The 53,011-nt window shown below is 43.7% G+C and carries 41 protein-coding genes (1 of these 41 only partly in view); 35 read left to right on the top strand and 6 right to left on the bottom strand.

All coding sequences use genetic code 11. The annotated features are described in order from the left end of the window. The 11 genes from DCW36_RS12200 to DCW36_RS12250 all read left to right on the top strand — a co-directional run. Positions 1-924, top strand: partial view of a heavy metal translocating P-type ATPase gene (locus DCW36_RS12200; protein WP_114781571.1) — the 3' portion only. It extends 1,482 nt beyond the left edge of the window; the window shows 924 of its 2,406 coding nt (coding positions 1,483-2,406); the start codon falls outside the window, past its left edge; it ends in the stop codon at positions 922-924. A 193-nt stretch (positions 925-1,117) separates the two neighbouring features. After that, positions 1,118-1,306, top strand: a complete 189-nt coding sequence (ccoS, locus tag DCW36_RS12205; protein WP_114781572.1) for a cbb3-type cytochrome oxidase assembly protein CcoS — start codon at positions 1,118-1,120, stop codon at positions 1,304-1,306. A 261-nt stretch (positions 1,307-1,567) separates the two neighbouring features. Next, positions 1,568-3,760: a cytochrome-c oxidase, cbb3-type subunit I gene (gene ccoN, locus DCW36_RS12210; protein ID WP_240676158.1), complete on the top strand. Its 2,193-nt coding sequence runs from the start codon at positions 1,568-1,570 to the stop codon at positions 3,758-3,760. 103 nt (positions 3,761-3,863) lie between these two features. Further along, positions 3,864-4,061 carry a hypothetical protein gene (locus tag DCW36_RS12215; RefSeq protein ID WP_114781574.1) on the top strand — a complete coding sequence of 66 codons (198 nt, stop codon included), beginning with the start codon at positions 3,864-3,866 and terminating at the stop codon, positions 4,059-4,061. Further along, positions 4,058-5,266, top strand: coding sequence for a c-type cytochrome (locus tag DCW36_RS12220; RefSeq protein ID WP_114781575.1), 1,209 nt, complete (start codon positions 4,058-4,060; stop codon positions 5,264-5,266). Before DCW36_RS12215 ends, DCW36_RS12220 begins: the two co-directional genes overlap by 4 nt. Positions 5,267-5,389: 123 nt before the next feature. Further along, complete coding sequence (ccoG, locus tag DCW36_RS12225) at positions 5,390-6,799, top strand: cytochrome c oxidase accessory protein CcoG (RefSeq protein WP_114781576.1); 1,410 nt, start codon at positions 5,390-5,392, stop codon at positions 6,797-6,799. A gap of 168 nt (positions 6,800-6,967) precedes the next feature. Then, on the top strand, positions 6,968-7,444 hold the full coding sequence (locus tag DCW36_RS12230) for a FixH family protein (RefSeq protein WP_114781577.1): 477 nt from the start codon (positions 6,968-6,970) through the stop codon (positions 7,442-7,444). 4 nt (positions 7,445-7,448) lie between these two features. Beyond that, positions 7,449-8,165 carry a sulfite exporter TauE/SafE family protein gene (locus DCW36_RS12235; protein ID WP_114781578.1) on the top strand — a complete coding sequence of 239 codons (717 nt, stop codon included), beginning with the start codon at positions 7,449-7,451 and terminating at the stop codon, positions 8,163-8,165. A gap of 464 nt (positions 8,166-8,629) precedes the next feature. Next, positions 8,630-9,556, top strand: coding sequence for a universal stress protein (locus DCW36_RS12240; protein ID WP_114781579.1), 927 nt, complete (start codon positions 8,630-8,632; stop codon positions 9,554-9,556). Positions 9,557-9,704: 148 nt separating this feature from the next. Next, the gene (locus tag DCW36_RS12245) at positions 9,705-11,045 is read left to right on the top strand and encodes a DUF2254 domain-containing protein (protein WP_114781580.1); all 1,341 of its coding nucleotides are present in this window, start codon (positions 9,705-9,707) and stop codon (positions 11,043-11,045) included. Between the two features lie 270 nt (positions 11,046-11,315). Beyond that, positions 11,316-12,146, top strand: a complete 831-nt coding sequence (locus DCW36_RS12250; RefSeq protein ID WP_114781627.1) for an ion transporter — start codon at positions 11,316-11,318, stop codon at positions 12,144-12,146. Between the two features lie 209 nt (positions 12,147-12,355). Here the strand turns inward: DCW36_RS12250 and DCW36_RS12255 are convergent, their stop codons facing one another. From DCW36_RS12255 to DCW36_RS12270, 4 genes are all read right to left on the bottom strand, one after another. Next, entirely contained in the window at positions 12,356-16,663 is a 4,308-nt protein-coding gene (locus DCW36_RS12255; protein WP_164891116.1) for a PAS domain S-box protein, read from the bottom strand. Positions 16,664-16,968: 305 nt separating this feature from the next. Then, a complete protein-coding gene (locus tag DCW36_RS12260) occupies positions 16,969-18,327 on the bottom strand; it encodes a sigma-54-dependent transcriptional regulator (RefSeq protein WP_114781582.1) in 1,359 nt (452 codons plus the stop codon). A gap of 552 nt (positions 18,328-18,879) precedes the next feature. Next, positions 18,880-19,731 carry a DUF1206 domain-containing protein gene (locus DCW36_RS12265; RefSeq protein WP_114781583.1) on the bottom strand — a complete coding sequence of 284 codons (852 nt, stop codon included), beginning with the start codon at positions 19,729-19,731 and terminating at the stop codon, positions 18,880-18,882. Positions 19,732-19,795: 64 nt separating this feature from the next. Further along, a complete protein-coding gene (locus DCW36_RS12270; protein ID WP_114781584.1) occupies positions 19,796-21,073 on the bottom strand; it encodes an acetyl-CoA hydrolase/transferase family protein in 1,278 nt (425 codons plus the stop codon). A gap of 251 nt (positions 21,074-21,324) precedes the next feature. Between DCW36_RS12270 and DCW36_RS12275 the strand changes: the two genes are divergently transcribed. Then, positions 21,325-21,918 (top strand): DUF4136 domain-containing protein, encoded by a 594-nt coding sequence (locus tag DCW36_RS12275; protein ID WP_114781585.1) that lies wholly within the window; start codon positions 21,325-21,327, stop codon positions 21,916-21,918. A 702-nt stretch (positions 21,919-22,620) separates the two neighbouring features. Here the strand turns inward: DCW36_RS12275 and DCW36_RS12280 are convergent. Beyond that, entirely contained in the window at positions 22,621-24,609 is a 1,989-nt protein-coding gene (locus DCW36_RS12280) for a cation:proton antiporter domain-containing protein (RefSeq protein ID WP_114781586.1), read from the bottom strand. Between the two features lie 434 nt (positions 24,610-25,043). Continuing rightward, entirely contained in the window at positions 25,044-25,697 is a 654-nt protein-coding gene (locus DCW36_RS12285) for an HD domain-containing protein (protein ID WP_114781587.1), read from the bottom strand. Positions 25,698-26,049: 352 nt separating this feature from the next. On the opposite strand from DCW36_RS12285, the gene DCW36_RS12290 reads away from it, so the two are divergent. The 23 genes from DCW36_RS12290 to DCW36_RS12400 all read left to right on the top strand — a co-directional run. Then, a complete protein-coding gene (locus tag DCW36_RS12290; RefSeq protein ID WP_114781588.1) occupies positions 26,050-26,997 on the top strand; it encodes a DUF481 domain-containing protein in 948 nt (315 codons plus the stop codon). A gap of 237 nt (positions 26,998-27,234) precedes the next feature. Next, on the top strand, positions 27,235-28,017 hold the full coding sequence (locus DCW36_RS12295; RefSeq protein WP_114781589.1) for a polysaccharide biosynthesis/export family protein: 783 nt from the start codon (positions 27,235-27,237) through the stop codon (positions 28,015-28,017). A 36-nt stretch (positions 28,018-28,053) separates the two neighbouring features. Then, a complete protein-coding gene (locus DCW36_RS12300; protein WP_125185341.1) occupies positions 28,054-30,453 on the top strand; it encodes a polysaccharide biosynthesis tyrosine autokinase in 2,400 nt (799 codons plus the stop codon). 139 nt (positions 30,454-30,592) lie between these two features. Continuing rightward, complete coding sequence (locus tag DCW36_RS12305) at positions 30,593-31,738, top strand: glycosyltransferase family 4 protein (RefSeq protein ID WP_114781591.1); 1,146 nt, start codon at positions 30,593-30,595, stop codon at positions 31,736-31,738. A 164-nt stretch (positions 31,739-31,902) separates the two neighbouring features. After that, entirely contained in the window at positions 31,903-33,702 is a 1,800-nt protein-coding gene (locus DCW36_RS12310) for an ABC transporter ATP-binding protein (protein WP_114781592.1), read from the top strand. 59 nt (positions 33,703-33,761) lie between these two features. Further along, positions 33,762-34,976, top strand: coding sequence for a glycosyltransferase (locus tag DCW36_RS12315; RefSeq protein ID WP_114781593.1), 1,215 nt, complete (start codon positions 33,762-33,764; stop codon positions 34,974-34,976). 2 nt (positions 34,977-34,978) lie between these two features. Beyond that, the gene (locus DCW36_RS12320) at positions 34,979-36,226 is read left to right on the top strand and encodes a glycosyltransferase family protein (RefSeq protein ID WP_114781594.1); all 1,248 of its coding nucleotides are present in this window, start codon (positions 34,979-34,981) and stop codon (positions 36,224-36,226) included. Between the two features lie 15 nt (positions 36,227-36,241). Continuing rightward, positions 36,242-37,327, top strand: coding sequence for a DegT/DnrJ/EryC1/StrS family aminotransferase (locus DCW36_RS12325; protein WP_114781595.1), 1,086 nt, complete (start codon positions 36,242-36,244; stop codon positions 37,325-37,327). A 2-nt stretch (positions 37,328-37,329) separates the two neighbouring features. Then, entirely contained in the window at positions 37,330-37,953 is a 624-nt protein-coding gene (locus tag DCW36_RS12330) for an acetyltransferase (RefSeq protein ID WP_114781596.1), read from the top strand. A gap of 76 nt (positions 37,954-38,029) precedes the next feature. After that, a complete protein-coding gene (locus DCW36_RS12335; RefSeq protein ID WP_114781597.1) occupies positions 38,030-39,169 on the top strand; it encodes a hypothetical protein in 1,140 nt (379 codons plus the stop codon). 1 nt (position 39,170) lies between these two features. Beyond that, positions 39,171-40,139 (top strand): glycosyltransferase family 2 protein, encoded by a 969-nt coding sequence (locus DCW36_RS12340; protein ID WP_114781598.1) that lies wholly within the window; start codon positions 39,171-39,173, stop codon positions 40,137-40,139. 6 nt (positions 40,140-40,145) lie between these two features. Then, positions 40,146-40,790: an acyltransferase gene (locus DCW36_RS22875; protein WP_114781599.1), complete on the top strand. Its 645-nt coding sequence runs from the start codon at positions 40,146-40,148 to the stop codon at positions 40,788-40,790. Between the two features lie 54 nt (positions 40,791-40,844). Continuing rightward, positions 40,845-41,993, top strand: coding sequence for a glycosyltransferase family 4 protein (locus DCW36_RS12350; RefSeq protein WP_114781600.1), 1,149 nt, complete (start codon positions 40,845-40,847; stop codon positions 41,991-41,993). Next, positions 41,990-43,018, top strand: a complete 1,029-nt coding sequence (locus tag DCW36_RS12355; RefSeq protein ID WP_114781601.1) for a CgeB family protein — start codon at positions 41,990-41,992, stop codon at positions 43,016-43,018. Before DCW36_RS12350 ends, DCW36_RS12355 begins: the two co-directional genes overlap by 4 nt. Continuing rightward, positions 43,015-44,118 carry a glycosyltransferase family protein gene (locus tag DCW36_RS12360; RefSeq protein WP_114781602.1) on the top strand — a complete coding sequence of 368 codons (1,104 nt, stop codon included), beginning with the start codon at positions 43,015-43,017 and terminating at the stop codon, positions 44,116-44,118. The genes DCW36_RS12355 and DCW36_RS12360 overlap by 4 nt, the downstream gene beginning before the upstream one ends. Before the next feature lie 18 nt (positions 44,119-44,136). Next, entirely contained in the window at positions 44,137-45,480 is a 1,344-nt protein-coding gene (locus DCW36_RS12365) for a hypothetical protein (protein ID WP_114781603.1), read from the top strand. A gap of 3 nt (positions 45,481-45,483) precedes the next feature. Continuing rightward, positions 45,484-46,596 carry a glycosyltransferase family 4 protein gene (locus DCW36_RS12370; protein ID WP_114781604.1) on the top strand — a complete coding sequence of 371 codons (1,113 nt, stop codon included), beginning with the start codon at positions 45,484-45,486 and terminating at the stop codon, positions 46,594-46,596. An 8-nt stretch (positions 46,597-46,604) separates the two neighbouring features. After that, on the top strand, positions 46,605-48,476 hold the full coding sequence (asnB, locus tag DCW36_RS12375) for an asparagine synthase (glutamine-hydrolyzing) (protein ID WP_114781605.1): 1,872 nt from the start codon (positions 46,605-46,607) through the stop codon (positions 48,474-48,476). Positions 48,477-48,486: 10 nt separating this feature from the next. Then, on the top strand, positions 48,487-49,617 hold the full coding sequence (locus DCW36_RS12380; RefSeq protein WP_164891117.1) for a glycosyltransferase: 1,131 nt from the start codon (positions 48,487-48,489) through the stop codon (positions 49,615-49,617). A 249-nt stretch (positions 49,618-49,866) separates the two neighbouring features. Then, the gene (locus tag DCW36_RS12385) at positions 49,867-51,189 is read left to right on the top strand and encodes a nucleotide sugar dehydrogenase (protein WP_114781607.1); all 1,323 of its coding nucleotides are present in this window, start codon (positions 49,867-49,869) and stop codon (positions 51,187-51,189) included. Positions 51,190-51,367: 178 nt separating this feature from the next. After that, complete coding sequence (locus DCW36_RS12390; protein ID WP_114781608.1) at positions 51,368-51,934, top strand: WcaF family extracellular polysaccharide biosynthesis acetyltransferase; 567 nt, start codon at positions 51,368-51,370, stop codon at positions 51,932-51,934. Between the two features lie 36 nt (positions 51,935-51,970). Further along, positions 51,971-52,717 (top strand): glycosyltransferase family 2 protein, encoded by a 747-nt coding sequence (locus DCW36_RS12395; RefSeq protein WP_114781609.1) that lies wholly within the window; start codon positions 51,971-51,973, stop codon positions 52,715-52,717. Between the two features lie 85 nt (positions 52,718-52,802). Continuing rightward, positions 52,803-53,011, top strand: a 209-nt coding sequence (locus DCW36_RS12400) for an acyltransferase family protein (RefSeq protein ID WP_164891118.1), incomplete at its 3' end; no start/stop codon positions are given.

Here is a 53,011-nt window from a genome sequence, read left to right on the forward strand (position 1 = left end):
GTGGTCGAAACGCTGGCTAAAATTGACACGGTGGTATTCGATAAAACCGGTACCCTAACCGAGCCCAGCGCCGCCGAGATAACTTACACAGGAAAAGCGCTTTCAGGTGCGCAGGAGCAAGGAGTACTTTCAGTGCTGCGCCACTCCACGCACCCGCTGAGCCAGCGTATTGGCCAGGTGCTGCAGGGCGAAGCGCTGGAAGTGCAGCACTTCCAGGAATATGCCGGAAAAGGACTGGCCGGCGAGGTAAACGGGATGCTGGTGCGAATTGGTTCAGCTGCTTACTTGGGTGTGCCGGTTGAAAAGGGGCAGGATGCCCTCAAAACAACCGTGTACATTTCAGTTGACGGGGTAGTGCTGGGCTACTACACTTTCTTTAACGTGTACCGGCAAGGGTTGCGGGAAATTCTCAGCGACCTGAGCGATAAGCAGCTGGCCGTACTTTCCGGGGACAACAACCACGAGGAGGCGCGCCTGAAAGAACTGTTGGGAGCAGAAGCTGCGCTGAACTTTAACCAGTCGCCGGTGCAGAAGCTGGAATACATTCAGCGCCTGAAAAACAAGAACCGGCAGGTACTGATGGTGGGTGACGGGCTGAACGACGCAGGCGCCCTAAAGCAAAGCGACGCCGGTATCGCCCTCACAAACAGCGTCACCAACTTCTCGCCCTCCTGTGATGCCATCCTGGATGCATCGGCATTCGATAAGCTGAGCAAGTTCCTGGCTTTCTCCAAAAAGACGATGACTATTATCCTGGCCACGTTTGCAGTGTCGCTAATCTATAATGTTGTTGGCCTGACACTGGCCGTGCAGGGGCTGTTTACACCCATTGCATCCGCCATTCTCATGCCTATCAGCTCGCTGAGTGTTATCATTTTTGCCACCCTCTCCGTCAGGTTCGCCGCTAAACGGGCCGGTTTATAGTGCCACTGCCGCAAGTTTAGCGACAGCGTAACTTGTGGCTCTTATAGTGGAAGCTTTCAGCTTCCGTGTTACATACTGCTTTACCTGCAGACCTGCATTTGCAAGTTGAAAACTTGCTGTATAGAAAGCCACAAGTTACGCTGTCGCTAAACTTGCGGCAGTATTAACTTTCTAACTCTTAATTTTATACGTCATGTTCATTATCTTCTTACTAATAGGAATAAGCGTAACAGTAGCGGGTTGCTTCTTAGGCGCTTTTCTGTGGGCTGTTCGCTCGGGGCAGTACGACGACGATTACACACCCGCCGTCCGGATGCTTTTCGAAAATGAAACTACCCTGGCGAACGGAAAGCCGGAACCGGGCAAACCAAAAACTGCCTGATTAGAGGCGTGATGCCCTGCTTTTAGCAGGCTAAACTTTGCTGCACCAGCCACCAAAGCCACTGCTCCTGGTTTTCACTGGTTGCCGGCTATACAATCTGCAGACGCAGCAACTGATGACAATCAGCTCCGCAGGTGACTTTCGTCATCTTTTTTAAGGCCCATCTTTTCCAATTTTGTAGCGTCGAATTTTATGAAAACATCAAGCAAATAATAAAAATCAACAAATCGAAACTTTTAAACCTAATGGAGGACACCGCACATGTCAACTAAAGTAGCAGTCGATGAACGCGCTCTCAGGAGCATAGCGCCGCCCAGAGTCGAGGACCAGGATGCGCCGGTGACGTTCTTCTACGACAACAAGATCGTCAGAAACTTTGCCATTGCCTCGGTTTTCTGGGGTATTGCCGGTATGATCATCGGAACGCTGATCGCCTTTCAACTGGCGAACCCGGACCTGAACATGGGCACCCAGTACACCACGTTTGGCCGTATCAGGCCCTTGCACACCAATGCCGTTATTTTCGCGTTTGTGGGCAATGCCATTTTTATGGGCGTTTACTACTCGCTGCAGCGCCTCTGCAAAGCCCGCATGTACAGCGATTTGCTCAGCAAACTCAACTTCTGGGGCTGGCAACTCATAATCGTAGCTGCTCTTATCACGCTTCCCTTAGGTATTACCACTTCTAAAGAATATGCTGAGCTGGAGTGGCCTATCGACATCGCTATCACGCTGGTATGGGTGGTGTTCGGCTGGAATATGTTCGGTACCATTGCCCGTCGTCGCGAAAAGCACATGTACGTAGCTATCTGGTTCTACATTGCCACCTTCCTGACGGTAGCCGTGCTGCACATTGTGAACTCCTACGAAATGCCGGTTAACTTCCTGAAGAGCTACTCGGGTTATGCCGGGGTGCAGGATGCACTGGTACAGTGGTGGTATGGCCACAACGCGGTGGCATTCTTCCTGACTACCCCGTTCCTGGGCCTGATGTATTACTTCCTGCCAAAAGCGGCCAATCGCCCGGTGTACTCTTACCGCCTCTCTATCATCCACTTCTGGTCGCTGATCTTTATTTACATCTGGGCCGGACCGCACCACCTGCTGTATACTGCCCTGCCTGACTGGGCACAGTCGCTGGGGGTTGTGTTCTCCGTCATGCTGATTGCCCCTAGCTGGGGTGGTATGATCAACGGTCTGCTCACGCTGCGCGGCGCCTGGGACAAGGTGCGCGAAGAGCCGGTGCTGAAGTTCATGGTCGTTGCCATCACGGCTTACGGTATGGCTACGTTCGAAGGTCCGATGCTGTCGCTGAAAAACGTAAACGCCATCGCCCACTTCACCGACTGGATTGTAGCACACGTGCACGTAGGTGCCCTGGGCTGGAACGGCTTCCTGACCTTCGCGTTGCTTTACTGGCTGTTCCCGCGCCTGTATAATGTAAAGCTGCACTCTAAAAAACTGGCGAATACACACTTCTGGCTGGGTACGTTGGGTATCCTGTTCTATGCTATCCCGATGTACTGGGCCGGCTTTACCCAGGGCCTGATGTGGAAACAGTTCACAGCAGAAGGTACGCTGCAGTACCCTAACTTTCTGGAGACTGTGCTACAGATCGTGCCGATGTACTACATGCGCGGTATTGGCGGGGTGCTGTACCTGAGCGGGGTGTTCCTGATGGTGTACAACCTGTACAAAACAGCCAAAGCCGGAAGCCTGATTGGCGATGAGCCAGCCGTAGCGCCTGCTATTGTAAAAGAGCAGAGCCACAACGCTGGTCACTGGCACAGCTGGATCGAGAAGCGTCCGACGCAAATGGCGATCTGGGCGACCGTAGCAATCCTGATTGGTGGCCTGGTAGAGTTTATCCCGGCCTTCGTTATCAAATCAAACGTGCCTACTATTGACAGCGTGAAGCCTTACACGGCGCTGGAACTGCAGGGCCGCGACCTGTACATCAAAGAAGGTTGCGTGAACTGCCACACCCAAATGGTTCGTCCGTTCCGTTCCGAAACCGAACGTTACGGCGAGTACTCCAAAGCAGGCGAGTTCGTGTACGACCACAACTTCCTGTGGGGCTCCAAGCGTACCGGTCCGGATTTGCACCGGGTAGGAGGCAAGTACCCGCACTCCTGGCACTACCACCACATGCTCGACCCAACGTCTATGTCGCCAGGCTCTATCATGCCGCCTTACCCTTGGTTGTTTGAGCAGGAAATTGATCTGAACACCACACAGGATAAACTGAAGACGCTGAAAAAGCTGGGTGTGCCTTACGAAGACGAATATATCGCGAATGCGAACCAGGAACTCGTAATGCAGGCCGACCAGATAACAGCCGACCTGGCGAAGGAAGGACTGGAAGTAAAGCCTGAAGCGGAGATCGTAGCCCTGATTGCTTACCTGCAACGCCTGGGTACCGACATCAAGGTAAAAGCAGAAGCAGCGGAATAATATAAATGAACGACAGACAACGGCAGCCAGGCGAAAGTCAACCCTGGTGGCATAGCACGTTGATAATTAACCTGCTGCCACTTGTCTCTTAAAGTCTGAAATTATGTATAAGAATGTTTTGCAAGCCATAGACGGCATAGCGATATACCCACTCATCTCATTTTCCATCTTCTTTTTATTTTTTCTGGGTCTGCTGCTGTATGTCGTGCTGATGGATAAGAAATATGTAGAGACCATGAGCAGCCTGGCCTGCTCTGCAGAAGATGATGCTAACCCTAAAACAGGAGGCAATAACGCATGAAAGCACTACAAATAGTAAAAAGAGGTAGCCTGTCCCTGTTAGCTGCAGGGTTGCTGCTTACGGCAGGAAATCCTGCCCAGGCGCAGGATGCTGTTGCGGGAAAGAAAGTTTTTGAATCAAACTGTGTCGCCTGCCACAGCATCGACGCCAAACTGGTAGGGCCGGCCCTGAAAGATGTACACAAACGCCGCGGCGACGAATGGATTGTGAAGTTCATCAGCAATTCGCAGGAACTGGTAAAAGCCGGTGATAAGGATGCGGTGGCGCTTTACGAGCAGTTCAACAAAATTCCGATGCCAAGCTTTGCCGGCACCCTGTCGGAAGATGACATAAAAAATGTAATTGCTTATATCAAAGAGGCCAGCGATGCTCCCGCCCAGGCAGTAGCTGAGACCCCTGCAACACCGGTTGCCGGAGATCCGGGCACCACGCAGACTGCTGCAACAGATGTTGCTTTTGCAGATCTTCCGCCGGTGTTTCTTTTCACGCTGGCGCTGGCTGCACTGGTGCTGCTGCTCGTTGTAGCTATTATTGTAACGCTGGTGCGCCTGTTCGTTCCGATGATGGGCGACTCGATCTACGACGAAGATTTCCGCGAGTCATGGGCCGGCCGTTTGCTGTTCCTGCTGCGCGGCGACACCTCCGTCGTGACTGGCAAAGCCAAAGACGTTATTCACTCTAACCACGATTTCGACGGCATACAGGAATACGACAACGACCTGCCGCCCTGGTGGAAGTACATGTTCTATGTCTCGATTGTATTCGCAATTGGCTATATGCTGCACTTCCACGTGTTCAATACCGGTGCCCTGATGGCGCAGGAATACGAGCTGGAGATGGAGCAGGCGGCGATACTGGCTGCCAAAAACGCCGAAGATCCGAATGCGGTTACCAACTACGAAGTGCTCACAGCTGCTGCAGCGCTTGAGTCGGGCAAAACCTTGTTCCTGCAGAACTGTGCTGCCTGCCACGGCCAGGAGGCACAGGGTTCCGTTGGTCCGAACCTGACCGACGAGTACTGGCTGCACGGCGGCGACGTGAACGACATCTTCAAGACAGTAAAGTTTGGTGTACCCGCCAAAGGCATGGTGCCCTGGCAAGGGAAGCTGACCAAAGACCAGATCCTGGAAGTGAGCAGCTATATCTTATCCTTACAGGGTTCTAACCCGGCAAACGCCAAAGAACCGCAAGGAGAGAAAATGTAAATTTAAGTTAAGAGTTAAAAGTGAAGAGTTAAAAGTGTTATACAGCAATCAACTCATAACTTTTAACTCTTAACTCTCAACTTAAAATAAGGCAGGATTAATATCCGCACAAATTAAACTGCCATGGCAAGTTCAATTAAAACAGCACCCGACGAGTTTCGCGATCATATCTCGACTGTAGATAAGGAAGGGAAACGGGTCTGGGTGTATCCAAAGAAACCGAAAGGCAAACTTTACAACTACCGAAAGTTGGTGAGTTATGGCCTGCTGGCATTATTATTTGCCGGTCCATTTATTAAAATAAACGGCCTACCGCTGCTCATGCTCAATGTGGTGGAGCGGAAGTTTGTGATCTTCGGCGTGCTGTTCTGGCCGCAGGACTTTTTTATCCTGGTGCTGGCCTTTCTGGCGCTGGTGGTGTTTATCATCCTCTTCACGGTGGTGTACGGGCGCCTGTTCTGTGGCTGGGTTTGTCCACAAACCATATTCCTGGAAATGGTGTTCCGCCGCATCGAGTACCTGATAGAAGGCGACTATACCAAACAGAAGGCGCTGAACAAGATGGAGTGGAATACGGAGAAGATCCTGAAGAAAGGCGCAAAAACCGCTATTTTCCTGATGATATCGTTTCTGATTGCCAACACCTTTTTGGCTTATATTATCGGCATAGATGCGCTGAAGGAAGTTGTGACCGATAATCCTGCCAATCACCTGGTTGGGCTGGGAGCGCTGGTAGCATTTACGGGCGTTTTTTACTGGGTGTTTGCTTATTTCAGGGAGCAGGTTTGCACCATTGTATGCCCCTATGGCCGCCTGCAGGGCGTGATGCTCGACAAGAAAAGCCTGACGGTTGCTTACGACTATGGTCGCGGCGAGCCTCGTGGTAAACTCCGAAAAGGGCAGGAGCGCACCATCGGCGACTGTATCGACTGCAACCAATGTGTGCAGGTTTGTCCGACCGGGATCGACATCCGCAACGGAGCGCAGCAGCTGGAGTGTATCAACTGCACCGCCTGCATCGATGCTTGTAACGACATCATGCGCATGATTGATAAGCCCGAAGGCCTGATCCGCTACGATTCGGAAGAGGCGATTGCCGACGGTAAACAGTGGAAGTTGTTTACGCCCCGCGTGATGGGCTACACCGGTGTACTGGCGCTGTTGTTAGCAGCTTCGTCTACACTTTTGTTACTACGCGACGATGCGGAGGCAACCATCCTGCGCACACCGGGCCAGTTGTACCAGAAAACAGAGCAGGGAACGATAAAGAACCTGTACAACATCTCGGTCATCAACAAAACAAACGAAGAGATGCCGCTTACCCTGAAGCTGCTCTCCGGAGAAGGTTCGGTACAGGTGGTTGGAAGCGAGCTGGTGTTACCAGCCCAGGGAATAACAGAAGGCGTTTTCTTCACCGAGATACCGAAAGACCAGCTGAAAGGCATGAATTCGGAAATCGAGATCGGTGTTTTTCACGGCGATGAACTGATTACGACACAAGACACCAAGTTCCTGGCCCCAGCCAGCCCGTAGGGGTAGGGCTTGCCCCTACCCAAAAGCAGGGAAAAGTTCCGAAAAAGCAGGGCTTGCCCCTACCCAAAAAGCAGGGAAGAGTTCCGAAAAAGCAGGGCTTGCCCCTCACCAATCAAACCAAACCAAAGTCTTACCTGGTAAGACAAACAAGAGCAAATAATTACAACCATGGCAGCTATTAATAACAAGGATAAAAAAACGTTCACCTTCTGGCCTTATGCCATCGTAGCGGCTTTGCTGCTTTTTATGGGCTACATTGCCTATTTCGTGTACAAGGCAATGCGGCAGGATGTAGACCTGGTGAGCAAAGACTACTATGAGCAGGAGATAAAGTACCAGGACCACATCAACACCGTTGACCGCACAAAAGCTGTCGGCGATGTGAAAGTAGAGTACAATGCAGCGGCGCAGACAATCCTGTTGCAACTGCCGGAGAGCTTAAAAGGAGAGAACCTGAGCGGGAAGATAAACCTCTTCCGTCCTTCGGACGATAAGCTCGACCAGGAGTTGCCCCTGCAGCCGGGCCGCGACCTGAGCCAGCTGATAGAGGCGGAAAACCTGGAAAAAGGACTCTGGAAAGTGCGCATCAGTTTCAGTGCCGGCAACGAGAAATATTATACAGAAGAATCCATCCTGATAAAATAGAGCGATGATCTGGGCAGGTTTTTTATTCGGAATTTTAGGAAGTTTTCATTGTGTGGGGATGTGCGGACCCATCGCGATGGCCTTACCATTTGGCGGGAGCAGCGGCTGGCGTTATTACACCGGCCGGCTCCTGTACAATGGGGGGAGAATTACGACCTATGCCACCTTGGGCGCTCTTGCAGGCGCTTTCGGGCAGTCGCTGGAAATGGCTGGCCTGCAGCAGGTGGTATCTATTGTGTCGGGGGTGATGATACTTCTACTATTGGTTTTACCAGCTGCTCTTAAAGGGAAAGCTTCCAATGTATTGGGCACAGAAAAAGCTGTTGCCTGGGTGCGCCGCAGGTTAGGGTACTATTTCCAGAAAAACTCGCTGGGCTCGCTGTTCATGGTGGGCCTGCTGAACGGGTTGCTGCCCTGTGGCTTTGTATACATTGCCCTGGCAGGCGCGATCAGTGCTCCGGGTGTAGGAGGGGCCATGCTGTACATGCTGCTGTTCGGGCTGGGTACATTTCCGCTCATGTACCTGGTTTCTTTATCGGGCAAGCTGGTGAGCCTGAAGCTGCGAAGCACATTTAACCGGCTGGTGCCGTATGTAGGCATGTGCCTGGCGGTGCTCTTCATCGTTCGTGGCCTTGGCCTGGGCATCCCGTATATCAGCCCGAAAGTGGTGCAAACCGAAACCCATACAACTGAAATGAGCTGCTGCACCAAACCAAAATAGCCGCTCCAATCCCGCTTTTCCTGTTTTTCCCGGTCTGCAGCCCGTAAAAGCGTTTTGCTGCAGGTGCCACCACTGCCTCTGCTCCTTTGTCTGAACTGTAATTTGTATGATTTTAATGATTCAACTGATTTAAAATGATGGAAAGCTATAAAAAGCTCCTCCCATCCACATGCATCACCACACATTTTCAATCCTGCAAATCAATCATATCACCTAAATCAAAGGTCAGAAATAGTACTGCAGCTGCCTCCACAGCCACTGCTGCTGTTTTCAAGAGCTGGATTGACTGTTGGCGTAAGTTAAAACAGTAAGCCTTTCTGCAGCTGCCATTTCTTTAGACTGGATTCAAATTACTACCTCAGGCTGTGCACTTCCTGCAGCAATGACATTTGTCATTTTTAAACCTGTATTATCTCAGTAACTAGCGCATTAAAACCGAGTACTGAAAAAGAAAAGAAAGAAACATGAGCAAAGCAAAAACAATTAACAGGATACTGGTCCCGCTGGAGTTAAACAGTACCGGGGAAAGTTTACTGACCTATGCCGGACACCTGGCGTTGGCTTGTGGGGCGGAACTGCTGCTGTTTCATGCCTGCAAATCAGCCGACCTGACCCATACCCAGCAAAGCCGCTGCATCCAGACTCTCCGTACCTTTGGCGAGCATGTGCTTAGGCGGGTGCAGAAGCCTGGTGGGGCAGCCGTTCCCTTCGATTGTGTGGTGCGCCCGGGTAAAATCAGCGACAGCATCGAACGTGTGGCAGAAACATACGCTTCTGACCTGGTGGTGATGGAAGCCTATCCCTTGCCGGGAGAGGAGCACCGGGAGGGGCAGGAGAACCATGCCGCGGCTATCATGGAACTGGTTTCCTGCCCGGTGCTGGCCGTACCGGCTACTGCGCAGTTCATAAAGCCGGAACACCTGGTGTTTGCCACCGACTTTACCGACCAGGACAAACTGGTGCTGCAGCAGCTTACCGGTTTTGCAAAACAGCTGAACGCGAAACTGACCCTGGTGCATCTCTATCCCAAAGAAGACAGGCCACAGCTTTGCAACATCAAAACAGCCATGCTGGCCCTGGAAAAGCAGCTCCAGGACACAAATGTCGATTTTAAACTGCTTGAGGAAGAGGACCTGCCGGAGGGTATCAGCGATTTTGCAGAAGCCGTTTCCGCCGATATGCTGGTGCTCGGCACACAGGACAATTACCTGGTCACGCGCCTGTTCAGCAACAACTACATCAAAACGCTGGCTTACCACACCCGCATCCCGTTGCTGGCTTACAGGCAAAATAAACTGAAACCTTGTTCGGGTTGCTGTGCTAACTGCGCCGGCAAACACCGGGAGCAGCAGCAGTTGCAGCAGCTGGAAATCAATAAGTTAAACAGCTGATTTTTTTTCAGGCACATAATCGCACCTTTCCAGCCTCATCAGTTCTTACTGGTGGGGCTTTTTTAATTGCAAACAACTTGGCAGCATTTTAAGTTAAAGGGAAAAGAAACGGGCTCTACCCCCCTGAAGTGACTGCTAACGCGCTTGTATGAAAAAACTGAAAAGCCATCTAAAATTCGCTTATCAATTTATAGTCAGCAGCATTGGCTTTTATCCGACGCTGATCTCGGTGCTGTTTTTTCTGCTGGCGTTGGTCATCATTTATTTCGAGACCATTGGGCTGAGCGAGGTTTTTAAGGAAATCCTTCCTTTTTTCATCATCACCAATGGTTCTACAGCCCGCCTGGTGCTTAGCTCCATTACAACCGGCGTCATCTCGTTAATGGTTTTCAGTTTTACCATGGTGATGCTGGTGCTCAACCAGGCGAGCAGCAACTTTTCGCCCCGCGTCATTCCCGGACTGATAACCTATAAGTCGAACCAGAAAATTCTGGGGCTTTACCTGGGCACGCTCATCTATACGCTGGTGGTGATGGTGAACATCCGGTCCGAGTTTTACAGTGAGGAGCTTCCCGGCTTTGCCATTTTCCTGGCCATGTGCTTTACCATTTTCTGCCTTGGCTTTTTTGTGTATTTCATTCATTCCATCTCCCAGACCATCCAGATCGACAATATCCTGGAAACTATTTACAAAGCTACCCGCCACGGGCTGCTGAAGGAGGAGGAAAAGAAACTGGATGGCTTTCCGGAGGAATTTAATACGGCAGCCTGGGAAAAAGTGCTTAGCCCCCGTACCGGCTATTTGCAGAGTATTGATAATGTGCAGGTTGTAAGTCTGTGCAAAAAGTACGATGTGCTGCTGGAGTTTATACAGCCGCTGGGCAATTTTGTGATACAGGATACGCCCTTTCTGCGGGTTAGCAAGCCCCTGCCCGATATGGAAAAGTTTTGTAATGAGTTGCTGGAGCATGTCAACTTTTACAAAGCAGAGATGATTAACACCAATTATCTTTATGGTTTTAAACAAATAACGGAAAGTGCCATAAAAGCCCTCAGCCCCAGTATCAACGATCCCGGAACAGCTGTGCGCGCCATCGACTACCTGACAGATCTGCTGGTGATCCGGATGCGGCTGATCGACGAGGAGATCCTGTTTGACAAAGAAAAGCAAGCCCGCGTACGGCTGGTAAGGGAGAATTTTGACGAGTTGTGCGCGCTGTGTTTAAGCCCGATCCGACTTTATGGCAAATCTGATATGATTATTGTGTTACGCTTGCTTTACCTGCTCCGGAACCTGCTCCTTAAAGTAGAAGCCTACCCGGACCGCAAGCCCGTCGTGTACAACCAACTGCTCCTGTTACTGCACGATGCCGACAGCCAGGTGCATAACCCCGGCGACCGTGAAAAGCTGAACGAACAGATTGTGACCCTCAATGAACTGAACGTGTTGTCGTACCATTTGCCCTTGTTAACCCTGGAAAAGCGTTGAGTTGATTTAAAAAGCTATTTTTACAGCTCGCTTCACCAATTATTCCATCATTATGTTGTGGCAGGCAATTAACGGAGGCACCATCCGCGAAAATTTAGGCATAAAAGTACCAGGGAGTAAAAAAACAGAATCAGCAACTGTCTGCCCAGCAAATTAAAACGCGACTCGGTGCAGGTGGTATCAACTTTTTAAATAAATTGATGTGACGAAACACCCGCAGAAATTGACCAAAAGGTGGTGCATCAGAAGCAGGACAGCATCGGAACCAGCATGGATAAACTAAGAAGAAAGCTTTACACGGTAATTTTTGAAGCAGAGACACCGGCAGGGAGGGCGTTCGATGTCGTATTGCTTATCCTGATTTTTGTTAGTGTGCTCACGGTGGTGCTGGAAAGCGTGGTATCGCTGCGGCGGAATTTTTATGACCAGTTTATTTTTATAGAGTGGGTTTTTACCATTTTGTTTACCATCGAATACCTGCTCCGGATTTACAGCTCCCCCCGCCCCGTGAAATATATATTCTCCTTTTTCGGGCTTGTAGACCTGCTGGCCATTTTGCCTACCTACATGAGCATCTTTATTTTAGGCTCGCAATATTTCCTGGTGGTCAGGGCTTTGCGCTTGCTCCGGGTAGCCCGTATTCTCAAACTGACCACCTTTATAGACGAAGGGCAGGTGCTGTCGAATGCCTTACGGGCCAGTTTTCATAAGATAGTTGTTTTTATGGGCACCGTGCTGACGCTGGTGGTCATTGTCGGGTCGGTGATGTATGTGATTGAGGGGGCCGCCAGCGGTTTTACCAGCATCCCGACCAGCATTTACTGGGCCATTGTCACCATCACGACGGTTGGGTACGGCGATATTTCGCCAGCTACGCCGGTGGGGCAGTTCCTGGCCAGTTTCCTGATGATTACAGGCTATGGCATTATTGCGGTGCCTACCGGTATTGTTACCGTAGAACTGTCGCAGGCAGACAGGCGCAGGATCACTACACGCGTCTGCCCCAACTGCCAGAAAGAAGGGCATGCCCTGGATGCCAACTATTGCAGCAACTGCGGCTTCCCCTTAAACAAAAGCCCCGAAGCAGCGATTCAAAGCTGAAATACCCGGTTTTTTTATCTGCTGCACCTGCCACCACAGCCACTGCTGCTTTGTCTGAACAGGATGATACAGATTCCAATAGTCCACCGATTTTATTATGCAGGCATTAGCACATTAAAAATTAGCACATTAAATGCTACTGCTCCTGCCACCACAGCCACTGCTCCATCTTGTTTAGCTCGGATAGCGCTGGGGAAGGAGTAGCAGATTTAGCAGGCAGTTTCCTCTTTCAGCTTCTCAATTACCTGCCCGATCACTTCGGAAAGGTACTCTATATTGGTTTTTACGAGCGGCAGGTTCTCCCCCGATTTTGCTCCTGCTTCTATTTCCCGGACAACATCTTTTAAACGGGCGATACGCATGGTGTCAATGGTTGACTTCAGCTTGTGAGCTGCGGCACTCACGCCGGGCCAGTCGGCTGCCGAGCTTTTTTGCTGCAGATCGGACACGGTGGCCGGTACAGTAGCGATAAAAAGCTCTTTCGTTTTTTTGATAAAGGCATCGTTGCCACGCGACATCTTGTGCAGCAGCGTTAAATCATACAGGGGCTCGGGTGTTTCTGCAGCTGTATTTTCTTTTTTTAAGTTCATTTCACGTAGTTCTGGGGTTGGGTTTTTTACTTTATGCGGAAGCTGGGTAACAATTTTATTATAGAGCGATGCTTCATCAAATGGTTTGGAAACATAATCGTTCATACCGGCATGCAGGTATTTCTCGGCATCGCCTTTAAAGGCATTGGCTGTCAGGGCGATTATGGGGGTGCCGGCTTTGTCTTTGTTTTCTAAGGCACGAATTTGTAAAGTAGCATCCAGGCCACTCAGCATGGGCATCTGTATATCCATCAGGATAATATCAAAATGCTGCTCAAGAACTTTATCTACGGCTTCTTTGCCGTTGTGGGCAATTTCCACCTCAAAATTCCAGCCCTCCAGGATGGATTTGGCCAGGAAAATATTCACTTCGTTGTCTTCTGCCAGAAGCACGCGAACATGTTTGAGCATCCCGAAGTCCGTTTCTTCTTTCAGGTTATGGGGCTGAAATGCTTCGTTACATTTCGGATAAGTTAACTCAAACTTAAAGGTACTGCCTGCATTTTCTTTACTTTCTACCCATAAATTGCCACCATGCATTTCCACGAGGCTTTTGCAGATGCTCAGGCCCAGGCCGGTACCGCCATACTTGCGGGTGGTATTGGAATAAGCCTGTGTAAAGCCCTCGAAAACTTTTTTCAGTTTATTTTCAGGAATGCCAATGCCGGTATCGCTCACCGAAAATTCCAGCGTAATTTCATCCTCGGTTTCGCTCACTATCCTGTTGGAAATTTTTACACTCCCTTCTTCGGTAAATTTAATGGCGTTGCCAATCAGGTTCAGCAGTACCTGGTTAAGCCGGTAAGGGTCGCCCAGCACCATGGGCTGCTTCAGCTCCGCAGGGTTTACCAGGTAGTTTATTTCCTTTTCTTCGGCCTTGTAAAAGAAGGTCTGGTAAGCCGCCTGCAGTGTTTCGGTTACATTAAACGGGATAACCTCCAGCTCAATTTTACCGGATTCTATTTTGGTAATGTCGAGGATGTCGTTGATGACGATGAGCAGGTTGTCGGACGACTGCCGTATTATTTTCACCAGGTTCTGCTGCGTCTCGTCCAGGTTGGTTTTACTCAGCAAATTCGTCATGCCGGAGATTCCGTTCATTGGGGTTCTGATCTCGTGGCTCATGTTGGCCAGGAAGTTCTCTTTTACCCTGGCCGACTCTTCGGCTGCCTCTTTTGCTTTTTTCAGGGCACGTTCGGCCAGCATCCGGTCTGTTATATCCTGTGCAAAACAGATAATATATACCTGCTCGCCATGCTCCTGAACTTTATAATTGTGGTAGAACAGGTATTTAAGCTTCCCGCCGCTGGTCAGCACAGAGAAAATGCCATCCACAACCTCTTTCTGCCGGAGCAGCTCCAGGTAGGATGTGAAATTTTCCTGGTGTTTGGGAGGGATAAGGGCTTTCAGGTTAGTGCCTTTCAGCTTTTCTTCGCTATATCCCAGGTTCGCAACAGCATATGGATTAACCGAAATCAGGTTCCCCTCCATGTCGTGGGTGATGACAAAGGCCTGGCTGTAGTTAATAAGGTCACGGTATTTTTTCTCGCTTTTCTCCAGTCGCTTTTTTGCCAGGATCTGGTCTGTCACATTCGTGGAAATGCCCAGCACATGAACTTCGCCATTCGGGGTAATGAGTGGTTTTTTTACCGTATCGAGCCAAAGGATCTCGCCCTTGTAGGTCGTAAACTGCTCCTGTACCCTTATCTCGCGCAGGTCATTCCGGACGAGGTCATCAACTTCCTGGTAAAATTCTTTTTCTTCTGCTACCGGGTGGATAGTTGCTAACGGAAGCCCTGTCAGTTCCTGCTGTGTTTTGTTGTAGAGGCTGGCAAAGCCCTGGTTAACCAGAATCAATTTACCGCAGCCGTCTTTTACAAAAATCAGGTTCGGGCTGGTATCCAGCACCTGCCGGATAAACTCTGTCTTTTCTTTAACTTCTTCTGTTGCTTTTCGCTCTTCCGTATTGTCCCGGATAATAGCCATAACTGCCGTTTCGCTGTATTTCAGGAAACGCCCTTCATAGTAATGAGTGCCGTCGGGCAGATCGAGCGAATAAACTGTTTTTTCGAGTTGGCCGGTGCGCAGTACCTTTTTAAGGAGCGAGAACAAAAGCTGGGAAACACTTTCGGGCAAAATGTCGCGCAAATTGCTGCCTATTACCTGGTCAACAGGAACAAAAAGATGTTCCTGCCCTACATTCTTCATGTCCAGGTAAGTGCCGTCCTCGTCGATGATAAAAATCAGGTCAGGAATAGCGGCCAGAATGGCCTTGTTTTTAGCTTCGCTTTGTATTATTTCTTCCTGGGCCTTTTTCAGCTCGGTAACACTAATGCCATTAATAATAACCAGTTCTACTTCTCCATTCTGGTCCAGCACAGGGTTTAGCCTACGGATAAAATAGGCGGTTTCTTTACCGGGGCGAATAATTTCTTCCTCAAATTCTATCTTTTTTTTCTCCCGTATAACACGATTCAGTTGGGCTTCCCGGATTGCGGTTCGTTCTGCTGGTACATTTCTAAAAGCAGAATACTCCAGGTTGGTTTTCCCGATAATCCACTTTCTGACTTCCGGATCACCTACCGCTGCCGGGTTAACAAAGAGAAACTGTAAATCCTTATTATGAGCAGCAATATCGGAGGGTACATTATTTAAAATGGATTCGTAGAAGTCTTTTTGCTTGGCAAGTTCCCGGCTTTTCTCACGCAGCTTTGTTACATCTTCGGCAGAACCTATAACGAGCTTCACCTGGCCGTTCTCCTTACGCTTGAGTACACTCTCGCGGCAGAACAGGCTTTTGGTGCTACCATCCTTGGCATATACCTGGTATTCTACCTCCACTACCTCCGTATCCCTGGCTTCGGTTATGGCAAAGGCATGGTAATACATCTGTTTTAAGCCTTCTGCTCCAACCAGCGTAGAAAAAACACTGCCATCCATGGCCTGGATGTCCTGCTCGTTATAGCCTAGCACCGTGTTGATGTGCTGGTTCACATAAATACAGCGGTCTTCTTCCAGGTCGTAAACATACAGGATGTTCGGAACCGTGCGCGTGATGCTTTCTATAAAGTTCTGACTGTCGGCCAGGGCCATTTCTGCCTTCCGGCGGTCTGTGATGTCGGTAAAATACATGTTCACATACCCTTTTTCGGGGATAGGCACAGAAAAGAGCAGGAAGTATTTATTTTGGATATAGGTTTCGGTACTGCAGGGAGCATCGCTGACGATAGACCTGGAAATTTTGGAGAGCAGCAGTCTTTTCAGGCTAGCCTGCCTGTAAGCCGGAAAGCTTTGCCACAACTCCCGGCCTGCAGAGTTGATAAAAAGAATATCGCCCCCGAAGCTGATCCGGATAACCGGGTTCGGGTTTTCTTTCTGAAAATCAATATATGTTTCCAGCGACTCCTGTGCACTACTTGTTGCAGGCAGTTGCCTGTAGATGAAGGTAGTACCTGCTGTACTGCAAAGGCTGAAAGGAGGGAAGGTTTCCCGCTCTACTGTTTTGCCCTCCGGCAGGTGTATGATTTCGGATTGATAGTTAACGGAGGGGATATTGGCCAGCAGGTACTGCCGCTGCCCGGTAAAACCGGCAAAATGTCCCAATTCCCGGACAGAAGCTCCGATCAAAGCGGAGGCCTCCTCGTTCAGGTTGAACAGCTGGCAGAATGGCTCGTTCAGGTAAAGTATCTGCCCGGCATCGTTTACCGAAATAACGGCATAAGGCAGGTTCGCAAAAACAGAAGAAAATGAATGCGTATGTTGCTGCTGTTCTGGTAAATTCCCGCCGCTACCGGCAGCAGACTTAACCTGTAAGCCGGTTTGCAAGGCACGGGCCTGTAACAAGGCAAAAGCTTCAGCACTTTTTCGGGCTTCCCGTTCCTGTTCAAGTGCCTGGCGCAGTAACTCTACCTCTTGTAATAATTCCATGGTGGGAATTTCGTTCCGAAATTTGGAATACTCTAAACAGCTATTATCCATAAAAATTCAAGCAGCTTTTCCTGTCACACGCGATTTAAGAACCGGGTTGGGTATTACCTGCAACTACAGGGGCAGGTCACCTGCCGAAAAACCTGAGCAGGAAACGAACAGGTACCGGTTCTTAAAATGCTTCTCCTCTAACTAATATCCGCTATCCTTTTTGCCGTTGGCAAAAACCATGCTAAGCGCCTTGGGGCCAGCTTTCAGCGTGTGTTCCTTTGCACAGGTACCTGCCGTTCCGGATCTGTCGGGTCCTACTGAACTGTCAGTTCCTTGTTCTGGATCATCCTGTAAATCGTGGACTTTCCGATATCCAGTTTGTCAGCCACCAGCAGGATGTTGTAGTCGTACTTGTCCAGGAAGTGCTGAATAATTTCTACGGTATATTCTTTCAGGGAGCGCTCTTTGGCAAAGAACCCTTTTTCGGTGCTGTTTGCGTTAAAGTTGATATCCTGCTCCTGGATAATCTCGCCGTCGGCCAGTACCACTGCCAATTCCACGAGAGCTTTCAGTTCGCGGATGTTACCCGGGTAGGAGTAGGAGAGCAGCTTTTCCTGTGCGTCCGTCGACAGGCTTTTCCTGTTCATCCCGTTTTCTTTGGCAAAGGCGTCCATGAAGTGCTTGGCCAGGATTAAAATATCGCTGGCGCGGTTCCGTAACGGAGGCAGGTGGATGGGCAGCCCCAGCAAACGGTAATAGAGGTCTTCGCGGAAGTTGCCTTTCTGAACTTCTTCTGCCAGGTTTTTATGGGTGGCCACAATGATGCGTACATCGATGGGCACCACGGTGTTGCCGCCCACGCGTGAAATTTCTTTTTCCTGCAGCACCCGTAACAGCTTCGCCTGCAGGCTGATGTCAAGCTCTCCGATCTCGTCGAGAAAAATGGTGCCTTTGTTTGCTTCCTCAAATTTGCCAATGCGGCGCGACATGGCTCCTGTAAAAGCACCTTTTTCATGCCCGAAAAGCTCGCTTTCGATTAGCTCCCGCGGGATGGCAGCCACATTTACGGCTACATACGGTGTATCCCTTTTGGGGCCGTTGTAATGAATGGCTTTGGCTACCAGTTCCTTTCCTGTACCCGTCTCGCCTGTAATCGAAACGGTAATGTTGGTTTTGGTAGCTTTGTCCATCATGTTGAACACCTTCCGGATGGCATCGCTGTTCCCGATAATGACTTTGCTGAAATCGTATTTGTGGCTGATTTCCTGGCGCAGCTGGCTTATCTCTTCCCGTAACGAAACATTTTCCCTGATCTTGGTAATCGCGTTCCAGAGCCGTTCGGGGGTGTCTTCGTTTTTTACGATGTAGTCGTAGGCTCCTTTTTTGAGCAGGTCTACAGCAGTCGTTATGTCCTCCTGGCCTGATATAACCACCACATAGGTGTCGGGATTCAGCTCTTTTATTTTCTTCAGAACTTCAGCCCCGGTTTTATCCGGCAACGAATAATCAAGGGTTATCACATTAGGCCGCTCGTGCAGACTGGCAATGCAGTCTTTGCCTGAGTGAAACTTTTTTATTTCATAGTCAGGATTCAACGACAGATGATACTCCAGCAGTTCGCTGTACCAGACGTCATCTTCTACAATAAAAATATTGAAAGGCGTATCTTTCATGAACAAATTAATACACTATCAAACCGAAATTTAAAGTTAATATTAATATTTATAAAAAGAATAACGGTTAAGCGCCTGTACTTAAATTTATTACTTTAGCTATGTGAAAGCTTTTATTTTCCTTTGTATTTTTACTATACATATAAGTTTTTATACAATTTAAAGGAGCAAAGCTGCCCTATAGGAGAACAGCAGCAGTAGCGGGTATGGTGGCAGCAGCAGTAAATAAATTTTGACCCGTAGTTTGCTTTAACATATCCACCTGGTCAGTCTGAAGATGCCGCAAAAATCAAAGCAACCTGAGCACAAGGAATGGTGGTAATGGCAGGTGCAGTAGCACTGCCGGCAACTTAGGGAATTTCTGGGTGTAGTTTTTAACGACACCCAGAGTTCAGGTTTTTGTTTTTCTTAAGTTGACGGCATTGGGTGTAGTAGTGCTACTGCGTAAGAAGTACAAAAAAACGAGTTTGGTGGTTTTTGTTTAATAATGGTGATTTATCTTGCTACTACTAAGTAAGTTATCCTTGTTTTCCTGGAGCAGGAGGACCCGGTTTATGTTGTCTGGATGTTCTCATACCGGGCCCGTACAAACATAAATACACCATAGCAGATCAGGCCGATAGCTACCGCGCCGAGTATAAAAGAGCCAAACGTGTTTTGTTCAATAAACTGGAAAGCCTGTCCGCTGCCCCCGGCTTCCGAAGGATTGGCAGACATGGCGGCTCTCATAAATAAAAAGCCGATCACCATCCAGACAATCCCCCTGGCGGCATAGCCCACTTTTCCGGCCCGAATCAGCGTTTTCTTGATTTCCGGTTTTATCTGCGCACTGTTCACGTTTTTCATATACCGGCCGGAGTAGGCCCTGTAAATCTGGTATATGCCCGTACCGATAATGCCAAGCGCTACAGCACTCAGCAGCCAGATGCCGTACGGCTGCGAAAGTAATTCCCTGGCGAAGGATTGCCTGGAGTCGCCGCTGCCACCACCGCCACTGCCTCCGGAGGAGCCAAGAGCAAGTGTTGCGGCATAAAACGCCAGACCGCCATACACAACCCCGCTGAAAGCATAGCCTACCCGGGCTGCTATACCCTTGGCATCGCTGCCCCGGTTTTCGGTATCTTTTACAGCCTGTATAAACCTCCAGATCGCATAGCAAAGCATACCAATGGCTATGAGCGCCAGCAGTACCTGCCCGTATGGCTGCTCCAGGATAAACCTGAAGACGCCCTGTTTGCCGGCACTTTGTTCGGATGTTCCGTTTATTTCGAAAGCCGCCATAAAAGCCAGGGCGCCAACAATACAATACACAACCCCCTTGGCGGTTAGCCCCACCTGGGCAAACCTGGTTATCCATTCGGGCCTTGATGAAGGCAGGTGGGTCGTAAAGTCAGTATAGTCCATATAATTGATTGATAAAAGTCCTTGAATAACCTGCATACTATAAACCGGGAAGGAAGGTTTTATCCTACAAATGCCCGAAACGTTTCCGGGCTTCTTCCTCTAAAAAAGCACGGTGGTCGGGATGCGCAATACTGATGAGGGCTTTTGCACGCTGGCGCAGGTTCTTGCCGAACAAATACGCCGTTCCGTATTCGGTTACGACATAGTGCACATGCGCCCGCGTGGTTACCACTCCGGCCCCCTGGTTTATGAAAGGCGCTATCCGGGAGATGCCCTTGCTGGTGACCGAGGGCAGTGCAATGATGGGTTTACCTCCTTTCGATAGCGCAGCCCCCCGGATAAAATCCATCTGCCCGCCTATGCCCGAGTACTGGTAGGTGCCAATGGAGTCGGAAACCACCTGCCCGGTCAGGTCTATTTCGATGGCACTGTTAATGGCCGTAACCCGCGGGTTTGCCTGTATAATGCTGACGTCGTTTACAAAATCGGAGCTGTGCACGGTAACAAGTGGATTGTCATCCACAAAATCATACAACTCTTTTTTGCCTGCTATAAAGCTGGTGGTAATGTGCCCGGCCTGGATGGTTTTGTGCTGGTTGGTAATAATGCCTGCCTCCACAAGCGGTATGATGCCATTCGAAAACATCTCGGTATGGATGCCCAGTTCTTTGTGGTTGGTCAGGCTCTGGAGCACGGCGTCCGGAATGGCTCCGATGCCCATTTGGAGGGTAGCGCCGTCTTCCACCAGTTCTGCAATGTACTGGCCAATGACTTCCTCGGTAGGGGTAATGTGCTCCCGGTAATCAATTTCCGGCAGCGGCTCGTCTACCTCCACCAGCGCATCCAGTTTGCGGGTATGGATCAGGGCGTCGCCGTGGGTGCGGGGCATGCGGGGATTTACCTGGGCAATGACGTGGCGGGCACAGCTGACGGCCTCCCGGGCAATGTCTACGGAAACACCCAGCGAGCAGTAGCCGTGGCGGTCGGGGGGAGAGACATGCACAATGGCAACATCAAGGGGTAAAATGCACGACCGGAACAAAATCGGGATCTCGCTCAGGAAGACAGGCACATAATCGCCGCGGCCATGCCGGATGGCATCGCGGATGTTGGAGGAAACGAAAAGGGAGTTGAAGCGGAACGATTCCCGGTACTGTTCTTCGGCCAGGGGCATGTTGCCAAAGGTGCTGATGCTCACCAGCTCCACATCCCGTAGCGCAGGCGCCCGTTCTGCCAGCTTCCGGATCAGGTACTGCGGTGTGGCGGCGCTTCCATGCAGGAAAATCCTGTCCCCGGACCTGATCACAGCAAGGGCTTCTTCGGCAGTGTTATACTTAAGCATATACCCGGTTTCTACTAGCAGGTATACTTGTTTCCGGTTGAAAGGTTGGTGCAGCAGCGGGTGTGGGGGTATGCCTTGGAGGAGCAGTGGCTGTGGTGGCTGGTGCAGCAAAGTAAAACTGGCAGGATGTGCAGGTGCTGTTTCGGGAAGCTGCCTGCTGCGCCCCAACTATTTAATTTTTTATATATTTGTGCGGTAATGCAGCAGTAGCCCTGTTGGTGCCGTATTACAGACATATTCGCGCTAAAACTATGAAACAAAAAAAACTGATTCCCTTACTCTACCTGCTCTGGTGTTTTGGCTTTACGACCGGTTGTGTTGCAACGTCAGGCATACCCGATGCCTTTGCGACCACTGCTACGGATGCAGCGCTGGCTAAAAAGAACACCTATGCCTGGTACCAGGAAAAACCAGTAGCAGGCATTTACCTGGAAACCGGTTTTACAGAAGTGCTGGACAAGCATGTGAAAAGGGCTATTGAGGAAGAACTGGAGCAAAAAGGCCTGCAGAAAGTTACCACCAATCCTGACCTGCTGGTGGCTTACGACGTGAGCGTTTCGGTTCCGATCGAACTGGACAAGCCTTCGCTTTATGCGCCCGGTTTTGGGTATAGTTATGCCTGGGAAGCCGGCTACCGCTACAAGTACGGCACCTCCCGGATCGAAGGCTTCCGCCCGGTAGATCTTTACAAGGAAGGAACCATGATTATTGACATCATAGACCGTGCTAGCGGGGAACTGATCTGGCGTGGCTGGTCTGAAGGCCTGATCCGAAATTTTAATGCCAACTATAACAAAGTGAAAGAAAACGTTCAGCTGATATTGGATAAGTTTCCTGTTGAATAAGGTGTTATAATTTGTTGGTTGGTTTCAACTTGCATTAAACTTAAGGTGTGAAATTCTCCCTTCAAAGGCAGTATCTTGTCATTCAATATATTTATTGCGCAAGGGTTCCCCCTCGTGTTTACTACTCGCGGCCTCTGGCCGCAGTAAATTGACTGAAGAATGGTTCACTCCGGCCAGAGGCCGCGAGTAGTAGACACGAACGAAGACGTTCGCGCCAGGTTTAATTTTGATGAAATGGCTCATGTTGCTGATTCGGATTTGCAATCCTAATCCTACGGGTGGGGGATTTGCAATCCCCGTGGCTCAGGTTTTGAAAGCCACAAAATATTAAGTTTTGGTTTAGTCGGATTTCCATAGACGTCAGACTAACTTATCTTTTGTGTCATTGGTACCGCAGGGAGAAACCTGAAGTCAACATACCTAGGTGAAATATTCCAGACTTCTCACAGCTACGCTGGCTCCCTTCGGCTCTCGCCTCGGGAATGGTCGAAATGACAATTAATTATTTTTGGTTTTAGCCTGATGGCTATGGTCGGATTACAAATCCGACGGCTCCCGGAATTCGGATTGCAAATCCGAATCAGCAAGAACTTGACTGATTTCTTTGTGATTCCGAGTCAGTAAAATTTGCCTTTACAAACGGGCTTCATCGTTCCCACCTTTACCGCTGCGCTCTAACTGGCGGTATGAAAGGACATGGTTTCAATCCTGTTTCATAAACTTCGCAAACTGCATAACATCAACGTGCTTGCCTACTACATAGATAATATCGTCCTGCATGATTTTGGTATACGCATTGACGTCCAGCAGGGAGTCTCCGTGCCTTTTAATGGCGACGATGGTCACGTTGAACCTTACCCGTATCTCAGCTTCTATCAACGTTCTTCCTACAATAGAGGCATCGTCGGTGTAGACGCGCAGGCTCGCCACTTCCAGGTCCGGCAAGTCCAGCGCCATGTTATTTACGGAACCTTTGTGTCCGGAAATAGTGCGGAGCATGTCGTAGTTATCGGCCCGGATGCCATCGGTAAAGCTTTCGATCTCGTCTCGCGGTACCAGGTACTTTGACAAAACCCTTGTAAAAATCTCAATCGAGGTTTCAAACTCCTCCGGGATCACCTCGTCTGCCCCTAATTTATAGTTCTCGTCCATCTCCTGCACAAACCGCGTCCGGACAATAATATGCACTTTGTCGCTCATCTGGCGGATAGCCGCAATAATCCGCTTGGTGGCTTCCGGGTCAGAAATGGCGATGACCACCACCCGGGCTTTGTTGATATTTACGTGGTTCAGCAGCACGCCATGCACGGCATCGCCATAGAGGATAGGCTCGCCTAACTGCCTTTCTGTCTTGACGGTAACGGCATTCAGCTCAATAATGACATAAGGTATCTGGGCATGTTTAGCTGCTTTGGCTACATTGCGGCCGTTAATACCATACCCGATGATGATAATGTGGTCGTCGAGGGTATCATGAAAATCGGGTGCGGCCTCCGGGTTTGCTTTCTGGTTCAGCAAATGGACCGGCAACCTGGAGCTTATCCTGCGGGAGATCTCGTGGTAATAATCAATAACAAAAGGAGTGATGGCCATGGTCAGCAGCGATACCGATAAAAAGTACTGGTACGTTTCCTCCGACAATAAACCGTATTGGATACCGGTTTTGGAAAGAATGAAAGCAAATTCCCCCACCTGGAACAGCGACAAGCCCACGAGGGTAGAAGTCCGCCACGGAAACTTCAGAGTTTTGGCAGCCAGCGTGGCAACAAGCCCTTTGAGCAGGAAAGTAGCGGCCGTAAAGAGCAGGATGACGAGCAAATGCTGCAGCATAAACCCGAAGTCGAGCAGCATCCCGATCGACACAAAGAAAAAGCTGGTGAAAATTTCACGGAAAGGCAGAATATTGCTGGTCGCCTGGTGACTGTATTCTGATTCCGAAATGATCAGGCCGGCCATAAAAGCCCCCAGGGCCAGCGATAAGCCGAGGCTGGAGGTAAACCAGGCAACGGCAAAGCAGATAACGACCACGCAAAGAATAAACAGCTCCTTGCTTTTAGTGCGGGCCACCTGGTCCAGCAGCCAGGGCACCAGGTAACGGGCGCTTACCAGTACAAACAGCACCACAAGCCCGCCCTTCAGGGCCATCAGGAGCAGTTCTGTGCCAATATTCTCCGATTCACCGCCCATCAGCGGCGTGATCAGCATCAGGGGCACCACCACGATGTCCTGGAAAATCAGGATGCCGAGCACAATCTTGCCGTGCGGACTGTTCAATTCGCCTTTGTCCTGCAGGATTTTAAGCACTATGGCCGTACTGCTCAGGGCAATCAGGAAACCCATAAAAAAGGATTCCCCGGTTCCGAACCCAAGCACCAGCATGAGCAGGCAAACCGTCCCGATTGTCAGCAGCACCTGGGAAGCGCCGCCCAGCAGCACCGTTTTTTTGATAAGGGCCAGGCTTTTGAGGGAAAATTCCATCCCGATGATAAACAGAAGCAGAATGACCCCGATCTCGGCCAGCACCTCGATGTCGTGGGTGGAGGTAAGGAGGCTCAAGCCATGCGGACCAGCTATTACCCCTGTTGCCAGAAAGCCCAGGATGGTAGGCAGCCTGAACCGCTGGAACAGCAGGATAACCACCACAGCCAGGCCAAGCACAATGACAATATCAGCCAATAATGGGATTTCCATATATATTTTAAGGTAAATTACGTCGTTATATCAAGAACTTACACACTGTTCGGCAAAAGCGACAGTTTGTTGCAGAGCAGGTTGTTTAAATAGCTTTACTTGTAAACTTTTATTCATAACCGATGTTGCAAAAAATCCTGCTTCAAGTTTCCAACTTGGAGCTTTTTATCATGAAAGCTTTAAGCTTTCGTGTCTGAAATTATATACTTTCATACTCACGCAAGTTGAAAACTTGCTGGAATGATAGCTCCAAGTTACGCTGCGCTAAACTTGAAGCAGTTTTTCTGTTTTGGAGGAGCAAAGGCAATGGTCGCAGCTGCAGACAAATTTTCCCTTTAAGATTAGCTTCAAAGCCGCAGGTCCCGGACTTGATCAGGAGGGGACTTTTCCTGCTACCAAAATTTGTGCGCAGCTACAGCTGAATCAAAATATCCTCAAGCACCTTCCCATTCGGCATAAAACTGGTCCAGGAAATCTTCCATGTAGCGGTGACGCTGTTCGGCCATTCTTTTTGCAGCAGCAGTATGCATACGGTCTTTGAGGAGCAATAGCTTTTCGTAAAAATGATTGATGGTAGGAGCGGTGCTCGCTTTGTAAGCCTCGAATGAGGTATGCAGTACCGGAGGTATTTCCGGATTATAAAGCGCACGTCCTTTATGCCCGCCGTACGCAAAGGCACGCGCAATGCCAATGGCACCAATGGCGTCCAGCCGGTCGGCATCCTGCACCACACACCCTTCGGCAGTGCTCATTGCCGAAGAAGTGCCGGCTCCTTTAAAGGAAATTTCCCGGATGATGGTACAGACATGGGCAATGGTTTCCTCTGCTACAGATAGCTTCTCCAGCCATTCGCGCGCCATCCGCGGACCGACAGTTTCGTCTCCGCCATGAAACTTATGATCGCCGACATCATGTAGCAGCGCCGCCAGCTCCACCACAAACCGGTCTGCTGCTTCATGACGGGCAATTGCCAGTGTATTTTTCCAGACCCGGTAGACGTGCCACCAGTCATGCCCCGAGCCTTCGCCAGCCAGCAGGCCTTTTACAAAGGCTGCGGTGGCATCAATTATTTTATCGCTGTGCTGCATGCTTTCTTCCTGTAATGAAAGGCAAAACTGCGAATTAATATGGTATACAGCAAAAGTAATGACAGGAGCAGTGCCTTAGAAGGAAGTTGAAAGGAGAGGGGGTATACTAACAGATGTTATTATTTCGGGAGCAGGATACGAAAGACTATGCTTGCTTCGTTCAGTAAGCCAGTAGGATATATACGTAAAGCAGCAGGATAAAAATGTAAATATGTGGTTGCCCGGGTGAAGTAAGAGGTGCTTTTCTTGGCAATTAAAGGATTAAGCAGTACACTTGCCGCCGGTTTCCGAGATCAAATATGCACCGGATTAAACTAAATTTGATTTCGGATGGTTGTGTAAAAGCTGCAGTATGAAGTTTTGCATGTTCCCTGTTTCAGAATCTTACCAGAAGAACAAAATTCATTTTGGTAGCCTCTGCTTTCGTAAAACTTCAGCAGCAGCGGGTGTGGTGGCAGGTGCAGCAGACTTTTGCAGCAAGCGTTACACGATGCTGGGCATACTCCTGGTAACGCTGCTGGTTGCCGCAGGACAGGCGGATGCCCAGATCCTGAACATAGAACGGTCGCGGGTAGCGCAGGATGCTGCAGATTATTTTACCGGCAAGGCGGCGTTTAATTTCTCGATGTTCAACAGGAATGCCGGCAGGAACAACCCGAACAACTTCCTGCAGCTGACCTTCGACGGAAGCAGCGCTTACGTGTCGGAGCAGCACAGTTACCAGTTGCTGGGCAACCTGAATTACCTGCTGGTGAACTACACCTCCAGGGAATCGAGAAACACCGTTGCCAGTAACGGTTACGCGCATTTCCGGGTAAACCTGCTCCGGAAGCGACGGCTGTCGTACGAGTTGTTCACCCAATACCAGGCCGACCTGGCGCGCGGACTGGAGGTAAGATATTTAACCGGGGGTGGAATGCGCTATGCCCTGCTGCGGGAAGACGACGTGCATGTGGCAATCGGGAGCGGCCTGATGTACGAGCACGAAGCGTGGAAAGACCCGGAACAGGAGGGAAGGCTGCGGGTGGCTGACCTGCTGAAGTCGACGAACTATGCGAGTATACGGGCAAAGTTTAACGAGCAGGTAGGCGCCAATGTCATCGTCTATTACCAGACCGGCTACGACCACACCATTGCCAGATTCCGGAACCGGGTCAGCGGCGATGTGAGTTTTGATGTGAAGGTACTAAACAGGCTGTCGCTGAAAACAAACTTCAGTTGTACCTTTGAGGATAAGCCGATTGTGCCGGTGACTAAGTTTGTTTATTCGATCACGAATGGGGTGCAGTATGCGTTTTGAGGTAAGAGTGGAGATGTTTTAAGTGCTTTAACTAGGAGGAAAGCTTATTTGGGATGGGAGTGACTGTCCAATTCTAATGCTACTGCCTGTTAGTTTAGCGGAAACAGAAAGAGATATTTATTAAACATATGATAAGAATCAGATTTAAAATTTATAATTTTGCGGTTTGAATTAGGTAAAAGTTAGTGAGAAAATAATTTTCAGCTTTTTATTTAAACCTGTAGAAGAAGTACTCCAATGCGTAATGCCCTTAGTGTTCTGTGTTTTTTAGCCGGTATTTTAATTTTTGGTTCCTGTGTTCCGCAAAAGAAGGTGTTGTTGTTGCAGGAGAACCCAAATGTAGAAAACCAGGGGAAAGCAGATAAATTACTAAAGACAATACCGTTACAAAAGCGGGTGTATACACTGAAGCCTGGGGATGTGCTTTCGTTGCAGGTGCAGAGCACAACGCCGGAAGAACTTAATTTTTTAGCTGCTCCGCCAGCCACTTTTGGAGCTACAGATCCGGTTTTGAGTGGTTATACCTTGGATGAGGAAGGAAATATGCTATTACCAGTGGTTGGAAAGCTAAGCCTACTCAACCTAAGTATGCCGGAGGCAAGAATTAAAATAGCAGAAGCTCTAAAGCCTTACTTAGCAGATCCTACCGTTAATCTCCGTTTGCTTACTTTTCGTTTTACTGTTTTAGGGGAAGTGGGTGCTCAAGGACAGTATACAACCCTACAGGATGATCTAAACGTATTGGATGCTCTTTCTTATGCAGGTGGTTTCACTCCTTTTTCAAATAGAGGGAATATTAGACTAATTCGTTATGAAGAGGGACATGCAAAGATTTATGCTATCAGTCTACTGGATAATGAAATAATCGGTAAGCAGAACTTTTTCATGATGCCAAATGATTTATTAATTGTAGATCCTTTACCGGCGAAAAGCATAAAGGATAATTGGGTTGGTTCCCTTACTATTGGACTATCTGTAATATCCACGTTAATAATTATTTTAACAAGGTTAAACCGGTAAAATGTCATTTAAAAGAATAAGATAATTATAAAAAAATTGGAAAGTAAAATTTTACAACAGCAGGAATCGCCATTTAATATTCAAAAAATTTTGAATATGGTTCTTGCCTATTGGTATCTGATTTTAGGATCAGTAATGTTTGCTTTGTTTATCGCTTTTCTGATAAATAGGTACACAGAGCCTATTTTTGAGGTGAAATCCTCTGTAATGGTTAATGATCCGAAAGGAAAGTCAAATGCGAGTGCAAGTGCCGCCGCTGTGTTATATGGAGGAGATATGTTCAAAAGTGTAAATAACCTGGCTAATGAAGCAATTGTTTTAAAAAGTAAAAGCCTGGTATTAGAAACTTTGCGGAAACTCGAATTTGATGTTACCTATTACCAGCAAGGAAAAATAAAGCTTTCTGAAGCATATAAAGAAAGCTCTCCTTTTCGTGTAGAGTACGATACAGCATCCTTAGATATTCCTTATGAGGTAATGTTTAAGATTGATATACTTGATCCTAAGACATTTGTCATGTCTACAGAAAATGTAGCCTGGAACAGTCAATTAGAAAAGAGAGCGTTAGAGTTTGATAAGTATTATACGATCAATAAATTTACCTTTAAAGTCATTTTAAAAAGCCCTCAGCTAAGTAATAACTCAAACGAGTTGATCTTTAAAATAAATAATCTAAATAACTTGGCATATAGATATGTCGGCGGATTGTCAGTTACACCCTTTTCTAAAGATGTATCCGTTTTAGATCTTAAATTAACCGGCCCAACCCCTTCCAAAGATATTGACTTTCTGAATGCGCATATGGAAACCTATATGCACAATAATCTGCTTTTGAAAAACAAACAGGCTGTTAATACAGTCAATTTTATAGATGATCAGTTGCTGGAGATAGGAGATTCATTAAATATTATAGAAAGCAGACTTGAGAGTTTTAAACGCAACAATGTTAATCTTGACATAAGTAACTCTGGAAGCTCTATTGCGACAGGATTACAGGAAATGGAAAGTGAAAAAGCTGTTTTATTACTAAATGCCGAGTATTACAAGTATCTGACGAATTACCTGAAGGCTGGAAAAGAACTTGAACAGGTAGTGGTTCCTTCTAATTTTGGTATTCAGGATCCTGTCTTAAATCAGTTAATAGGGCGATTAATTGAATTGCAAACAACAATTCTCGCTTTGACGCAAAGCAGGACTCCGGACAACCCTGGGATTACTGAAAATCTTCGAGTTGCAAGAAAAGAAATGACAGAATTGCGGCAGAATATATTAGAAAGCATGAAAAACATAGTGGCTTCTAACAATATTGCCCTAAGAGAAGTAAATCAGCGTATAAATTCCGCATCAAATTCTTTGAGAAGTTTGCCTTCAGCTGAGCGTCAGTTTATTAACATACAGAGGTTACACAAACTTAGTGAAAATTTATACGTTTTCCTGATGGAAAAAAGGGCAGAAACCGGTATTGCAAAAGCTGCCAATACATCGGATGTAACTATTATAAGTGAAGCACAGGTCTCTGCCAATATTGCACCTACATCTTCTAAAAACTATACTACTGCATTTTTACTAGGGTTAGCTTTGCCATTAGCCTTAATTTTTGCTAAAGAATATTTCAATACCAAATTAAGTACGGTAGATGAACTCAAAAAAATGACTGCTGTTCCTGTTCTGGGAATAATTGGACATAACAAAAAAGAGAGCAGAACTTTAATTGACCAGAATCCAAAATCAGCCCTGGCAGAGGCCTTTCGTACCTTAAGGTCTAACTTGAAGTTTATGACCAGCAAAGATTCTGACCAGGCAAAATTAGTAGTTGTTACTTCTTCTATAAGCGGAGAAGGTAAAACATTTTCTGCTAAAAATCTGGCATATATCTTAGCTATTTCTAACGAAAAGACTTTGTTAATAAATGCTGATATGCGTAAACCAAATGACAACACTGATTTTGGTGTATCAAAAAACATAGGTTTAAGCAATTATTTAGCAGGACATACCGGGCTTAACAATATAATTTATCAGTCTGTTCAGGAAAATTTGTTCATTCTTCCTTCAGGAGATATTCCTCCTAATCCGTCTGAATTGCTTTTAAGTGAACGGATGAATGAATTGCTTAACAATTTAAGGCTTGATTTCGATTACATCATTATTGATACCCCCCCAGTTGGGATACTTTCCGATGGTCTTGAAATGATGCGTGTTGCAGATGTTAATATTTACATGGTAAGGCAGGATTATACTCCTAAAGCTTTCATTAAAGACCTTCAACAGCAATACGAATCAGGTAAGTTCAAAAATACGGCCGTATTATTCAATGATGTTAACCAACAAAAATTAACCTATGGTTACGGTTATGGTTACGGTTATGGTTACGGTTATGGCTATTATGCAGAAGATGTGAAATCCCGCACCTGGTGGAAACGTGTTTTACAATCTTAGTACTGTTCCTAAATGAGCTAATTCTGAACATTTTATTTAAGCAGGACTTGAATATTTTCGTGTTGGTCCAAGTTTATTCCGACCTATTGAAGTTGAATATTCGCTTTGTGATCTAAGTTTTATAAGAGTAAAACAGCAAATGAAAATACTTTATTTAATGCCAAGTTGGGGTCAACCTTCAGAATTGTGGGCATTACGGATGCTAGAGATGTTGCAGGACCATGTGGTACTCGTATGTACAAGAGATAAAGATTTAAAGACTTGCTGGAATGATATACCAGTTTTAGGTTTACAACAATCGCCTTCTGTTTCTGAAAAAATTAAATTTAAATTAAAGATACAAGATAACAAGAACTATGAAGAGGAAAGGCTTTATGAACTTATTAAAAAATTTAAGATTGATTGCCTCTTTGTCCATTTCATGAATGTTGGAGTTTATCTGAAAAATTTAATAAACAGCCTTAACATCCCTACTTATATTCATTGTCATGGCGCAGACATTACATGGGAAATTTCTACGCATCAAAATCCAGATAACAAAATCTATGATGCTGAATATATCAGGTCTATCCTCAACTTTAGTGAAAATGTAACCTTTATAACTAATTCTAATTTTACGAAAAAAAAACTACTAGCTATTGGGATAGATAGTAGTAAAGTTTTTGTGAAATATTTAGGGGTTCCAGTCCCGACAAAGGTACCAGACAAAGATGATAATGGTGAAACTCAAAATACAATACTTTATTTGGGTAGATTAGTAGATTGTAAAGGGCCTGATTTAGTAATTAAAGCGTTCGAACTTGCTTGCTCTAAAGGTTTAGATGCTACTCTTATAATTGCAGGAGATGGGCCTCTGAAGATCACATGTGATTTACTTAGCCGCAGATCTCTTTATGCCAATAAAATAAAAGTAATTGGCGCTGTGGATGCGAAGAGGGGAGAAGAATTACGTGCTAATGCCGATATTTTTACTGCACATAATTGCCTTGGACCACTATCTCATCAGGAAGAAGCCTTTGGAGTAAGTATTATTGAAGCAATGGCAGCTGGTATTCCAGTTGTTTCGGCAAGTAGTGGCGCTTTGTCTGAAACGGTAATTAATAATAAAACCGGTGTCCTGGTTGATCCTGGAGATGTGGAGGCTCATGCTCAGGCTTTTATTAATATTTTAGCAAATAAAGAACTGGCGTTGAGTATGGGTAGAGAAGGCTGGAGAAGAGTAATGGAAAATTTTACTTTTGATCAGGAAAAAAGAAATTTAGTTAAGATTTTGCAATTAAACTGATGTATAGTTTTACTCGAAGAGTAGTTTATTACTATCAGTAACACTTAAATATAATTTTATAACAAATAGAATTTTGTTACTGAGTTTACTGATTAACAAAGCAAATGCAGGTACAGTCTCGTCCTGAGCTTAACTAACTGCTTTAGTTCTAATTAACTCTAATTATGCTTAAAAATAATATATTAGTTTCAACTGTTGTTCGAATTATTAAATTATTACCTGCCAATTTTAAAAGGAAGGCATTTGTAGTTTTCTTCCTGCTTTTTTTGAACTCCATTTTAGAGTTAATGGGATTAGCAGCTATTTTACCTGTAATCATGTTCATGCTGCAGGATAATGCTATAGAGAATAACAAATACCTATTAGTAGTTTATAACTTTTTGGGTATATCCTCGCCTGAACTTTTCTTTTCATTTATTTCCTTAGCCGTCCTGAGCTTAATTTTAGTAAAAAATTTAGCTACTGTGTGGATAGCCAAATATCAATCGGCATTTGCATATTCACTGTATCAATATTTTTCAACTAATCTTTTTAAGTATTATTATAATAAGGGAGCGCTTTATTTTAAAGAAAATAACTCCAGTAAAATCGCTCAGAATATTAACGCCATTCCACTGGACTTTGCGAACACTGTTGTAGTTAACACACTTACAGCGCTTAATGAAATAACTATTATGATGTTAATAGTTATTTCAATTTTGATATATGATCCATTAATTGTATTACTGTTGGTAAGTGTTGTTCTGCCTGTTTTTATTTTATTCTATCGAAAAGTTAAAGATAAGCTGCACGCAATACAGGTAAGCCTTTATAAAATCACTCCTGAAATTAACAAGAATATCTTCCAATCAATCTATGGTTATGTAGATGTTATGATGGCTAATGCTGAGGAAGAATTTAGAAAAAGGCATAGTAATTTAATAGGTAAAGTATTGCCACTGCATATACAGGATAAAGTTTATCAATTAGCGCCAGCGAGAGTAATTGAAACAGCCGTAATTGCTGCGGTTATTTTACTGGCTTTATACGGTGTTTATTTTATTGAGGATAAAAGCCATCTAATTGGGTTAATTTCAATCTTTGCTCTTGCTGCATATCGCATTCTTCCATCGATTAATAAGACAGTTCTGGCCATTATGGGTATAAAGAGCAGGCAGTTTACATTTGATACCGTTAGTCTGGTAAAGGAAAATATCGAATTAAAAGCTGATAATCGTACCGCTAATTTTGCGTTCAGTGATAATATTACTTTATCAAATATCTATTTTTCATATCCTAAAGGTAAAACAGTATTAAATAATATTACTTTAAAAATTAAGAAAGGACAGAAAATCGGTTTAATAGGAAGGTCTGGCTCTGGCAAAAGCACTATTGTAAATTTATTGTTAGGTTTTCTTCATCCAAGTAAAGGAGAACTGTCTGTTGATGGAAAAAAATTAGAGAAAAGTCAACTGGCTGGTTGGCGCTCCTGTATTGCCTATGTACCCCAAGATGTTTTTATGTTGGATGCTACCCTGGCTGAGAATGTTGCCTTTGGTGTTGAAAAAGAACGTATTGATTATGATAGGGTTGAAGGTGCATTAAGGCTAGCCCGATTAGGCGACTTCCTTGAGCAATTGCCTAATAAATTAGAAACCATGATAGGAGATAGGGGCGCCTTGGTGTCCGGAGGGCAAAGGCAACGAATAGGTATTGCGCGGGCCCTTTATAAAAATGTAAATATCCTTGTGTTAGATGAAGCAACAAGTGCACTTGATAATAATACTGAGCAGGAGCTAACGGAAGCTTTAAAAGGGATTTCTGAAACTGGTCTTACTGTAATTATCATAGCGCATAGACTTACTACGCTTAGAGACTGTGATATTATTTACGAAATGGAGGAAGGAAGTATTATTCATTCTTGGAATTATAAGGATTTATTTAATGAAAAGTTAGTGATAAAAGAACAGAATATAAGTCATTAGTGTGATATTCTGTATCTAAGGTTAAAATAGCTTTCTAACTTCTTTTGGTAATTCAAAAAATGTCAAAAAAGAAAATTTTAATAATTCCCACATATTTTCCGACAACCGGATCTCCTTTATCGGGTACGCAGGTATTAGAGCAATCTGAATTAATTCAAGCAGATTATGAAGTAAAAGTTCTTTTTTGTATTAGACAAGATATAACCAGAAAGCGATATTATTTTAATAAGTTAAAGAATCACCTTAGATTAAAGCAATATATATCCTGTTCGGATCAAATTCTTAGTGGTGCATTAGAAAGCAGAGGGTTTTATTATAATTGTGTGATAGGGAATTCTGATGAAAAAAATTTTTCTTTTTGTATACATGCCTATAAAACACTTTTAGAAAATTTAATAACTGAGAATTGGAAACCCGATCTTATTCATGCCAGAACAGCTGAGCATGCTGGCCTTATTGCCTGCCAGCTTTCAGAACATTTTTCTATTCCTTTTATAATTACAGAGAATTGCGCTCTTTTATTTGATCAGACTTTCTCTGTATTTAAGTTCAAATCATATTTCCAGGCAATTGAAAAGGCTTCAAAAGTTGCTTTTGTAAGCAACTACCTGATGAAGTTAGTGCTAATGCATGGAGTAAAGTGCAATACTCATATCATTGGAAATTTGATTGATGAAGGTAGGTTTACAATAAAAAATGAAGTTGAGGAGGCAACAGGAAAGTTCAAAATCCTGATAATCGGCTATAATGCCTATATCAAGGACTTTTTAACTTTTTTTAAAGCTCTCCAATATATAGTGGAACAAGGACATCAGGATATAGCTGTAGATATTATTGTCACCTTTTATTGGTCAGAGGAAAACAAAAATGAATTAATGAAACTAGCAGAAGAGCACAATGTTCTTCAGTACTGTAATTTTTCATATCAGGTGCCCAGAAATGAAATCAGCCGTTTTTTTCAACAAACGGGTGTCTTTGTTTCAACTAGCATCACAGAAACTTTTGGAATAGCTTGCTGTGAGGCTATGTTATGCGGAAAGCCAGTAGTAGCTACTGCTAATGGTGGTATAGATGATTTTATAAGCCCTGAGAATGGCATAAAAGTTCAGCTTAAAGACTTCAAAGCAATCGGAGATAATATAATTAAAATTAAAACAAAAGAATTGATTTTTGATCCCGAAAAAGTCAGAAATTCCATTGTTAAAAAATATGGGAGAGAGGCTTTTACAACAAATTTGAAAAGTCTATACGACAACGTGTTAAGTAATAACTAAACATGAACGTACTTCCTAAATTATTTAATTATCTAAAAAGCCCAGGATACTTAAAAGAGGTTTTATTCTTTAAGATTGAGAAAATACTTACTGAGTTTAATATAAAAAAATCAAAAAAATATAAGCTGGTTATTTTAGATGATATATTTCCACATGCTTTTTCGGCTTTTCGCTTCATTGAGTTTAATTATTATCTGGAACAGATAGATGATTTACATGTTTTTACTACCGGTGACGCGCTGAAAAGTATTCATGAGGAAAAAAATATTTTAGATATTATTTATGAATTTAGCTTAAGTTTTCCTCATCATAAAGGTAAAATAAGCAAGTTTAATCATCATCAGCTAATTTCCGCTGAATTGGCTTATATTGTTTTTTCTGGCAATGTTTTGCCCAGACTGGAGATGCTTGAGAAAAACAATATTCCTTTTGTCTTTACACTTTATCCGGGTTTTGGGTTACGCTTGGATGATCCAGCATCTGATTCTGATCTCCGGCGTATTTTCACCTCACCCAAGTTCAGAAAGGTAATCGTGACCCAGAAAGTAGTCTACGATTACCTTTTAAAGAACAGCCTGTGCCCGGAAGAAAATATTGAATTTATTTATGGTGTGGTGCTTCCTTGCAGTAAGTATTTAGCATCCAACCTTTCTAAAGAACTTTACCCCAATCATAAAATTACGATTGATATTTGTTTCGTTGCAAACAAGCAAATGGAAAAAGGTATTGATAAAGGATATGACGTATTTATAGCGGCAGCCCATCTATTGGCAGAACGATTCGAAAACATCTTTTTCCATGTCGTTGGTCCATACTCAGAAAAAGACATTGATGTCTCGGCTATTAGTAGTAGAATTTTATTTTATGGGAGATTAAAAACGGATGAATTTCCAGGCTTTTATTCCCGTATGGATTTAATTCTATCTCCAAACCGATCAAATATACTAGCAAAAGGAGCTTTTGACGGTTTCCCGACAGGGGCATGTACGGAGGCTGGTCTAAATGGTGTTGCCTTATTTGTTGCTGATGACCTGAATCAAAATATTAAATTTACTAATGGGGATGATATCATAATTATTGAGCCTACAGCAGAGGATATTGTTAAAAAGGTATCTTATTTTTACCACAATATGGAGCAGCTCTATACTATTGCGGGTAAGGGAAAGGAAAAAATAATTGAGATTTATAAGGAAGAAGCACAGCTGAAGCCTCGCTTAAATTTGTTACTTAACAATATTAGAAATAATTAATTTTAATCCTGATTTATGATTAATGTTACTAAAACATATCTCCCGCCAATCGAAGAATATATTCATTTGCTTTATGGTGTCTGGGACAGGGTGCATTTAACAAATAACGGTCCGCTTGCGCTTGAGCTTGAAAAACAGTTAAAGGATTACTTAGGTGTCAAACATCTGTTCTTCGTAAGTAATGGTACCATTGCGCTGCAAATTGCAATCAAAGCCCTGGATCTGAAAGGAGAGATTATTACTACACCATTTTCTTATGTAGCGACTACCTCCAGCATCGTATGGGAGAACTGTAAGCCAAAGTTTGTTGATATAGAACCGGATTCCTTTACAATTGATGCAGATAAGATTGAAAGTGCCATTAATGAGAATACATCAGCTATCATGGCTACGCATGTCTTTGGCATTCCCTGTAATGTAAATAAAATTAAAGCAATAGCTGAAAAGCATAATCTTAAAGTTATTTATGATGCAGCCCATTCTTTTGGGGTGAATTATTATGACACCTCTGTTTTTAATTATGGCGATATTGCCACTGCTAGTTTTCACGCTACCAAACTTTTTCATACAGTGGAAGGCGGAGCGATTGTTACTAATGATGATGATCTGGCCCATAAAATTTCTTATATGAAGAGTTTTGGCCATAAGGGGCAGGAAAGCTTCTGGGGGGTAGGTATCAATGGTAAAAATTCGGAAGTACATGCTGCCATGGGATTGTGTTTGTTATCTAAAATGCCGGATGTTATTCAGGAGCGAAAAAAGCTTTCTGAATACTATGATACCCTCTTAGCGCCTCTGATGTCAAAAGTATACCGGCCGGTAATTCCAGGAGATACTGAATATAATTACGCCTATTACCCGGTTGTTTTTGAAAGCGAAGAAAAGTTGCTGCAGGTAAGGGATAGTCTTAATGCATCCTTTATCTATCCACGGCGCTACTTCTACCCCTCATTAAATACGCTGAATTATATATCAGACCAACCTGCACCGGTAAGTGAGGGTATTTCTTCCAAGATACTTTGCCTGCCATTGTATAATGGGCTTAATGAGAGGGAAATAGAGCAGATTACAACAATAATAGCAGCTGCCATAAAATATTAACTATGTTATTAGCAGGGGCCGGAGGGCACGCCATGGAGTTAGCAGATATTCTTTTAGCTAAAGGATATTTACCGGCAGATTTGGCTTTTTTTGATGATGTTACCAATTATCAGGTAAAAGAATTAAACGGAATAAGACTTATTACCTCCCTGGATGATGCTGAAGCCTGGCTGCAAACCAATAGTAGTTTTGCCTTAGCAACCGGTTCGCCTAAAGTCAGGAAATTACTTGCGCAGAAATTGAGTGCTGTGGGAGGCAAGTTAGATTCTGTTATAGCGCCCTCGTCTATTACCAGCAGGCAAAATGTAAAATTGGGTGCTGGTTTAAACCTAATGAACTTCTGTATGATCTCAGCCAATGTTACTATTGGGACTGGCACGTTGGTTAATGCATACTCTTCAATACATCATGATGTAATTATAGGTGATTTTACGGAGATCGCACCCGGTTGCAGAGTATTAGGAGGTGCGGAAGTAGGTGATAATTGTTTTATTGGAAGTGGAGCAATAATATTACCTAATATAAAAGTTAATTCCGGAGCTATAGTGGGAGCAGGTGCAGTCGTCACTAAGGATGTTGTGTCAGGGGCAATGGTAGCCGGAGTGCCGGCCTTAAGAAAAAAGTAGTAGTGGAAGTTAATTATGTTAAGATTTTACTTTCATTACCACTTTTTTCAAAGATAAGATCACGATTTTTCAATCTATGAAGACATTAAAATCTTTTGTGAAATTTTTTATCAATGAATCTTTTAGGAGAAAAATCATTAGAGAAATACCCATCCGGAAAAGGCAAAATATATACTTAAAAAGTAAGGATGCAACCGGTTCGGGCAAAATAATTATTTTCCTTATTGATGGTGCTGATGAGCGGACAGGTAAAGAACAAGTAACCGGTGGAATTATGTCTATTGCTTCGATCTATGAGGAAACTAATAAATTAAAAGAAGTACACGCCGGCGAAGCTTTTATTTGTACCCATCAATATACAAACTTACTTTTGAAATTTACACAATTTAAGTCGGATGCTGTTATTCTCAGGCTGGAGCAGGTGCTAAAGCATTTCAGTAATGCTAACTCCTTTTTGATCCATGTTCCGGAATTCCTATATCCTTTGTTTATTCATTTAATCTCAGCTGCAAATTATAGAAAATTATTTTCCGGGAAATTATTACACGTTAATATCCTGAACCAGAACATTAAGTTAATGCCACCCGCTGATTTTATCAGAAATAGCAGGAGTTTGTTTCATAAACTAACAATGACAACTGCTCATGAACGTTATTCTACAAGTGAAGTACAGCGTTTGTATGGAATACCGCTGCATAAGTTATCGGTTTATGGCGGTCCTGAACGATATGATTTTGTTCCTTTTGAGCACAAAGAGAATCTGATGATTGTTTCGCCGGATTCACATCCACTGAAGGAACAAGTTTTAAGCGAGTTAACTTTAAAACATCCGGATTTGCAAATTAAGATAATTGAAAAGATGCCCTATGCTGAATACCTGCAACTGATTCGGAGAGCTAAATGGGCTTTAACTTTCGGAGAAGGTCTAGATTATTATTTCTTGGAGACTGTTTTTAGTGGTGGCATCGGCTTTGCAGTATACAACAAGGAATTTTTTACGCCGGAGTTTGAACCTTTAGAAACTGTTTATCCTGATTATGCTGATTTAGCAACTTGTATTGCGCATGATGTAGCCAGATTGAGTGAACCAAATATTTTTAAGTTGGCTAATAAAGCACAATTTGATATTTGCAAGCAGCTTTACAAGCACGATGAATATTTACAGAATATTAAAAGCTTCTATGAGGAGCGCTATACTTTTAATATAGAAGAGTAGAATGAGTTCAGGTAATGTTAATTTACCACTTGTTACAGTGGGAATGGTAACTTATAATTCCTCAAAGTATGTTAGGCATGCTATTGAAAGTGTACTTTCGCAAAGTTATGAAAACCTTGAGCTAGTTATTTGCGATGATTGCTCAACTGATGGAACATGGGAAATCATTAAAAGTTTTAATGATTCAAGAATAAGAGCACACCGCAACTTTAAAAATTTGCGGGAATATCCAAATCGTAATCAAGTTATAGATTTTGCGTTGGGTGAATATCTCATATTTATAGATGGAGATGATATATTGTATCCTCATGGATTAGAATATATGGTGACTATGTTACATGCATTCCCAGATTCGGCAGTTGCTGTTTGCAGACCCTGGAATGAAAAAGTACTCTTTCCTCTTGAGGTGTCACCAATAGAAATTTATAGTTTTGAATACCTTGGGACAGGAATTATGGGCATTAATTTTACCCAAATTCTTTTTAAAACTAAAGCTTTGAAGGAAGTAGGAAGCTTTGATGTTGCTATTAAGACTGGCGATACCCATGTTCAGTTCAAACTAGCGCTTGAAAATAATTTTTTGGTTATAAATGAGGGAAATGCATGGTGGAGGCGAACTGAGGGCCAAGCTTCTGAGGCTGTTCTTAAAAGTCCTACAGGTATAATAGAATCAACAAAATATCGTTTAAAATTTTTACAAGACTCCAGATGCCCGCTTTCACCAAATGAGAAAATGATTGCTGTTAATAACTTATATGGCATATATTATCGAGATATGATAAGGACATTTATTAAAGGGAAATTTTTGGATTCATTTAAAATTTTCAAAGCTTTTCCTTTCTCATTTCCTAATTTGTTGAAAATATTTATAAGAGCCAACTTTAGTTACTGCAACCAGGTAAATGCAGCAAATCCTTTAACAAGTGGTTTGTCTGCCAGCCCCTATTACAGGAGTAAAAAAAGGGTATAATTTAATATGCTTTTAGAAAAATTTGTAAAATATTCCAGGCAACTTTCCTTAAATGATTTTATCCGAAAGGTTCTTTACTTTCTTTTTATAAAGATAAAAGATTTTTTCACACTGTACAGGAAGTTCAAGGCATGGCTTTATTTTAAAAGGTTTGATGTACATTTAGGTGAGGGTATCCTATTCAGAGGCTTAACTTTTAAGGTTAAGGTTGGAAGAGATTTCAGAATTTATGATAATGTAATTTTTGAGTTTAGTAGTAATAGTATGTTTAGTGTTGGCGAACATTGTGTAATATCATATGGTGTATTGATTGCCTGTAATGAATCTATAACAATTGGTGATCATGTACAGATTGGTGAATATTCAAGTGTAAGAGACACTACACATTCTTATAAGAGTACTGATGAGCCAATGAAGTTTCAAAAGGATATTTCTGCTGAAATATCAATAGGGAATGATGTTTGGATAGGTAGAGGATGTATCATTATGCCTGGAACTACTATTGGAAACGGCGTCATAATAGGTTCTAATTCAGTTGTTAAAGGAACACTTGAGGATTATGGTGTATATGCTGGTGCTCCGGCCAGATTGATCAAAAAAAGGATTTTTGAAGTGAATAACTTACAATCATCGCTCGGAATGATGAGTTAATATAGTAAATCTAATAAACAAATTTATCTAAAATCAGATAGTTTCTGAGAAATAATGTTCAAAGTTGCAATAGTTTCAACCCATCCTATACAATATAACTCACCTTTATTTAGAGAATTAGCTAAAGTAGAAAATATTATTGTAAAGGTATTTTTTACTTGGGAGCAGAGCCAGGAAAAAGTTTTTGACCCTAAGTTTAAAAGAGAAATTAAATGGGATATTCCTTTATTAGATGGTTTTGAAGTTGTTTTTTTAAAAAACACAGCGAAAGACCCAGGCTCTCATCATTTTTTTGGTATACAAAATCCAGATGCAGTTCATGAAATAGATCGCTTTTGTCCGGATGCACTTTTGGTTTATGGTTGGAGCTTTATCAGCCATTTAAATATCTTGAGGCATTTTAAAAATAAAATTCCGATTTTTTTCCGTGGAGATTCAAACCTTTTAGATGAAGTCCCTGGGCCTAAACAAATCTTAAGACGTTTACTATTAAAAAAAATATATAAATATGTAGACTACGCATTTTTTGTTGGTGAGAATAATAAAAATTATTATTTAAAACATGGATTAAAAGAAAACCAACTTTTCTGGGTACCTCATACAGTAGATAATAAAAGGTTTGCGGAATCTTCAGTTGACACTGTTCTAGCACGAAAAAATTTAGGCTTACCACTTGAAGGTATAAATATATTGTTTACCGGAAAGTTTGAAAGAAAAAAAAATCCGTTGCTTTTACTACGGGCTTTTAATAGAATCCAAAGAAAGGATATAAATTTAATTTTTGTTGGCAATGGAGAACTTGAGGAAGAGTTGAAGCAAGGCGCAGAAAGTATGGAAAATATTTGTTTTCTTCCTTTTCAAAATCAATCCCATATGCCATTAGTATATAGCAGCGCTGATATAGTTGTTTTACCATCATCTTACAATGAAACCTGGGGGCTTATAATAAATGAAGCTATGGCATGTGGCAAGGCCGTAGTTGTAAGTAATAAAGTAGGTTGTGGAGTCGATTTAGTTAGATCAGGTGAAAATGGATATATTTTTCAGCAGAATGATGCCGAAGATTTGGCAGAAAAAATAGTAAAGTGTATCAACAGCAATAACTTTGAAAAATTTGGTGCGGCATCAGAGGCGATAATTAACAAATGGTCAATAGATGTTGCTGTAGATCTCATGGTTAAGGCTTTTACTAAAGGAAGATGAAAATTTTAATTGTTGGATCTGATTATACCTGGTCAATAGAGAAGTTCTTTTTAAAATACCTTGGTGAAAAAGCAGCCTGTGAAGTTAGTTTATTTCCAGCCCAAAATATTCTTTATAGTTATTTAGCAAAAGGCGCTTTTAATAAAATAAAGCATAGAATAAAGTTTTCATCTATATACTCGAAGATAAATGAACAACTTGTAGAAAAGATTAAAGAGACAAAGCCGGATGTGATGTGGGTATTTAAGGGTATGGAAGTTACTCCTGAAACATTAATGTTTGCTAAAGCTCAGGGTATTAAATTAGTTAATTATAATCCAGATAATCCATTTATTTTTACTGGAAGAGGAAGCGGCAATAAAAATGTTACTGATTCTATTGCCATTTTTGATCAGTACCTGACTTACAGTATGGATATTATGGAGGAGTTGAAAACTATTAAGGTTAATAGCAGACTATTACCCTTCGCTTATGAAATTCCTGTCCATATTTCCTTTGAAAAATTATCTGAAATTGAAGAAGACAACAGAGTATGCTTTATAGGTAATCCGGATAATGACCGGGCAAAGATAATTCAAGCTTTACTGAAAGCTGGCATAGAAGTAGTTATTTATGGAAACGATTGGCATAAATTTACTTCGCATCCAAATGCTGTTCTAAATCAACCAGTTTATGGGGATGATCTCTGGTATACGTTAAGGAAATATCGGGTACAGTTAAATATGCTTAGAAAACATAACCTGACTTCCCATAACATGCGTTCCTTTGAAATCCCTGGTGTAGGTGGTATACAACTTGCACCATATACAAAAGAGCATGCCGTTTTTTTTAACACTGACGAAAATATTTTCTTGTATAACAACACAGAAGAGGCAGTACAAAAAATTAAAACATTATTAAATCTGACTAAACCGGAAGCAGATAAAATAAGACATAGTGCCTATAATAGCTGTGTAGAGCAAGGGTATACCTATAAAGGACGTGCCAGTGAGGTTCATAATATTTTTCAGGAACTATTGTCGTGAAATTAGCTATCATCCATTTTCTGCCTCTGGAAAAGTATCCTCCTGCCATGAACTTTCTGGAATTCTTAGATGAGCAGAACATTCAGGCAAATGTTTGGTCTACTAAGTTAGATGCTGCTTATAATGAATTTTCTACCAGCAACGTTACAATTCACAGGTTGTCCGGTGTTCAGAATAACGAACGCAAAATAATACGACTTCTGAAATACCTGAACTTTAATTTATACGTTCTGTTTAGTTTAATTCGGTACAGGCCTGATAAAATCTTATATTTCGAAACTCTTTCAGGTCTGCCTGCTCTCCTGCTGAAGAAAATCTTCCCTGAACGAGTAAAGCTTTTTGTTCATTACCATGAATACACTTCTCCGGAAGAGTACAGAAATGGTATGTTCTTAAATCGTTTCATCCATTCTATTGAAAAGAAGTTATATAATCTCTTTGATTGGATCTCACATACGAATGAAGTGAGAGCCAGTTTGTTTAAACGTGATGTCGGTTTGAATGATTTGGATGTAAAGATTGTTCCTAATTACCCACCACTGAAGTGGAAACTACAGAGTAAAAGAAATAAATCGAATCAGGGTGCACCACTTAAAATGGTATATGTGGGAGCATTATGTACAGATACCATGTATGTACGTGAAATATGCGAGTGGGTAGTTGCGCAGAATGGTGCTGTACATCTTGATTTCTGGAGCCATAATATCAGTAACAGCGCGGATGTATATTTTAAAGAGGTTTCCTCATCCTGGATTAGTTTGAAAGGTGGCGTTGATTATTACAGTTTACCCAAAGTACTTGCCGAGTATGATATGGGTTTAATTTTGTATATGGGGCACATCCCTAACTATGTGCATAATGCACCCAACAAGTTATTTGAATACCTGGTGTGTGGATTGGATGTTCTTTTTCCGGAGGAACTAAAGGGAACTTATCCCTATATTTGCGAGGCTTTTGCCCCACGGGTGATAAAGGTAAACTTTAATAAATTAGAAGATCTTGATTATAGAACTTTATTAGCCGTTTCCCCGGTTAACAGGAGAGAGATAAATTTCTTTGCTGAAGAAGTGTATAGTACCGTCGTCAGAAGCTTAGAATAAAGCATCGCATAGAGATAAATGAAGCCAAGTATCATATTTGCATATATAATTCTGTTTTTCCTTTTAAGTTTCATCTGGGGCTATGAAGATGCAGGTATTTTTTGTTTGCTGTTGACTGGCTTTACTGTATTTAATTTTATAAAAGAAATAGGAGAAAAAGTTGCGATAAGATCTCTTATTCTTATGATAGCAACATTACAATGGATATTGGGACCCTATCTCAGTTATAATTTTTTGCACCCTTTCGACTATTATTACATGCCTGTACCGCAGGCAGAATATTTTGCGCTTGCTATACCCGGTGTACTTTTTTTTGCAGCAGGTCTTTATGCCATGCAGGACAAGTATGAAAGTGGTAGTCAGATTCTGTCAAATTTAAGACTTTACTTTGAAGGAAAACATTCCATCGGACTATACCTGATTGCAGCCGGCTTCTTTTTCTCTTATGCCGGAAAGTTTATGCCGGCCTCTCTGGCATTCTTTGTTTACCTGCTGGCTAACTTGAAATACATAGGTGCTTTTTATGTATTGTTATCAAACCGAAAAGATAAATACATCTATATCGGTTTAGTACTGTTCTTTTTAGTTGTAGATGCTTTCGCAATGGCTTTGTTCCATGATTTATTATTATGGATGGCTTTCTTGTTTCTGCTGTTTTCGTTAAGTTATAAATTAAGTTTTATAAAAAAAATCTCCGTATTGGGCGCAGGGTTTTTAGTAGCTTTTACCTTACAGGCAGTAAAAGGGGATTATAGAGGGGCTGTCTGGGGAGGGCAGATATCAGAAGAACTGACTAAAACGGATGTGTTGGAATCATCTCTTGAGACTATGCTTGCGGGAGAAGGGCTCTTCTCCGAAAAGAATAATAAAAATTTTATTTACAGGATAAACCAAGGCTGGATTGTAGGCCATATTATGGTTAATACCCCTCAAAATGAACCTTACGCTGAAGGTGAAACCATAAAAGAGGGTATCAAAGCAACCCTGTTGCCAAGGTTTCTAGCTCCTGATAAAGTTTTATCAGGAGGCAAGGATCTTTTTGAAAAGTATTCCGGATTGGAACTAATAGAGGGTACCAGTATGGACCTTAGCCCATTAGGTGAAGCTTATGCAAATTTTGCAACCTCAGGCGGGGCAATCTTTATGTTTTTTCTAGGGCTTTTATATGCTGCAGTACTTTCTCATATCTCAAAATTATCACTAACGACCCCCTCGTTAGTGCTTTGGATTCCGCTACTTTTCCAACAAGCTATAAAAGCAGAAAGTGACATAACTACCGGCATCAATCACATTTTCAAAGCTGCGATAGTTATTTTTTTGGTGTACTGGATTGCTAAGCATTTTTTCAGAACTAAATTATAAGAATTGAAAATTGTATTAACTTACCTTACTGCTTTTAAAGGCCATGGCGGCATAGAAAAGTTTAACAAAGCCTTTATTAAAAGTATTACTAAGCTTGTTCCGTTTAAAGATATTGCTGTAACGGCAGCTTATGATGCTATATCTGAATTTGATGATAAGTATTATGAGAGTGGCAGTTCTATAAAGGGTTATAGCGGAAGCAAAGTATCTTACCTATTATCAACCCTGCGTCTTGCTGTGTCTGCCAATGTGCTGATCATCGGGCATATTAACCTGGCTATTGTTGGTGTTATTGCTAAATGGTTTAACCCTAACTTAAAAATAATTCTTATTGCCCACGGTATTGACGTTTGGTATGAGCTCAGCTGGCTGAAAAAAAAGGTATTAACTGAGGCTAATCTTGTTTTAGCCGTTAGTAGTTTTACCCGGCAAAAGCTTATAGCTAAGCATGGGATTCCGGCTACCAAAATCAAAGTTTTTTCAAATACGCTGGATCCCTATCTACATTTCCCTGCCAGTTTTCAAAAACCAGGCTATCTTTTAGAGCGCTACCAGCTTACGGACCAGCAGCCTGTTATCCTATCGCTTTGCCGTTTATCTGCTAAAGAGGGCTATAAAGGCTATGATACGATTATCGAAGCGCTGCCCCTGGTTGTGCAGGAATATCCTGATCTTAAATATGTGATTGTAGGGAAATACGATAACGAAGAATTTAATCGTGTAAACGCCCTGGCTGCTAAACTTGGTGTAGCCGGTAACGTGATACTGACAGGTTTTGTGCCCGATGAAGAATTGACCGATCATTATCTCATAGGCGATCTGTTCGTAATGCCTAGCCGGGAGGAAGGGTTTGGCATTGTGTATATTGAAGCCATGGCAAGTGGCCTGCCGGTAATTGCCGGTAACATCGATGGCAGTGTAGATGCATTGGATCATGGTAAATTAGGTACTCTTGTTGATCCGACAAATACCAGTGAAGTTGCCGGTGCAATAAAGAAACAACTGGAAATTAAGTTTACTTTTGATCAGAAAAAAGATCTGCAGCGCAGGGTGATAGATAAATTTGGCTTTGATAAGTTTACTGCCAGGCTAAATACAGTTTTAGAAGAAATATAAAAAAAGATATGTGCGGTATTAACGGCATAATTGGCTCTGGATCCATTTCCGGTTTACAGCAGGTGATGGCGAAAATGAATAAAGCTATTGCCCACCGGGGGCCGGATGACAGTGGTATTTTTGAAGAGCATGGCATTGCGCTTGGTCAGAACAGGCTTTCTATCATTGATCTATCTGCTGCCGGTCATCAGCCCATGATCAGTGCAGACGGAAATGAAGTGCTGGTTTTTAATGGCGAGATCTATAATTACCGCGAACTTCGGTCAGAACTGTATGCTTACCCTTTTGCAACGCAAACTGATTCAGAAGTTATACTGGCTGCTTTTAAACAGTGGGGGGGCGGTTGTGTGCACCGGTTAAAAGGCATGTTTGCCTTTGCCATCTGGGATAAGCAGAAGCAGGAATTATTTGTAGCACGCGACCGGCTGGGAATAAAACCGCTTTATTACCACCGATCTGCAGATACTCTTATTTTTTCTTCAGAGATAAGATCTTTGCTTAAAAGCGGGCTGGTTCAAAAAAAGATCAATAAAATAGCGCTTTCCGATTACCTGCGCTACCAGACAGTACATGCTCCTGCAACTATGGTAGAGGGCGTATCCATGTTGCTGCCGGGCCATACCATGACCATTAAAGCCGGAAAGGTCGCTATCCAGCGTTACTGGTCTCCGGAAGAGAATGCTTCTGCCGAAGCTCAGGATAAAGATTACGGGCAGATAAAAAAGGATGTAAAGGAGCTGCTTGCAAAGGCCGTGGAAAGAAGGCTGGTAGCTGATGTTCCTTTCGGCGCTTTTCTTTCCGGCGGGATCGATTCCAGCGTTGTAGTTGGCTTGATGAGTGAAGTGGCTGTCAAGCAGGTGAAAACATTTGCTGTTACATTTGAAGAAGAAGCTTTCAGCGAAGCGAAATATGCAGCAGCTATAGCGCGCAAGTTCAATACGGACCATACTGAGATCAAACTCCGGTCAGATGATTTCCTGGAGCTTATTCCTTCTGCTCTGAAGGCGATGGACCATCCGAGCGGCGATGGCCCTAACACCTATGTTGTTTCTAAAGTAACAAAAGAAGCAGGCATCACGATGGCTTTATCGGGTCTGGGAGGTGACGAGGTATTCGGCGGGTATGATGTTTTCAGGAGATTAACAACTTTAAAACAGTATGCTTGGCTGAACCTGATGCCAAAGCCGCTGAAACGTGTAGCAGGAAAATCACTGGTGAAGTTACGACCTGGGGTGGCTTCATCAAAAATGCAGCAGTTACTTAATGCGGCGTCTTGGAATTTGGAACATACATACCCCATTACACGCCAGATACTATCAGACAGTTTGATAAAAGAGCTTTTAGATAATGACCAGGCACCGCAAGATGCGGTTCAGCAGATTGTGCACGAAAGCCAGGAGCGGCAGGGGAGGAGTTTGCCTTTCCTAAGCCAGATTTCAGTGGCAGAGATGCAGACTTATATGCAAAACACATTGCTCCGTGACACGGACCAGATGAGTATGGCTCATGCCCTGGAAGTGCGGGTGCCTTTTCTGGATCATGACCTGGTGGAGTATGTGTTCGGGGTGCCGGACCAGTATAAATACCCTTCTACTCCCAAAAAACTCCTGGTAGATGCTGTTAGCGATTTATTGCCTTCAGAGATCGTTAACAGGCCTAAAATGGGCTTTACGCTGCCCTGGAAAGAATGGCTGCGGACAGATTTGCGGGGGTTCTGTGAACAAAAAATTAATAACCTAGCCAGACGCGGTATTTTATCGGCTGTTGAGGTACACAAGCTGTGGCAGTCTTTCCTGCAACTGGACCCATCCGTTACCTGGTCGAGAGTATGGTATCTGATTGTGCTGGAAAACTGGTTGGAGGAAAATGGAATCGAATAAGAAGCGAATATTGATAACTATAGACTGGTTTTTGCCCGGCTATAAAGCAGGAGGCCCGATCCGGTCCTGTGCCAATCTTGTGGCGCATCTGCAGGAGGAGTATGATTTTTTTATTCTTACCCGCAATACGGATTATAACTCAAAAGAACCTTACCCTGGAGTAAAACCTGATACCTGGCAGCGGCTGTTCAATGTTAATATTTATTATTTTTCATCAGCATATTTATCCTATAAATCTCTGAAGAAAGTGATAACAGATGTCAGACCGGATGTCATTTACATTAATGGCATCTTTTCACGCTATTTCTCCATCTACCCTCTTATCATCAGTAGGTCGCTTTATACTGAACGTGTACTTGTGGCAGGCAGAGGCATGTTCGCGCCTGGTGCACGGGAAGTGAAAGGAGGGAAAAAGAATCTCTTTTTCAAGATTGCCCGGTTTGTTGGATTGTACCGGAACATTAATTTTCATGCCACCAATGAGATGGAGGCTGGTTATATTAAAGAGGTGCTGGGTATGTCAACACCTGTACTTGTGGCGTCAAATCTTGCGGCAAAGCCAGGAGATAAAGAAAGTGCAGATGGGGTTCGAAAGCTTCCGAATCAGCTTCGGCTGGTAAGTTTCGCTCGTATTTCACCCGAGAAGAATACGCTATATGCGCTGCAGCTACTGGCAAGTTACCAATACGATGGTGAAATTGTTTACGACCTGTTCGGGCAGCTGAATGACTCCGGTTACTGGGCGGCCTGCCAGGAAATCATAAAAAGTTTACCTGCGCATATAGAAGTATCTTATAGAGGGAGTATTGAGAACACCCTTATTCCCGCCACCTTGCAACAATACCATGCCCTCTTCCTGCCTACAAAAGGAGAGAATTTCGGGCACGCTATATTGGAAAGCCTGGTAGAAGGCGTACCGGTTATCATCAGCGATAAAACTCCCTGGAGGAACCTGGTAGAGAGTAATGTTGGTTTCGACCTGCCACTTGAACAGCCGGAGCAGTTCAGAAACGCCCTAAGTGCTATGCTTGCGATGGAGCAGGAGGCCTATGAACAAATGAAGCAGGACTGTAAAGAGTTTGCATTAGCTGTATTAAAGGATGAGGAGGTATTAGAGGCAAACAGGAGCTTGTTCGCCTGATAACGGTAGTGTGGTCAGATCCTGATTCAATGCCACCAATATAGGAAAGCAATTGGCTCGGGCATCTGACTACCTGAACATGAGGAGCTGAGATAATGGTGGATGGTGCAGTTAGAAAATACGTCATGCTTTAGGCAGCCATGATATTAATATGATGTCTGTGCAGCAATTTCTATTGTTTAATAGGAATTGGTTGAAAAGCATTAGTTTTGTACCTGATTATATCTTATAAAAAATCAAACTTATAAAATGAGTAGCAACGGTAATAATATTTTAGTAGAGAACGCAAGAATAGCCGTTATCGGATTAGGTTATGTAGGTCTGCCGCTGGCAATAGAATTGGGCAAGAAATACGATGTACTTGGTTTCGATATCAACGAGGATCGTGTAAACGAGCTAAGCGAAGGACAGGACCGTACACTTGAAGCTAATATTGATGACCTGCAAAAGGTAATTGCTTCAAAGAAAGAAGGAAGAGAAAATAACGTCGGCCTATACTTCTCGGCAGATAAAGAAGAGTTACGTCGATACAACACCTTCATTGTAACCGTTCCTACTCCCATAGATCATTTCAAAGCACCTGATCTTAGACCATTGCTCATGGCATCTGAAATGCTTGGCTCTATCCTGAAGCGCGGTGACCTGGTGATCTACGAATCTACGGTTTATCCAGGGTGTACGGAGGAAGATTGCGTGCCGGTATTGGAAAAGGCTTCCGGCCTGAAGTTCAATAAAGACTTTTTCTGCGGATACTCTCCGGAGCGCATCAATCCGGGCGATAAAATCAATACTTTAACAAAGATCAAAAAAGTAACCAGCGGCTCTACGCCGGAAATGGCTTCCCGCGTAGATGATCTGTACCGCTCCATTATAGAGGCAGGCACGCATAAAGCTGCCAGTATTAAAGTAGCTGAAGCATCGAAGGCAATAGAGAATGCCCAGCGCGACGTCAATATTTCTTTTGTGAATGAGCTGGCGCTGATTTTCGACAGGATCGGGATTGATACGCACGATGTAATAGAGGCTGCTGGTACTAAATGGAACTTCCTCAAATACAAGCCAGGCCTAGTAGGGGGGCATTGCATTGGTGTCGATCCGTATTACCTGGCGCACAAAGCTGAGTCGCTGGGGTACCACCCGCAGGTTATCCTGTCGGGGCGGCGGGTGAACGACAATATGGGGCAGTTTGTAGCCAATAAAGTCGTGAAGCTGATGATCAATAAAGAGCATAAGATCAAGGGTGCCAAAACTTTGATTATGGGTTTCACCTTTAAAGAAAACTGCCCGGATGTACGTAATACCCGCGTTGTGGATATTTATCATGAATTGATACAGTTCGGTATGGATGTGGACGTATATGATCCTTGGGCAGACGCTGATGAGGTGATGCATGAATATGGTATCCGTGTTGAAAAAGAGGTGGATGACTCGGTGATGTATGATGCCATAATTGTAGCTGTGGCCCACAATGAATTCCTCAGTTTTGACTTTAGAAAGTTTAAGCGAAACAATGCTGTAATATTCGATACCAAGGCTTGCCTGGACCGTGACCTGGTAGATGCCCGTTTATAATCGGAAGCAGTTCTTAATTTATTGTCTGAAGCAGGACTTACAGGATTAGTAATTAACAGGATTTGAAGTGTTAATGAATTCTGGCAATTCTAAAATTCTGTAAGTCCTGCTTCAGGTAAATTTATTATTTGCAGAAGGAAAGGTTAGCTATTTTAATCTTTACTATTCACGCTGATTTATGACAGAAGAAGCCTCAAAAAAAGTTGACTTATCCTCTTACGACAACAGCTGGTACTCTCCGGGTGGGACTTCATCCAAACGTATTGTCTGGTTTATCGTGAATGCACTTTTTTTGATAAATCCGCTCAACCCGAGCAGTGGCATTAAAGTTTGGCTGTTGCGTTTGTTTGGTGCCAGAATAGGTAAAGGTGTGGTCATTAAACCGGGAGTAAACATAAAGTACCCCTGGCTTTTACAGATAGGAGATTATGTATGGATAGGCGAAAATGTCTGGATTGATAACCTGACTTGGGTGAAGATAGAGGATCATGTAAGCATATCCCAAGGTGCTATGCTCCTAACTGGCAGCCATGACTATAAGAAGACGACCTTTGACCTGCAGGTCGGGAATATTACGCTGGAGCAGGGCGCTTGGATTGGGGCTAAAGCCACCATCTGTCCAGGTGTTACCTGTGGTAGCCATAGCGTATTAGCCGTTGGTTCGGTAGCTACCCGGAATCTGGAGCCTTACACAATTTACCAGGGTAATCCCGCTATAGCAAAACGCGCACGACAAATTATTTAGGGGGCTTTTCCAAGCTAAGACTGACTTTAATTGAAAATGAAAATTTCTATTGTTACCATTGTTTATAATAACCGCGAAACTATCGCAGATGCTATTGAGTCAGTTTTAAACCAGACTTATCCAGATATAGAGTACATAATTGTGGATGGAAATTCAAATGATGGCACAGTAGAAGTGATAAAAAGTTATGGTAGTAGGATATCAAAGTTTGTTTCTGAAAAAGATAAGGGCCTATATGATGCTATCAATAAAGGTATCGGTCTTGCTACGGGTGAGGTAATTGGTTTGCTGCACTCCGATGATATTTTTTTCAGCAACGAAACTATTACCCATGTCGCGGATGCTTTTAAAGAGTTTAATACAGACAGCATATACGGGGATCTACTATATGTGAAGAAGGATGATATATCCAAAGTAGTGCGAAATTGGGTATCTGGCTGCTATAAACGAGAAAATTTTCTGTTTGGCTGGATGCCACCACATCCTTCTTTTTATTTAAAGAAAGCCTGCTATCAAAAGTACGGTTTATATAATACAGATTTTAAAAGTGCTGCAGATTATGAACTGATGCTGCGTTACCTGTTCAAATACAAGATAAGTACAGCCTATTTACCTGAGATCCTGGTACGTATGCGTGTAGGTGGAAAGAGTAATGTAACATTAAAAAACAGAGTTATAGCCAATAATGAAGATAATAAAGCTTGGCGTATAAATGGGTTAGAGCCAAAATTTTATACCCGATTTTTGAAGCCGCTTCGCAAGTTGGTGCAATACATAAAGTAATGATATGATCATATATTGAATTTTTTCATATTTAATAAGAATATCGCCCTTTTTACTATTTTTATTAAAAGACTTACCTAATACTGTGAATAAGATTTACTTTCCTAATCTTAATGGACTTAGATTTATAGCCGCATTTGTAGTGATTATCCATCACATGGAACAAATTAAAAGTCTCTTAGGATTGCAAAATTATTGGTCAAATCCTTTTATTTCTGTAGTTGGAAAATTAGGTGTTGTATTATTTTTTGTGTTGAGTGGTTTTTTAATTACTTACTTGCTTTTAGTAGAAGA

The organism is Botryobacter ruber, assembly GCF_003347595.2.
In the GTDB taxonomy this organism is placed as follows: Bacteria; Bacteroidota; Bacteroidia; order Cytophagales; family Hymenobacteraceae; genus Pontibacter; species Pontibacter ruber_A.

Excerpts from the sequence above, each read along its gene's own strand:
- ccoS (WP_114781572.1), top strand. The coding sequence starts at position 1,118 with ATGTTCATTATCTTCTTACTAATAGGAATAAGCGTAACAGTAGCGGGT.
- ccoN (WP_240676158.1), top strand. The coding sequence starts at position 1,568 with ATGTCAACTAAAGTAGCAGTCGATGAACGCGCTCTCAGGAGCATAGCG.
- DCW36_RS12215 (WP_114781574.1), top strand. The coding sequence starts at position 3,864 with ATGTATAAGAATGTTTTGCAAGCCATAGACGGCATAGCGATATACCCA.
- DCW36_RS12220 (WP_114781575.1), top strand. The coding sequence starts at position 4,058 with ATGAAAGCACTACAAATAGTAAAAAGAGGTAGCCTGTCCCTGTTAGCT.
- ccoG (WP_114781576.1), top strand. The coding sequence starts at position 5,390 with ATGGCAAGTTCAATTAAAACAGCACCCGACGAGTTTCGCGATCATATC.
- DCW36_RS12230 (WP_114781577.1), top strand. The coding sequence starts at position 6,968 with ATGGCAGCTATTAATAACAAGGATAAAAAAACGTTCACCTTCTGGCCT.
- DCW36_RS12235 (WP_114781578.1), top strand. The coding sequence starts at position 7,449 with ATGATCTGGGCAGGTTTTTTATTCGGAATTTTAGGAAGTTTTCATTGT.
- DCW36_RS12240 (WP_114781579.1), top strand. The coding sequence starts at position 8,630 with ATGAGCAAAGCAAAAACAATTAACAGGATACTGGTCCCGCTGGAGTTA.
- DCW36_RS12245 (WP_114781580.1), top strand. The coding sequence starts at position 9,705 with ATGAAAAAACTGAAAAGCCATCTAAAATTCGCTTATCAATTTATAGTC.
- DCW36_RS12250 (WP_114781627.1), top strand. The coding sequence starts at position 11,316 with ATGGATAAACTAAGAAGAAAGCTTTACACGGTAATTTTTGAAGCAGAG.
- DCW36_RS12255 (WP_164891116.1), bottom strand. The coding sequence starts at position 16,663 with ATGGAATTATTACAAGAGGTAGAGTTACTGCGCCAGGCACTTGAACAG.
- DCW36_RS12260 (WP_114781582.1), bottom strand. The coding sequence starts at position 18,327 with ATGAAAGATACGCCTTTCAATATTTTTATTGTAGAAGATGACGTCTGG.
- DCW36_RS12265 (WP_114781583.1), bottom strand. The coding sequence starts at position 19,731 with ATGGACTATACTGACTTTACGACCCACCTGCCTTCATCAAGGCCCGAA.
- DCW36_RS12270 (WP_114781584.1), bottom strand. The coding sequence starts at position 21,073 with ATGCTTAAGTATAACACTGCCGAAGAAGCCCTTGCTGTGATCAGGTCC.
- DCW36_RS12275 (WP_114781585.1), top strand. The coding sequence starts at position 21,325 with ATGAAACAAAAAAAACTGATTCCCTTACTCTACCTGCTCTGGTGTTTT.
- DCW36_RS12280 (WP_114781586.1), bottom strand. The coding sequence starts at position 24,609 with ATGGAAATCCCATTATTGGCTGATATTGTCATTGTGCTTGGCCTGGCT.
- DCW36_RS12285 (WP_114781587.1), bottom strand. The coding sequence starts at position 25,697 with ATGCAGCACAGCGATAAAATAATTGATGCCACCGCAGCCTTTGTAAAA.
- DCW36_RS12290 (WP_114781588.1), top strand. The coding sequence starts at position 26,050 with ATGAAGTTTTGCATGTTCCCTGTTTCAGAATCTTACCAGAAGAACAAA.
- DCW36_RS12295 (WP_114781589.1), top strand. The coding sequence starts at position 27,235 with ATGCGTAATGCCCTTAGTGTTCTGTGTTTTTTAGCCGGTATTTTAATT.
- DCW36_RS12305 (WP_114781591.1), top strand. The coding sequence starts at position 30,593 with ATGAAAATACTTTATTTAATGCCAAGTTGGGGTCAACCTTCAGAATTG.
- DCW36_RS12310 (WP_114781592.1), top strand. The coding sequence starts at position 31,903 with ATGCTTAAAAATAATATATTAGTTTCAACTGTTGTTCGAATTATTAAA.
- DCW36_RS12315 (WP_114781593.1), top strand. The coding sequence starts at position 33,762 with ATGTCAAAAAAGAAAATTTTAATAATTCCCACATATTTTCCGACAACC.
- DCW36_RS12320 (WP_114781594.1), top strand. The coding sequence starts at position 34,979 with ATGAACGTACTTCCTAAATTATTTAATTATCTAAAAAGCCCAGGATAC.
- DCW36_RS12325 (WP_114781595.1), top strand. The coding sequence starts at position 36,242 with ATGATTAATGTTACTAAAACATATCTCCCGCCAATCGAAGAATATATT.
- DCW36_RS12330 (WP_114781596.1), top strand. The coding sequence starts at position 37,330 with ATGTTATTAGCAGGGGCCGGAGGGCACGCCATGGAGTTAGCAGATATT.
- DCW36_RS12335 (WP_114781597.1), top strand. The coding sequence starts at position 38,030 with ATGAAGACATTAAAATCTTTTGTGAAATTTTTTATCAATGAATCTTTT.
- DCW36_RS12340 (WP_114781598.1), top strand. The coding sequence starts at position 39,171 with ATGAGTTCAGGTAATGTTAATTTACCACTTGTTACAGTGGGAATGGTA.
- DCW36_RS22875 (WP_114781599.1), top strand. The coding sequence starts at position 40,146 with ATGCTTTTAGAAAAATTTGTAAAATATTCCAGGCAACTTTCCTTAAAT.
- DCW36_RS12350 (WP_114781600.1), top strand. The coding sequence starts at position 40,845 with ATGTTCAAAGTTGCAATAGTTTCAACCCATCCTATACAATATAACTCA.
- DCW36_RS12355 (WP_114781601.1), top strand. The coding sequence starts at position 41,990 with ATGAAAATTTTAATTGTTGGATCTGATTATACCTGGTCAATAGAGAAG.
- DCW36_RS12365 (WP_114781603.1), top strand. The coding sequence starts at position 44,137 with ATGAAGCCAAGTATCATATTTGCATATATAATTCTGTTTTTCCTTTTA.
- asnB (WP_114781605.1), top strand. The coding sequence starts at position 46,605 with ATGTGCGGTATTAACGGCATAATTGGCTCTGGATCCATTTCCGGTTTA.
- DCW36_RS12385 (WP_114781607.1), top strand. The coding sequence starts at position 49,867 with ATGAGTAGCAACGGTAATAATATTTTAGTAGAGAACGCAAGAATAGCC.
- DCW36_RS12390 (WP_114781608.1), top strand. The coding sequence starts at position 51,368 with ATGACAGAAGAAGCCTCAAAAAAAGTTGACTTATCCTCTTACGACAAC.
- DCW36_RS12395 (WP_114781609.1), top strand. The coding sequence starts at position 51,971 with ATGAAAATTTCTATTGTTACCATTGTTTATAATAACCGCGAAACTATC.